Origin of the sequence: Neorhizobium alkalisoli (assembly GCF_007829835.1) — a bacterium.
Classification (GTDB): Bacteria; Pseudomonadota; Alphaproteobacteria; order Rhizobiales; family Rhizobiaceae; genus Neorhizobium.
The window spans coordinates 167,455-225,125 of sequence record NZ_VIWP01000003.1; the positions used below are offsets into that span (position 1 = coordinate 167,455).

Annotated in this window: 51 protein-coding genes, 1 other RNA gene and 1 pseudogene (2 of these 53 only partly in view); 27 read left to right on the forward strand and 26 right to left on the reverse strand. The window is 61.2% G+C overall.

Annotated features, from left to right (window positions below; all coding sequences use genetic code 11):
• The 4 genes from serB to FHW37_RS11680 all read left to right on the forward strand — a co-directional run.
• On the forward strand, positions 1-225 hold the end of the coding sequence (gene serB / locus FHW37_RS11665) for a phosphoserine phosphatase SerB (RefSeq protein ID WP_145636435.1). 666 nt of this gene lie to the left of the window's left edge; the window shows 225 of its 891 coding nt (coding positions 667-891); its start codon lies beyond the left edge, outside the window; its stop codon occupies positions 223-225.
• Between the two features lie 71 nt (positions 226-296).
• On the forward strand, positions 297-587 hold the full coding sequence (locus FHW37_RS11670; protein ID WP_145636436.1) for a BrnT family toxin: 291 nt from the start codon (positions 297-299) through the stop codon (positions 585-587).
• Positions 568-852: a BrnA antitoxin family protein gene (locus tag FHW37_RS11675; RefSeq protein WP_145636438.1), complete on the forward strand. Its 285-nt coding sequence runs from the start codon at positions 568-570 to the stop codon at positions 850-852. The genes FHW37_RS11670 and FHW37_RS11675 overlap by 20 nt, the downstream gene beginning before the upstream one ends.
• Positions 849-1,466, forward strand: a complete 618-nt coding sequence (locus FHW37_RS11680) for a GNAT family N-acetyltransferase (RefSeq protein ID WP_246690742.1) — start codon at positions 849-851, stop codon at positions 1,464-1,466. Before FHW37_RS11675 ends, FHW37_RS11680 begins: the two co-directional genes overlap by 4 nt.
• A 53-nt stretch (positions 1,467-1,519) precedes the next feature.
• On the opposite strand, the gene FHW37_RS11685 is transcribed toward FHW37_RS11680, so the two are convergent.
• The 6 genes from FHW37_RS11685 to FHW37_RS11710 form a co-directional block, all read right to left on the reverse strand.
• Entirely contained in the window at positions 1,520-3,238 is a 1,719-nt protein-coding gene (locus FHW37_RS11685) for a Do family serine endopeptidase (protein WP_145636441.1), read from the reverse strand.
• 219 nt (positions 3,239-3,457) lie between these two features.
• Complete coding sequence (hflC, locus tag FHW37_RS11690; RefSeq protein WP_145636444.1) at positions 3,458-4,387, reverse strand: protease modulator HflC; 930 nt, start codon at positions 4,385-4,387, stop codon at positions 3,458-3,460.
• Positions 4,384-5,499, reverse strand: coding sequence for an FtsH protease activity modulator HflK (hflK, locus tag FHW37_RS11695; protein ID WP_145636446.1), 1,116 nt, complete (start codon positions 5,497-5,499; stop codon positions 4,384-4,386). The genes hflC and hflK overlap by 4 nt, the downstream gene beginning before the upstream one ends.
• 133 nt (positions 5,500-5,632) lie before the next feature.
• Positions 5,633-6,160, reverse strand: a complete 528-nt coding sequence (locus tag FHW37_RS11700; RefSeq protein ID WP_145636448.1) for a dihydrofolate reductase — start codon at positions 6,158-6,160, stop codon at positions 5,633-5,635.
• Entirely contained in the window at positions 6,160-6,954 is a 795-nt protein-coding gene (locus FHW37_RS11705) for a thymidylate synthase (RefSeq protein WP_145636450.1), read from the reverse strand. The genes FHW37_RS11700 and FHW37_RS11705 overlap by 1 nt, the downstream gene beginning before the upstream one ends.
• Positions 6,955-7,067: 113 nt before the next feature.
• Positions 7,068-7,376: a DUF2853 family protein gene (locus tag FHW37_RS11710; RefSeq protein ID WP_145636452.1), complete on the reverse strand. Its 309-nt coding sequence runs from the start codon at positions 7,374-7,376 to the stop codon at positions 7,068-7,070.
• A 95-nt stretch (positions 7,377-7,471) separates the two neighbouring features.
• Between FHW37_RS11710 and ssrA the strand changes: the two genes are divergently transcribed.
• The 4 genes from ssrA (at position 7,472) to FHW37_RS11730 (ending at position 9,035) form a co-directional block, all read left to right on the forward strand.
• Positions 7,472-7,841: a transfer-messenger RNA gene (gene ssrA / locus FHW37_RS11715) on the forward strand.
• 118 nt (positions 7,842-7,959) lie between these two features.
• Positions 7,960-8,457, forward strand: a complete 498-nt coding sequence (locus tag FHW37_RS11720; RefSeq protein ID WP_145637988.1) for an SspB family protein — start codon at positions 7,960-7,962, stop codon at positions 8,455-8,457.
• A gap of 28 nt (positions 8,458-8,485) precedes the next feature.
• Positions 8,486-8,683, forward strand: coding sequence for a DUF4169 family protein (locus FHW37_RS11725; protein WP_145636454.1), 198 nt, complete (start codon positions 8,486-8,488; stop codon positions 8,681-8,683).
• A gap of 106 nt (positions 8,684-8,789) precedes the next feature.
• Positions 8,790-9,035: a ribbon-helix-helix domain-containing protein gene (locus tag FHW37_RS11730; protein ID WP_145636456.1), complete on the forward strand. Its 246-nt coding sequence runs from the start codon at positions 8,790-8,792 to the stop codon at positions 9,033-9,035.
• Between the two features lie 118 nt (positions 9,036-9,153).
• Here FHW37_RS11730 and FHW37_RS11735 read toward each other — a convergent pair whose 3' ends face one another.
• From FHW37_RS11735 to FHW37_RS11755, 4 genes are all read right to left on the reverse strand, one after another.
• Positions 9,154-9,990 (reverse strand): N-acetylmuramoyl-L-alanine amidase, encoded by an 837-nt coding sequence (locus FHW37_RS11735; protein ID WP_186458230.1) that lies wholly within the window; start codon positions 9,988-9,990, stop codon positions 9,154-9,156.
• 113 nt (positions 9,991-10,103) lie between these two features.
• The gene (locus FHW37_RS11740; protein WP_145636460.1) at positions 10,104-13,838 is read right to left on the reverse strand and encodes an AsmA family protein; all 3,735 of its coding nucleotides are present in this window, start codon (positions 13,836-13,838) and stop codon (positions 10,104-10,106) included.
• A 78-nt stretch (positions 13,839-13,916) separates the two neighbouring features.
• Complete coding sequence (locus tag FHW37_RS11745) at positions 13,917-15,332, reverse strand: FAD-binding oxidoreductase (protein WP_145636463.1); 1,416 nt, start codon at positions 15,330-15,332, stop codon at positions 13,917-13,919.
• Between the two features lie 754 nt (positions 15,333-16,086).
• Positions 16,087-16,947 carry a DMT family transporter gene (locus FHW37_RS11755; protein WP_145636465.1) on the reverse strand — a complete coding sequence of 287 codons (861 nt, stop codon included), beginning with the start codon at positions 16,945-16,947 and terminating at the stop codon, positions 16,087-16,089.
• A gap of 220 nt (positions 16,948-17,167) precedes the next feature.
• Here FHW37_RS11755 and FHW37_RS11760 point away from each other — a divergent pair, with 220 nt between their 5' ends.
• The gene (locus FHW37_RS11760) at positions 17,168-18,520 is read left to right on the forward strand and encodes a PLP-dependent aminotransferase family protein (protein WP_432442857.1); all 1,353 of its coding nucleotides are present in this window, start codon (positions 17,168-17,170) and stop codon (positions 18,518-18,520) included.
• Between the two features lie 82 nt (positions 18,521-18,602).
• The gene (locus FHW37_RS11765; protein ID WP_145636469.1) at positions 18,603-19,448 is read left to right on the forward strand and encodes an NAD(P)-dependent oxidoreductase; all 846 of its coding nucleotides are present in this window, start codon (positions 18,603-18,605) and stop codon (positions 19,446-19,448) included.
• Between the two features lie 63 nt (positions 19,449-19,511).
• Here the strand turns inward: FHW37_RS11765 and FHW37_RS11770 are convergent, their stop codons facing one another.
• The 3 genes from FHW37_RS11770 to FHW37_RS11780 all read right to left on the reverse strand — a co-directional run bounded on the left by FHW37_RS11770 (position 19,512) and on the right by FHW37_RS11780 (position 24,489).
• Positions 19,512-22,712, reverse strand: a complete 3,201-nt coding sequence (locus FHW37_RS11770; protein WP_145636472.1) for an efflux RND transporter permease subunit — start codon at positions 22,710-22,712, stop codon at positions 19,512-19,514.
• Positions 22,709-23,908, reverse strand: coding sequence for an efflux RND transporter periplasmic adaptor subunit (locus FHW37_RS11775; RefSeq protein WP_145636474.1), 1,200 nt, complete (start codon positions 23,906-23,908; stop codon positions 22,709-22,711). The genes FHW37_RS11770 and FHW37_RS11775 overlap by 4 nt, the downstream gene beginning before the upstream one ends.
• Positions 23,909-24,120: 212 nt before the next feature.
• Positions 24,121-24,489 (reverse strand): hypothetical protein, encoded by a 369-nt coding sequence (locus FHW37_RS11780; RefSeq protein ID WP_145636476.1) that lies wholly within the window; start codon positions 24,487-24,489, stop codon positions 24,121-24,123.
• Positions 24,490-24,675: 186 nt separating this feature from the next.
• Between FHW37_RS11780 and FHW37_RS11785 the strand changes: the two genes are divergently transcribed.
• Positions 24,676-27,201, forward strand: a complete 2,526-nt coding sequence (locus FHW37_RS11785) for an ATP-dependent helicase (RefSeq protein WP_145636478.1) — start codon at positions 24,676-24,678, stop codon at positions 27,199-27,201.
• Between the two features lie 156 nt (positions 27,202-27,357).
• The gene (locus FHW37_RS11790; protein WP_145636480.1) at positions 27,358-28,842 is read left to right on the forward strand and encodes a pyridoxal phosphate-dependent decarboxylase family protein; all 1,485 of its coding nucleotides are present in this window, start codon (positions 27,358-27,360) and stop codon (positions 28,840-28,842) included.
• Positions 28,843-28,859: 17 nt separating this feature from the next.
• On the opposite strand, the gene FHW37_RS11795 is transcribed toward FHW37_RS11790, so the two are convergent.
• Complete coding sequence (locus FHW37_RS11795) at positions 28,860-29,951, reverse strand: alpha/beta fold hydrolase (RefSeq protein ID WP_186458231.1); 1,092 nt, start codon at positions 29,949-29,951, stop codon at positions 28,860-28,862.
• A 156-nt stretch (positions 29,952-30,107) separates the two neighbouring features.
• Between FHW37_RS11795 and FHW37_RS11800 the strand changes: the two genes are divergently transcribed.
• A complete protein-coding gene (locus FHW37_RS11800) occupies positions 30,108-31,535 on the forward strand; it encodes an SMI1/KNR4 family protein (protein WP_145636485.1) in 1,428 nt (475 codons plus the stop codon).
• Positions 31,536-31,903: 368 nt separating this feature from the next.
• Positions 31,904-33,061: an amidohydrolase gene (locus tag FHW37_RS11815; RefSeq protein WP_145636487.1), complete on the forward strand. Its 1,158-nt coding sequence runs from the start codon at positions 31,904-31,906 to the stop codon at positions 33,059-33,061.
• Between the two features lie 151 nt (positions 33,062-33,212).
• Here FHW37_RS11815 and FHW37_RS11820 read toward each other — a convergent pair whose 3' ends face one another.
• The 3 genes and pseudogenes from FHW37_RS11820 to FHW37_RS11830 form a co-directional block, all read right to left on the reverse strand.
• A complete protein-coding gene (locus tag FHW37_RS11820) occupies positions 33,213-34,664 on the reverse strand; it encodes a tlde1 domain-containing protein (RefSeq protein WP_246690743.1) in 1,452 nt (483 codons plus the stop codon).
• Between the two features lie 573 nt (positions 34,665-35,237).
• Positions 35,238-36,455 (reverse strand): annotated as a pseudogene (locus tag FHW37_RS11825) (YeeE/YedE family protein).
• Positions 36,456-36,732: 277 nt separating this feature from the next.
• Positions 36,733-38,250, reverse strand: a complete 1,518-nt coding sequence (locus FHW37_RS11830; RefSeq protein ID WP_145636489.1) for a YadA-like family protein — start codon at positions 38,248-38,250, stop codon at positions 36,733-36,735.
• A 214-nt stretch (positions 38,251-38,464) separates the two neighbouring features.
• Here FHW37_RS11830 and pncA point away from each other — a divergent pair, with 214 nt between their 5' ends.
• The 3 genes from pncA (at position 38,465) to FHW37_RS11845 (ending at position 40,388) form a co-directional block, all read left to right on the forward strand.
• Positions 38,465-39,091 carry a bifunctional nicotinamidase/pyrazinamidase gene (gene pncA, locus FHW37_RS11835; protein WP_145636491.1) on the forward strand — a complete coding sequence of 209 codons (627 nt, stop codon included), beginning with the start codon at positions 38,465-38,467 and terminating at the stop codon, positions 39,089-39,091.
• A gap of 219 nt (positions 39,092-39,310) precedes the next feature.
• A complete protein-coding gene (locus tag FHW37_RS11840; RefSeq protein WP_145636493.1) occupies positions 39,311-40,042 on the forward strand; it encodes an AzlC family ABC transporter permease in 732 nt (243 codons plus the stop codon).
• A gap of 28 nt (positions 40,043-40,070) precedes the next feature.
• Positions 40,071-40,388 carry an AzlD family protein gene (locus FHW37_RS11845; protein ID WP_145637990.1) on the forward strand — a complete coding sequence of 106 codons (318 nt, stop codon included), beginning with the start codon at positions 40,071-40,073 and terminating at the stop codon, positions 40,386-40,388.
• Here the strand turns inward: FHW37_RS11845 and FHW37_RS11850 are convergent.
• Entirely contained in the window at positions 40,305-42,227 is a 1,923-nt protein-coding gene (locus tag FHW37_RS11850; protein ID WP_145636495.1) for an aminopeptidase P family protein, read from the reverse strand. The genes FHW37_RS11845 and FHW37_RS11850 overlap by 84 nt on opposite strands.
• A 278-nt stretch (positions 42,228-42,505) precedes the next feature.
• Here FHW37_RS11850 and FHW37_RS33540 point away from each other — a divergent pair, with 278 nt between their 5' ends.
• Entirely contained in the window at positions 42,506-42,679 is a 174-nt protein-coding gene (locus FHW37_RS33540) for a hypothetical protein (protein ID WP_186458232.1), read from the forward strand.
• A gap of 150 nt (positions 42,680-42,829) precedes the next feature.
• On the opposite strand, the gene FHW37_RS11855 is transcribed toward FHW37_RS33540, so the two are convergent.
• Both FHW37_RS11855 and FHW37_RS11860 read right to left on the reverse strand, forming a co-directional pair.
• Complete coding sequence (locus tag FHW37_RS11855) at positions 42,830-43,708, reverse strand: 50S ribosomal protein L11 methyltransferase (RefSeq protein WP_145636497.1); 879 nt, start codon at positions 43,706-43,708, stop codon at positions 42,830-42,832.
• Positions 43,709-43,798: 90 nt separating this feature from the next.
• Positions 43,799-44,398 carry an SCO family protein gene (locus FHW37_RS11860; protein ID WP_145636500.1) on the reverse strand — a complete coding sequence of 200 codons (600 nt, stop codon included), beginning with the start codon at positions 44,396-44,398 and terminating at the stop codon, positions 43,799-43,801.
• 379 nt (positions 44,399-44,777) lie between these two features.
• Here FHW37_RS11860 and FHW37_RS11865 point away from each other — a divergent pair, with 379 nt between their 5' ends.
• The 3 genes from FHW37_RS11865 (at position 44,778) to fabI (ending at position 48,184) form a co-directional block, all read left to right on the forward strand.
• Complete coding sequence (locus FHW37_RS11865) at positions 44,778-46,745, forward strand: methyl-accepting chemotaxis protein (protein ID WP_145636502.1); 1,968 nt, start codon at positions 44,778-44,780, stop codon at positions 46,743-46,745.
• A 1-nt stretch (position 46,746) separates the two neighbouring features.
• Entirely contained in the window at positions 46,747-47,214 is a 468-nt protein-coding gene (locus FHW37_RS11870; RefSeq protein ID WP_145636504.1) for a chemotaxis protein CheW, read from the forward strand.
• A 223-nt stretch (positions 47,215-47,437) separates the two neighbouring features.
• Complete coding sequence (fabI, locus tag FHW37_RS11875; protein ID WP_145636506.1) at positions 47,438-48,184, forward strand: enoyl-ACP reductase FabI; 747 nt, start codon at positions 47,438-47,440, stop codon at positions 48,182-48,184.
• Positions 48,185-48,214: 30 nt separating this feature from the next.
• Here fabI and FHW37_RS11880 read toward each other — a convergent pair whose 3' ends face one another.
• Positions 48,215-48,712: a CreA family protein gene (locus tag FHW37_RS11880; protein ID WP_145636508.1), complete on the reverse strand. Its 498-nt coding sequence runs from the start codon at positions 48,710-48,712 to the stop codon at positions 48,215-48,217.
• A 79-nt stretch (positions 48,713-48,791) separates the two neighbouring features.
• A complete protein-coding gene (locus tag FHW37_RS11885) occupies positions 48,792-49,382 on the reverse strand; it encodes a 3'-5' exonuclease (protein WP_145636510.1) in 591 nt (196 codons plus the stop codon).
• 278 nt (positions 49,383-49,660) lie between these two features.
• Between FHW37_RS11885 and FHW37_RS11890 the strand changes: the two genes are divergently transcribed.
• The 3 genes from FHW37_RS11890 (at position 49,661) to FHW37_RS11900 (ending at position 50,976) form a co-directional block, all read left to right on the forward strand.
• The gene (locus tag FHW37_RS11890; protein ID WP_145636512.1) at positions 49,661-50,203 is read left to right on the forward strand and encodes a GNAT family N-acetyltransferase; all 543 of its coding nucleotides are present in this window, start codon (positions 49,661-49,663) and stop codon (positions 50,201-50,203) included.
• Between the two features lie 72 nt (positions 50,204-50,275).
• Complete coding sequence (locus FHW37_RS11895) at positions 50,276-50,533, forward strand: type II toxin-antitoxin system Phd/YefM family antitoxin (protein WP_145636516.1); 258 nt, start codon at positions 50,276-50,278, stop codon at positions 50,531-50,533.
• Positions 50,530-50,976: a type II toxin-antitoxin system VapC family toxin gene (locus tag FHW37_RS11900; protein ID WP_145636518.1), complete on the forward strand. Its 447-nt coding sequence runs from the start codon at positions 50,530-50,532 to the stop codon at positions 50,974-50,976. Before FHW37_RS11895 ends, FHW37_RS11900 begins: the two co-directional genes overlap by 4 nt.
• Positions 50,977-50,978: 2 nt before the next feature.
• On the opposite strand, the gene FHW37_RS11905 is transcribed toward FHW37_RS11900, so the two are convergent.
• Together FHW37_RS11905 and ligA are read right to left on the reverse strand one after the other, a co-directional pair.
• Positions 50,979-51,437, reverse strand: a complete 459-nt coding sequence (locus tag FHW37_RS11905) for a nuclear transport factor 2 family protein (protein WP_145636520.1) — start codon at positions 51,435-51,437, stop codon at positions 50,979-50,981.
• A 111-nt stretch (positions 51,438-51,548) separates the two neighbouring features.
• Positions 51,549-53,708, reverse strand: coding sequence for an NAD-dependent DNA ligase LigA (gene ligA, locus FHW37_RS11910; RefSeq protein ID WP_145636522.1), 2,160 nt, complete (start codon positions 53,706-53,708; stop codon positions 51,549-51,551).
• A 227-nt stretch (positions 53,709-53,935) separates the two neighbouring features.
• Here ligA and FHW37_RS11915 point away from each other — a divergent pair, with 227 nt between their 5' ends.
• The 3 genes from FHW37_RS11915 (at position 53,936) to FHW37_RS11925 (ending at position 55,194) form a co-directional block, all read left to right on the forward strand.
• Entirely contained in the window at positions 53,936-54,142 is a 207-nt protein-coding gene (locus FHW37_RS11915; protein ID WP_246690744.1) for a toxin-antitoxin system TumE family protein, read from the forward strand.
• Positions 54,129-54,467, forward strand: coding sequence for a hypothetical protein (locus FHW37_RS11920; RefSeq protein ID WP_145636526.1), 339 nt, complete (start codon positions 54,129-54,131; stop codon positions 54,465-54,467). Before FHW37_RS11915 ends, FHW37_RS11920 begins: the two co-directional genes overlap by 14 nt.
• A gap of 163 nt (positions 54,468-54,630) precedes the next feature.
• Entirely contained in the window at positions 54,631-55,194 is a 564-nt protein-coding gene (locus FHW37_RS11925) for a cytochrome b (RefSeq protein WP_145636528.1), read from the forward strand.
• Between the two features lie 3 nt (positions 55,195-55,197).
• Here the strand turns inward: FHW37_RS11925 and recN are convergent, their stop codons facing one another.
• On the reverse strand, positions 55,198-56,871 hold the full coding sequence (recN, locus tag FHW37_RS11930) for a DNA repair protein RecN (RefSeq protein WP_145636530.1): 1,674 nt from the start codon (positions 56,869-56,871) through the stop codon (positions 55,198-55,200).
• Between the two features lie 28 nt (positions 56,872-56,899).
• Positions 56,900-57,671: the 3' portion of an outer membrane protein assembly factor BamD gene (locus FHW37_RS11935; RefSeq protein ID WP_186458233.1), read on the reverse strand. Its footprint extends 95 nt past the window's final position; only the last 772 of its 867 coding nucleotides appear in the window; its start codon lies beyond the right edge, outside the window — the gene reads right to left on this strand; its stop codon occupies positions 56,900-56,902.

Below are 57,671 nucleotides of genomic sequence, written 5' to 3' on the forward strand. Positions count from 1 at the left end.
GCCTTGAACGAGATTGCCGCCGAACTCGGCATCACCGCCGCAGACGCAATCGCCGTCGGCGACGGCGCCAATGACCTCGGCATGCTCGGCATTGCGGGATCGGGCATCGCCCTCCACGCCAAACCCGCCGTTGCCGCAGAAGCCCAGATCCGCATAAACCACGGCGACCTGACGGCGCTGCTCTACATTCAGGGGTATCGCAAGACGGATTTTGTCGGCGCCTGAGATCATCTCGTCCGCTGTTGCCACCAGTCTGCATTTGATATTGACAAATATGTATGTACACTGGAACGACCATGACGCGGTTCGAATGGAATGCGGAAAAGGCCAGAACCAACAAAGCCAAACACGGCGTATCCTTCGAACTTGCGCGCCATATCTGGGACGACCCTTTTCATCTGATCGTCCCCGACACCGTTTATGATGGTGAGGAACGCTGGCTCGCGGTCGGCGCAATCGGACCTGTGACGATTCTCGTCGCCGCCCATGTCTATCGTGGCAATGACGATAACGAGATCATCCGCATCATCAGCGCCCGACGGGCAACGCCGCATGAGAGGAAACGATATGAACGGCAGGCAACTTAACGAAGCCGAACGACAGGAACTCGCCGACCTCGAAACCCGGTCCGGCGACGCTGTCGATACAAGCGATATAGCCGAAATTTCGGACAGCCAATGGCAGCTTGCCCGCCGTGGCGATCTCTATCGCCCGATCAAGAAATCGGTGACGATCCGCCTCGACGCCGATGTCATTGCATGGTTCAAGGAAAACGCATCCGGCGGCTATCAGACCGAGATCAACAGCGTTTTGCGCCGCCATGTCTCCGAGCAGGAAAAGAAATCCGCGTGACCACGTCCGAGATTGAGCAGGCGACCATCTATCTCGAGACCCCGCGCCTTCGTCTGCGCAACTGGCTCTCCTCCGACCGTGACCTGTTTCGCGAGATCAATGCCGATTCCAAAGTAATGGAGTTTTTCCCCTTTCGCCGCAGCCATGCCGAGGCGGATGCCTTTCTCGGCAAGCTGAACGAGATGATCAAGGACAGCGGTCTTGGTTTCTATGCGGTCGAACTGAAGGAGGCGAGCGAGCCGATCGGCTTTTGCGGCCTGTCCTTCACCAACATGCCGAGTATCTTCCCCGCCGAGACGGTCGAGATCGGCTGGCGGCTGGCGACCCGCTTCTGGGGGAATGGTTACGCAACGGAAGCGGCCAGCGCCCTGCTCGGCCTCGCCTTCGACGACAAGAAGATGCAGGCCGTCGTATCTTTCGCTGTGGCAGAAAACACCCGCTCGACCGCCGTCATGCGCCGCATCGGCCTTCACCGGATCCCCGACATGGATTTCGACCATCCGCGCGTACCGGATACGCATCCGCACCTGAAACGGCATGTCGTCTACGCAATCACCGCCGACGAATGGGCAAGACAAGCCGCAGACCGCCGGCAGCAGCCAAGGCAGGCATAAGCGCTACACGGCCTGGATCGACGGGCGATCCGGGCCGTATCATCCGTTAGCGACTATTCCAGCGGCAGCGCGACAAAGCGCAGGTTGCCGCTCTTGTCGGCCACCATCACATGCGCATTGCGGCGCCCCTCGCCCTTCAACACATCGATCCGGCTGATGACTTCCGCCGGGCTCTCGACAAAGTCCTGCGCCACCTCGACGAGGACGTCGCCAGGCTTCAGCCCCTTTTCAGCTGCCACGGAGCCGGCTGCCACAGCCGTCACGACCACGCCCTCGACGCTGTCGGCAATGCCAAAACTCTTGTGCTGCGCCTCGTCGAGAACGGCCATCGACATGCCATAGGCAGATGCCGGTTCCTTGCTCGCCTGGCCGTCCTTCTTGGTGCCGCTCTCGCCGCCCTTGTCCGCCTGACCACCGCTATTCGGCTGCCCGCCCTTATCGGTCTGGCCTCCCTTGTCGGTCTGGTCGCCACTGTCCGGTGCCATGTCGCCATCACCGTCATCATCGGAATTGGCGTCGTCGCTGGCATCGGCCGTGTCCTGCAGCTGGCCAAGCGTCACCCGCACCGTCTGCTCCTTGCCGTCGCGCAGCAACCGCACTTCGACATCCTTGCCGACCGGGCTTTCCGCGACGATGCGCGGCAGGTCGCGCATCTGCGCTACGGTCTGGCCATCGAAGGCCAGCACCACGTCGCCGGCCTTGATCTCGCCGTTCTTGATCGGCCCGTCCTTGACCACGCCGGAAATCAGCGCGCCACGCGGCTTGTCGAGCCCGAGGCTTGCGGCGATATCGTCGTTGACCGGCTGGATGCGCACGCCAAGCCAGCCGCGGCGCGTTTCGCCGAATTCGATCAGCTGATGGACGACGTTTTCGGCCAGTTCCGTCGGCACAGCGAAACCGATACCGATCGAACCGCCGGAGGGCGAAATGATCGCGGTATTGATGCCAATCACCTCGCCGCGCATGTTGAACAGCGGGCCGCCGGAATTGCCCTTGTTGATCGCGGCATCCGTCTGGATGAAATTGTCGTAAGGCCCGGCATTGATGTTACGGCCGCGGGCAGAAATGATGCCTAATGTCACCGAGCCGCCGAGACCGAACGGATTGCCGATCGCCATCACCCAGTCGCCGATCCGCATTTTTCGCGAGTCGCCGAAAGGCACGGCCTTCAGGGGAGCCTTCGGCGTCACCTTGAGAACGGAAAGGTCCGTCTTGGTGTCGGTGCCGACCAGCTTCGCCTTCAGCTTGGTGCCATCCGGAAAGATCACCTCGATATCGTCGGCGCCCTCGATCACGTGGTTATTGGTCACCACATAACCGGACGGATCGATGACGAAACCGGAACCGAGCGACGACACTTTCTGGTTCTTGCCCTGATTGCTCTTGTCGTCGAAGAAATCGTCGAACAGGTCTTCGTAGGGAGAACCCTCCTGGATCTTTGGCTGCTGTGGCCCGGCACCTTGGTCCTTGACGCTCTGCGACGTGGAAATGTTGACCACGGCATCCAGCAGACCTTCCGCGAGATCCGAAACGGATGACGGACCGGCCGGGCCGGCAAGTGCTGCCGTTGGCGGCTGCTTGATCTGGGGAGCGGTCGGTGGCGCCGGCAGCATCGTCGCCGGAGGCGCCGCACCCTGGGTTCCCCCCTGGGCCGGGGCCTGAGGCTTCGTCGCCGGTGCCTGCGCAAACGCATTGAGCGGGCTGACAACGATAGCAACTGCAAGCCCGATCGCGGTCGAACGCTTCCAGGACGAATGGATCGAATTGGCCATCTGGCACCTCGCTATTGATCTTCGCGCGTCGCCCGCGGGCTTTATCAGGTCGACCATCTCGTTCGACCCATTCAATCGGGCATTATTTCGACAGAAGCATAAGGCGGATCGAAGACCGGGAAAATTACCTTTTCGTGAGCGCGCCGTCAGGACGCAATTCGTCTGTGGACGGCGTGTCGAAAAAGGGCGGCATCATTGCCGCCCCCTTGGTTGTTCTGGTCAGTTCGCCGGCGCGGTAGGCGCAGCCGGAGCAGGAGCGGCCGGTGGCGTACCGTCGGACGAATTGAAGAACTTGAAGAATTCCGAATTCGGAGACAGCACCATCGTTGTGCCATTGTCGGCAAGCGATGCCACATAGGCGCGCATCGAGCGATAGAACTCAAAGAAGGCCGGATCCCGCTTGAAGGCATCACCGAAGATCTTGTTGCGCTCGGCATCGCCCTGACCGCGGGTGATTTCCGAATCGCGCTGCGCTTCCGAGACGATCTCGACGACCTGACGGTCGGCGACGGCGCGGCGACGCTGGCCTTCTTCGTTACCACGGGCACGGATCAGTTCGGCTTCCGCCAGACGTTCCGCCTTCATGCGCTCAAAGGTCTTCTGCGACACTTCCTGCGTCAGGTCGGTACGACGGATGCGAACGTCCTTGATCGTCAGGCCGAGCGTTTCGGCAGCCGTGTTCAGATCCGCATGCACTTCCTGCATCATCGAGGACCGCTCGTTGGAGAGTGCGGCCTCGAAATTGCGCAGACCGTAAACCCGGCGAAGCGCTGCATCGAGACGGGTGCGCAGACGCGATTCGGCCGATTCACGGTCACCGGAAACGGTTTCGCGGAAACGGCGTGCATCGCTGATCTGGTAGACCACGAAGGCATCGACATCATAGAAGGCGCCGCCACGGACCTGGACACGGATATTGTCGAGGTCGAAGCGTAGCGCGCGGTCTTCGAGATACTGGACGCGGTCGGCATCGAGGAAGGCGAAGGGCAGCTTGAAATAGAGGCCCGGTTCACGCTTGACCGACTGGATCTGGCCGAAGCGGACGACGATCGCCTGTTCGCGCTCGTTGACCACGAAGACCGACGAATAGATCAGCACCAGCACAACGGCGAGGCCGATCAGGAAAGCGGGGAGCTTGTTGGAGATCATTTTTTCGCTCCCTGCTGCGTGTTGCCCTGCATCTTGTTGATTTCGTTCAGAGGCAGATAGGGAACCACGCCCTGCTTGTCGTCCAGGATAACCTTGTTGGAGTTCTTGAGAACCGCTTCCATGGTTTCGAGGAAGATGCGGCGGCGCGTAACTTCAGGCGCATTGGCATATTCGTTGTAGATCGAAACGAAGCGCTGTGCCTCACCGTTTGCCTCGTTAACGACGCGATCCTTGTAGGCGGATGCCTCTTCACGGATCTGCGCTGCCTGACCGCGGGCCTGGCCGAGCTTCTGGTTGGAATACTGGTTCGCCTCTTCGACGAAACGATCCTGGTCCTGTTCGGCGCGCTGCACTTCTTCGAACGCATCGGCCACTTCACGCGGCGGCGCTGCATCCTCGATCGGAACGGCATTGATGGTGATGCCCGAACCATAGGTGTCCATCGTGCCCTGGATGATGTTGCGCACTTCCGTCGACATGCCTTCGCGGTTGTCGCGGAAAATGTCCTGCGCCGGACGGCGGCCGACGACTTCGCGCATGGCGCTTTCAGACACCTGCTGCAGCGTCGAGGCCGGGCTTTCCAGATTGAACAGATAGGCCTTCGGATCGGTGACCGTGAACAGGACCGAGAACTCGACATTGACGATGTTCTGGTCGCCGGTCAGCATCCAGCCGGCATTCGTGCTCGAGCCGCGCGATGCGCCGATATTCTGCTGCTGTTCGGTAACCTTGACGATTTCGACGGATTCCAGCGGCCAGAAATGGAAATGCAGGCCCGGCATGGAAATCTCGTCCTTCGGACGGCCGAAACGCAGTTCGACACCACGCTCATCCGGCTGAACCGTGTAAATGGACTGGAAGGCAAGAAATGCCACCACGACGAGAAGCAGGATCACAACTGCGCCGCCGTTGAAACCGCCGGGCATCACGCCCTTCAGGCGGTCCTGGCTGCGTCTGATGATGTCCTCGAGATCGGGCGGTCCGCCATTGCCACCGCCGCCGCCGCGCGGGCGGTTCGGTCCTTGTCCCCAGGGACCTTGGTTGTTACCGCCGCCACCGCCGCCGCTGCCGCCGCCCCACGGGCCGCCGCCATTCTGATTGCTCCAGGGCATCAAAACCTCTTAGTTAGTGTCACTCCCATGCCTGCGCCCCATTTTCCGGAACGCAGCTTTGCCGTTATAGGTATCGAGCGGCCCGCTTTCAACGCAACCACAATAACTTCCCGGTGTTTGGTAACGAAATATATCAGTTTGACGCGGAACGGCGATGATAGATCGCAAAACGGGTCGGATAAGTGTCCTTCTCCCCCGCTGGAACGGCGATCTCCTCGACCTTCTCGAAGACGGCGGGATCGACCGCCGGGAAGAAGGTGTCACCGTCGGAGATGTCGGTATCGACATGTGTCAAATACAACCGATCGGCGAGATGGATGGCCTGCGCATAAATCTCGCCGCCGCCCAGAATGCCGATTTCTTCCGCTCCAGTTTCCGCAGCGATTGCCTGTGCCCGCGAAAGTGCCGCCTCGAGCGAAGTGGCAATCTCAGCACCATCGACATGAAAATCCGCATTGCGGGTGACGACCACATGCGGCCTGCCGGGAAGCGGCTTGCCGCCGAAGGAAAGAAGCGTCTTTCGCCCGACGACCATCGGCTTTCCAAGCGTCATCGCCTTGAAGCGCTTGAGATCGGTCGACAGCCGCCACGGCATGTCGCCGTCACGGCCGATGACGTTGTTGCGCGAAACGGCGACGAAGATCGCGACAGGAACACGCATCAGACTGCAATCGGCGCCTTGATGCTCGGATCGGCGACATAGTTTTCCAGCGTGAAATCCTCGAACCGGAAGGCAAAAATGTCCTTCAAGTCCGGGTTCATGCGCATCACCGGCAAGGCCTTCGGGCTGCGGCTCATCTGCAGTTCGGCCTGTTCGAAATGGTCAGAATAGATATGCGCATCACCCAGCGTATGCACAAAATCACCGAGCTTCAGCCCGGTCACCTGCGCCACCATCATCGTCAGCAGCGCATAGGAAGCGATGTTGAACGGCACGCCGAGAAAGATGTCGGCGGAACGCTGGTAGAGCTGGCAGGACAGTTTTCCGTCCGAAACATAGAACTGGAACAGGCAGTGGCAGGGCGGCAGCGCCATATCGTCCACCTGTGCCGGGTTCCAGGCCGAAACGATATGCCGGCGCGAATTCGGATTGACCTTGAGGCCCTCGATCAGCTGGGCGATCTGGTCGACATGGCCACCGTCCGGATTCGGCCAGGAGCGCCACTGGTAACCGTAGACCGGGCCGAGATCGCCGTTTTCATCGGCCCATTCGTCCCAGATGGAAACTCCGTTTTCCTTGAGATAGGCGATATTCGTATCGCCCTTGAGGAACCACAGCAGTTCATGGATGATCGAGCGCAGATGCAGCTTCTTCGTCGTGGTGACCGGAAAGCCTTCGGAAAGATCGAAGCGCATCTGATAACCGAAGACGGAGCGCGTGCCCTTGCCTGTCCGGTCGCCGCGGTCGGTACCGGTTTCCATCACATGCCGCAGCAGGTCGAGATATTGCTTCATGGGGTCAGGCCGCCGTTTCCATTCTTCTGTCTCCAGATAATAGCACGAGTCGGCCCGACCAATCGCATTTTCCCTTTTTCCAATATTTTTGGATGGGAATTTTTCGGCGAGGCTCAGAGCGTGTCGAGCTTTCCGAGTTCCTTGGCCACGAGATAGTAGAAAGTGACGCGCGACTTGGAGCGATCGCCGGTCATCGTCTTGGCGGCCGCAGCCACGGCATTTTCGGCCGCTTCGCCGGTGACGCCGAGCTTCTTGCCCGCCCAGTTGTTGACCACGGTCTTCATCTCGTCCTTGTCGCTGGCGGCAACAGTGGCGGAATCGCGGTTGCGAAGCGCGATGCCGAGATATTTTACGATCTTTTCGACCGCTGCTTCATTGGCTGCACTGTCATACTTCTTCACGTCGTCGAGATATTCGCTCATGGCCCTCTCCTTGTGGTGTCAGTTATGGTCTTTGGCGGCTCGTGGTGAATGCTTAACAAGATGATGTTGTAGAAGCGATTTCGAATGCTGCGCAACCCCTTTTCACGGGCGCAAGAAAGACCTATATGAACCTTGCCGGGCTTAGGTCCGGATATGGCGATAAATGGTCGGTGTAATAAACCTATTGGACCCGGGGGCGGTACCCGGCGCCTCCACCAAAAACCGGTCGGTCGATGTCAGACCGGCTTTTGATGGGGGCGAAATAGGATCGACAAGGGTGTAAAGATCGTACTTTTGCTCGGCATGATACCGCCGTTATCGGGTCACAAGTGTAGTTGCAAACGACAACAACGCTAAGGGTTATGCTCTCGCTGCTTAATCGCGGTGCGGGAAATCCGAACTAAGTCCTTACGGTTAGCCCCGTAAGGCGGGGTCCGAAGGCACCTGGCAACAGAAGCCTTCACCTTCGCCTTCCGCTCGAATATTATGGCATCTGACTCGGCGCGGGAGCGGGCTTTTCCGCAGCGCCTGGGAATGGCATAAAGCGTCTCCTGAAGACGATAAAATGGAAAGACAGGATCGCATGGGGCAGGATCATATCCGTTACGATATTCTGGCACAGGACGCGCTGCGCGGCGTCATCCGCAAGGTATTGTCTGAAGTCGCTGCAACGGGCCGGCTGCCGGGCGACCACCACTTCTTCATCACCTTCCTGACCGGTGCGCCGGGTGTCCGCATCTCGCAGCACCTGAAGAGCAAATATCCGGAGCAGATGACCATCGTCGTCCAGCACCAGTTCTGGGACCTGAAGCTGACCGAAACCCAGTTCGAGATCGGCCTGTCCTTCTCCGACACGCCGGAACGCCTCGTCATCCCGTTCAATGCCATCCGCGGCTTCTATGACCCGTCGGTCAATTTCGAACTCGAATTCGAAGTTCCGCTCGTCGAGGAAGAAGAAGCAAGCACCGCGATCCCGGTCGAGGCGGTCGCCAAGCCCGCCACGGACACGCCGGCTGCCGAGGGCGAAGAAAAGAAGCCCGGTTCGGTCGTCTCGCTCGATTCGTTCCGTAAGAAGCAGTAGGCCGCAAGAAACAATAGGTGGATCAGCCATGAGCGCCGAGATCGTCAATCTACGGCAGTTCAAAAAGGGCAAGGCCCGCCAGGAAAAGGCGGACCAGGCAGAGCAGAACCGTGTCACTTTCGGACTTTCGAAATCCGAGAAGCAGCTGGCCAAGTCCATAAATGACAAAGCGCAAAAAACGCTGGATCAGGGCAAGCTCGAAAAGCCTTTTCGGGACAAGGACTAAGGGCGTTAAGCCTTCGTTAGCCTCTCGCATGCCATCGGCTTGACGGAGCGCAGGCGACCCTCTCAATTGCGCTCCATCAATCACCATGAAGGTGACGGGGCAAAGCTTGATTCGCAAACATTCCGCGACCTTACACGGTCATCGCACTAGTTTTTCACTGGAAGACGAATTCTGGTTGGAGCTGAAACGCATCGCCTCGGCGCGCGGTCTCAGCCTGGCCTCACTGATTGCTGAGGTCGATGACGGCCGTACAGAAGACAGCAATTTGTCCTCGGCATTGCGGCTACATGTGCTGCAATGGTTCAAGGCGCTCTGCCCGCCGCAGCCTGACCCGAAACAACGCGGATCCTGAGCGGATGGAAGGGTTTCTGCGCCCAGAGTCGCGACAGCTTCATCCGAGCGGGATTTGCATGACCAGCGCCATTTCGTCGTCTGTAGCCAGCCGACGCGGCGTCCTGCAACGAACCGTTTCAGACCAGCCAGTTTCCATGCACCCAGCCGGTCTTGTCTTGCTGGCCTGACGCATTGAGAGTGGTGACCTGAAACCAGGCGCCGTCTCGCCCCATGGGCACGACCTTGGTGCCGTCGGCCAGGTCGGCGATGATGGAAAAGTCGAGACCGGGGCCGGTGCGCAATTTCAGGCCCGTCGCCGACTGAACCGTCATTGTCGTACCGGTCGAATCGTCTCTGCCGAACACCTTCCCCTTGAACGCTTCCATATTGAAAGCGGGACCCGGATCCTGCTTTCTGCCCGGCGCAATATCGTCATGGCCGAGAACGTTACTGCTCGGAATGCCATAGTGAGCAACGATCGCCATCGCCGCAGCCGTGGCGGCGGTGATCTGCGACTCATCGAACATTTCCCATGCATGCACGGTCGTCGGCTCGAAATTCTTGTGACGGGCCGTGATGACGCGCGAATCGGGGATCATCGCGCCGACACTGCTGCGCCAGGCGCCCGGCCCTCCCTTGAGCAATCCCCAGTTGACGATCTCGATGCCGACCGAATGGCCGTTCAGCCCGTCAATGCCCTTCCAGCTGGATTTTCCGGCATGCCAACCGACAGTGTCGAATGGGATCATCTGGGTAATCGCGCCATTATGGTCGATGACGAGATGAGCCGCCGCTTTCGCGTCCGGGTTCTTGAACCAGCTGATGGCTCCGTCCGCCGTGCCGCCCGCAGTATAGTGGATGATCAGATAGTCCGGCTTTCCGTTCGGCAGCTTGCCGCCGATATTCGGCGAGGCGGTAAACGGAACCTGCTGGTTGTTATCATTGACCAATCGATGCGCCGAGCTGACTTTCACCTTGCAATCCCCCATTGCTCGCGAAAACACAACCGAGGATATACAATACTTTTGCGAGCGCCAGACGATAATGCGCGCAAAAATATAATGTGATCAGGATTCCCGTTCGACGATTACTGCCCGACGCCCGGCAGGCTCGGATTGGCCGAAGGCCCGGCATCCTGGGATGGCGGTTGCCGGAACAGGTCATCCGTCGGCGATACGGTGAAGGGCGGCGGCGCGGCTTGCTGGCCGCCACCCGCCGGACGCGGCTGTTCCGTCGATCTGCCGGCCCGCTGGGCGGCAGCGCGCTGCGCATCGATCCGCACGCGTTCGGCCTCTTCGGCCGCATGGCGCGCCTTTTCTTCCGCAGCCGCCCTGTCCATTGCCGTCTGCCGCTCGACAGCGCGGAAATTGTAGAGCGCCACCTCGCGCCGCAGCCGCTGCTTTTCCAGCACGCTCGCCTGCAAAGTCTCGACCCGCCGGCGCTGCTGTTCGAATGCCCGCTGCGACAGGAAATTGGAGATGGCCGACACGTCGATCTCCTGGCGCGGTGCCGCGATCGGGCCGCTGAAATTCAGCCGAACCGTGGGATCACCACCGCTCACCGCTTCATCGCCGGGATCGAAAGTCAGGCCGAGCACGGCACTCATCCGGTTGTCGATCGGGTTGAATTCACCCTCGCCGGAGATCTTTGTCGTGCCGGCATTCACGGAGACATTCTGGACCCGCGCCTCGCCGCCGCTGATCGTCACGGGAATGGTGACGGCGCCGAGATCCACCCGGCCCTCTGGCACGAGGCTGGTCACGATCGGCCGCACTCTGTCGGCGGTAATCTCGCCCTGCAGCTTGTCCGCACCGGCCATGATCGCCGGCAGCGCCGCGGCATTGAGCCCGCCGACGGAAAGACCGGCGATGCGCATCTCTCCCGAGCCGCTCAGACCATGCAGCATGTCCTGCAGGTTCTTGCCGGTCGCCTCCACCGTCGCATCGAACCCGACGCGCCCGGTCGCCACAGCTTCGCCCTTCGGCTTCCAGACAATGGACGAAAGATCGGCATCCTTTGCGGCGAGCTTCAGCTGTACGATGCCGGTGCCCTCGCCGTTCGACATCATCAGCCGGCCGGACAGCGTACCGCCACGCCAGTTGCCGCTGCCGTCATCGATGGTCAGCACGCCGCCCTTCTGTGTCAGCTTGCCCTTGAAATCCGAAACCAGTCCGAGAGCGTCGGCATTAAAAGTTCCGATACCGAGCGCCAGACTGACATCTGCAGCCGCAAACATCGGCTTCTCGAACGGCTTTTTCGAAAAGCCGCCGCTCGCCGCATCGACCAGCGGGCCATAAACCGCACCGCCGAGCCAAGCGAGGTCAAGACTGTCGGCATCGATCCTGCCGGTCACCGGCGCTCCAGCGGCTTGCCTGTCCATCGACAATTCGCCACTGACGCGATTGCCGGCCAGATCCGCCTTGAGGCCGGTCACCCTCAATGCCTGCGCATCAAGCGTCAGATCGGCGTCGAGGTTGGTTGCAAGCCCGCTGCCGAAATCCGGCAGGCCGATACCCGAGATCAGCAGATAGGGTTCGATATCCGCACTCTTCAGAGACAGATGCGCCCGGCCATTTCCAAAATCATCGCTCTGGATGCCGATATTGCCCGCCAGTTTCAACGCTGTCTTCGGTGTCTCGAAACTCAGTTCCGTCGCGGCCGGACCATCATTCGGCTGACGAACGGAAAGTGACAGTCGGCCGGCACCGTCGCCATCGAAGGGAAGCGGGGAGAGACCCGCCTGGCCGAACAGCACGGTCGGGTCGTTATTGGCGAGCGAGGCCGTCAGCGTCATATCATTGCCGCCGGTCAGGTCAAAAATGCCCGGCAGAGTGAGATCGGCGTTGACCGCGCTGCCATTTGCCGTTCCCTTGAGCTTGATCTCGGCCCCACCCAGACCGCCGCCGCCGACGGAAATATCGGCGGCAAGATCGGTATTGGCATACCAGCCACCATTTGCGGCCAGCCGATCGAACAGCGGATGACGCGGCAGCCGGTCACGCAGCATGGTGAGAAAACGCGACGGATCGGCGGATTTGAAGGAAACGGTGCCGGAACCGCCATAGGAAAGAAGCGACCCCTCCACCCTGCCCTTGGCAGCAATCTTTGCACCCTCGATATTGCCGACATTCAGCCGCTCCAGCGACAGCACGCCCTGTGCCACCGTAAACGCGGTATCGACACCCGTCGCGGCTACGCCGAAGGCGGTGAACCGGTCCGCCTTCAGGGTGGCGGCAATGCGGTGGTCCAAAATGTCCTGCCCGGCATCGTCGCCGGTCACCAGCGAGGCCAGCGCCCGCATCGCATCGATATCGATCTCGTTGCCGGCAAGCGCCATCGACAGGTTCGGCATCTGGCCGGATTGCGATTGCCGCTCCAGCCGGCCTTTCAGCGTTGCAGCACCGATCGCCAGTTCGAGGTTTTCAAACCGTTGCAGCTCCGGCGTCAGATTGACCTTGGCCGAAAAGCCGGCCGAGCGCAGCTGGCGGATGGCCGGATCGACGCGGCCGGACAACCAGTCCGCAAGACCCGAGGGCTGGCTGGAGGCGACCAGCATGTCGCCGACGAAAGACGTGCGGTCACGCAGGTTGAGCACGCCCTTGCCTTCCAGCTGGGTACGGCCCGGAAGCGTGGCGACGACATTGTCGACCGTCCAGCCGCGGCCGGCCGGGCGCACGTCGAGACGGATGTCGCGGATCGTCGTGTCGTTGATGACGATCGCCGGCAGTTTCAGGCTGGCCCGTCCCGGCACCTGCGGGATCGGGATCGATGCGGCCATGCGGATAAAGGCATTGATGCGGCGTTGGGCGGAGGCTGCCGGATCACGGCCCGTCTTGCCCTGTGCACCACCACCTTCGCTCAGCCGGTTGACGTCGATCTGCTGGCCATCGGCGGTGAGCAGGAATTCGGGCTTGAGGCCCGTATCGAGCGTCGCTTCGCCGGTCACGGTATAGGGATTGTCGGTCGGGCCGACATCGACCCGGTATTGCGGAATGCGCGCCCGGTCGCTGGTCAGCTGGAATTCGCCAGAAACGCGCGGTCCCGGCGGTGGCGCCTTGACCGGTTCGCTTTCGTCCTCTTCCTGCAGGAAGGTCAGATTGAACTTGCCGTTATAGGCCGGTTTGTTCTCGGCGGTCGTCAGCACGCCGTCGAGATTGAGCTCGACCGGCTGCGCATCCGGCAGGAGCCGCAGCCTGAGCGGCATTTCCCGCGTCGTGCCATTGGCCTCGCCGCTGGTCAGGCTGAATTTCGCCTCGTAACCATCGAAGATCGCATTGCCCTCGCCGCGCCAAGGCCCCTGCAGCGAACCGGCCGAAAAATTGGCGGAAACGCTGGTCGCGAAACGCTTCTGGCCCGACTGCTCGTCAATGATCTCGAAAGAACCGTCCTTGATATGCACGTCTTCCAGCACGACGCGGCGGGCATCGAGCGACGCCTTGCTGCCGCGCAGCCATTCCAGCGTGCCATCCTTCAGGATGCGGATTTTCACCTTCGGCTGGTCGATGCGCATGTCGAAGATACGCGCTTCGCCCGACAGGAAGGGCGCAAGCTCCATGTCCATGGAGAACTGCGCCACCTGCACCAGCGGCTGGCCGTCGACATCCTGGCCGACACGCACGTCATGCAGGGTCACCGACGGGAATGGCAGGATGCGCGCATCGACCGAGCCATGCACGGAAACCTTCTTGCCGAGCATGCGGCTCGCCTGATCCTCGAAGGCGACGCGAAAGCTCGACCAGTCGACGAAGAACGGCACAAGCAACGCCGCAAACAATGCCACGACGATGAGGCCGCCCAATCCCAGCATGATCCGACCGAGCACCGCTCAATATCTCCCTTTATCTCTCTCGAAAGAGTAGTGTGACGGCACAACCCGGCAAGTCAATCATTCGCGAAGCGCTTATTTCGCAATGCGAAAAATCTTGCCCGGATTGAAGATATTGTCCGGGTCGAACCCCGTCTTGATCGTGCGCATCAGATCGACAGCGCCGCCCAGTTCCTCGTCGAGATAGGACATCTTGCCCTGGCCGACGCCGTGCTCGCCGGTGCAGGTTCCGTCCATGGCCAGCGCCCGGCGGCTGAGCCGTGCCGTAAACGCCTCGACATTGGCGACGGACGCCGGATCCTTGTCGTCGAACAACACGAGGACGTGGAAATTGCCGTCGCCCGCATGGCCGACGATCGGTGCCAGCAGGCCGGAGCTCTGGATATCCGCCTGGGTTTCGGCCACGCATTCGGCCAGCCGCGAGATCGGCACGCAGACATCGGTCGACAGGCCGTTCAGCGACGGGTCAAGCGCCCTGCCCGCCCAATAGGCATTGTGGCGGGCATTCCAGAGCTTCGTCCGCTCCTCGGCATTGGCCGTCCACTGGAATTCGTCGCCGCCGTTTTCCGCCGCGATCTCGGCAAATTGTTCCGACTGGATGCGCACCGTATCCTCGGTGCCGTGGAATTCGAGGAAGAGCGTCGGCTTTTCCGGATAGGCGAGGTTCGAATAGGCGTTGCAGGCGCGGATCTGCACATCGTCGAGCAGCTCGATCCGGGCGACCGGAATGCCCATCTGGATCGTCATGATCACGGCATTGCAGGCATCCTCGATGCTCGGGAAAGCACAGACGCCGCCGCCGATCTTTTCCGGAATGCCCTGCAGTTTCAGCGTGATCGAGGTGATGACACCGAGCGTGCCTTCGGCACCGACAAAAAGCCGCGTCAGATCGTAACCGGCCGAGGACTTTTTCGCCCGTCGCGCCGTGCGGATCTCTTCGCCCTTGGCGTTGACGACGGTCAGCGCCAGGACATTGTCCTTCATCGTACCGTAGCGCACCGCATTGGTGCCCGAAGCGCGGGTCGAGGCCATGCCGCCAATCGAGGCGTTCGCACCGGGATCGATCGGGAAGAACAGGCCGGTATCGCGCAGCTCCTTATTCAGCTCCTCGCGGGTAATACCCGGCTCGACGGTGACGTCGAGATCCTCCGGGCTCACGCGCAAAACCTTGTTCATGCGGGAAAAATCGACCGAAATGCCGCCCGACGGCGCATTCACCTGACCTTCCAGCGACGAGCCGACGCCGAAGGGAATGAGCGGCACGCGATGTTCCGCGCAGGTTTTCACCACCGACTGGACGTCCTCGCTGGTCTCGACAAACACGACGCCATCCGGCAGCTGCGCCGGCAGATAGGTGGTCGTATGGGCATGCTGTTCGCGAAACGACTGACCGGTCTGGAAACGCTCGCCAAACCCCTGTTTCAGGATTCCGAGAACGGCTGCGATCCCCGCCTCGTTCCGCTCACCTGCGACGACATCCCGAACTGCCATGACCAAAAATCTCCTGCACGCGATGGGGTCTGGTTAGGCGACGGTTGGCCGTTTGTCCAGAAAGAACAAGAGGGTGCAGATCACGCAGATGCGAGCGGGCAAAATGAGCCCTTGGCGATCTCGGTTTTCAAAATTTCGGCCGGGACACGTCGGGTGCCTCGAATTGAAATTTTATATGTGACACGCGCCGTGTCCCGTTCGGTGGTTTTTCCGCGCAACTCCGGTCCGTCTGCGGCGATCCAAGCCCCGGTTGGGATGTCAGCCCCGACCGGAACCAGCTATCGCATGTGTGCGACACACGCACGTCCCTCCTTGTTCAGGCGAGAGGCAGACCATTTTCTGCGCAGCCTCCGATCTCACGCCTGCATCACAGCGCTCGACCGGATCACCGGTCCCGCCTCGCCGGCGATGCGTGCCGGTGTAGCCGAAGCAGGACGAGGAGGATTTTAGGGGTGGTGGGAATGAGGTGGAGGTGAAATCGTGCAAGGTGTTGGTTTTGCTTTATCTGGTGTTCTGAACTTCCCCATATTTGCGCACCTTTGTGTGTGCGTCGGCCCCTCACCCTAGCCCTCTCCCCGCTTGCGGGGAGAGGGGACCTGCCCCAAGCGAGGTGGTGGATAGGAAATGGGTACGGTCGATGAGGAGCGAGCGGGAGCGGCATACCCTTCTCCACGCTAGCGGGGAGAAGGTGGCGGCAGCCGGATGAGGGGCTGCGCCAAACACCCCCATCCCACACCCGTTGGGCTTCCCTCACCTACCGCGCAAACCTCTTCGCCCCGACAACACACAGGATAACCGCAAGCGCCACCACCACCATCAAGCCGCTGACCTTCTCATGCAGAACGAGAGCCGCCAGGGCCAGGCCGAAAAACGGCTGCAGGAGCTGCAGCTGGCCGACGGAAGCGGCCCCGCCCTGAGCCAGGCCGCGATACCAGAAGATGAAGCCGATCAGCATGCTGAACAGTGTCACGTAACCGAGGCCGAGCCAGGCCGGCATTTCGATGCCGGAAAATTCCGGCAGGTTGAACAGCGCGATCAGGATCGTCACCGGCAGCGAAATGACCAGCGCCCAGGAAATCACCTGCCAGCCACCGAGCTTTCGCGACAGCTGCGCGCCTTCCGCATAACCGAGCCCGCAGACGACGATCGCCGCCAGCATCAGTCCGTCACCGAGCGGTGACGCCATCAGACCCTGCGACAGGGCAAAGCCGCCGACCAGCGCGCTGCCGAGCAAGGCAAAGACCCAGAAGGCCGGCTTTGGCCGTTCGCCACCGCGCAGGACGGCAAAGATCGCCGTCGCCAGCGGCAGGAGGCCGATGAAGACGATCGAATGCGCCGAGGTGACATGCTGCAGCGCCAGCGCCGTCAGCAGCGGAAAGCCGACGACGACACCAAGCGCGATGACGATGAGCGAAACGATATCCCTCCCCGCCGGCCGTTTTTCCCTGAAGGCGAGCAGAAGCAGAAGCGCCAGCAGGCCGGCGATCGCAGCGCGGGCAACGGTCAGAAAGACCGGATCGAACTGCATCACCGCCACGCGTGTCGCCGGCAGCGAGCCGCTGAAGATCAGCACGCCCAGAAACCCGTTGATCCATCCGCTCGTCGTCCGGTCCATGTCGGAAACCTCTCTTATCCCATGCAAATCATGTCATTTGTCACTCCGGTTATCGCTCCCCGCCCCTCGCCCGCACAGAAACAGTCTGATACAATTTTTGGAAACTGTTATGGTGCATGGAGCAGTACGCATCACGATGGACAATTCCGCACAGGCAAAAAGGCCGGAGGTCGAGACGGGAGACGAAACCGGCGCCGGCCAGAGCAGGACCGCATTGGTGATGACGACGATCCGCCAGCGCATTGCCGGACGCAGCCTGACGCCGGGCGCAAAGCTGCCTTCGGTCCGCAGCCTCGCCGCATCGCTAAAAGTGTCGGTCTCGACCGTGGTGGATGCCTATGACCGGCTGGTCGCCGAAGGTGCGATCACCTCCCGCCCGGGCTCCGGCTTTTATGTGGCGAACCAGACCGCGCCGCTCGCCCTTTCCGAGATCGGCCCGAAACTCGACCGTGCCGTCGATCCCTTCTGGGTTTCGCGGCAATCGCTGGAAGCGGCGGAAAACGACCTCAAACCCGGCTGCGGCTGGCTACCGCCCTCATGGCTGCCGGAAGACGCAATCCGCCGTTCGTTACGCACGCTGTCGCGCGGCGATGCCACGGCATTGTCCGACTACGGCCCACCGCTCGGCCTCTCGCCCCTGCGCCGGCTGATCTCGCGGCGGATGGCCGAGCATGGTATCGAGGCCCCGCCGAACCAGATCATGCTGACGGAATCCGGCACGCAGGCGATCGATCTCCTCTGCCGTTTCCTGCTCGAAACCGGCGATACGGTGCTGATCGACGATCCCTGTTATTTCAACTTTCAGGCGCTGCTGCGGGCCCACCGCGCAAAAATCGTCAGCGTGCCCTATACGCCGAACGGGCCCGATCTCGACCTGTTCGCAAAGACGCTCGCCGAACACCGGCCGCGCCTCTACATCACCAATTCCGGCATCCATAACCCAACCGGCGCAACGCTCTCGCCGGTCACGGCCCATCGTGTGCTGAAACTGGCCGAACAGTTTTCGCTCACCATCATAGAAGACGACATCTTTGCCGATTTCGAGCATGTGGCTGCCCCGCGGCTTGCCGCCTTCGACGGGCTCGACCGGGTCATCCATATCGGCAGCTTTTCCAAAACCCTTTCGGCCTCGGCGCGCTGCGGTTTTATCGCCGCCAAACCGGACTGGATCGAGGGTCTGACGGATTTGAAGATCGCCACGACCTTCGGCGGCGGCAGGCTGGCGGCGGAACTTGTTCATGACGTGCTGAGCGATGGCGGCTATCGCAAGCATCTGGATGTGCTGCGCGCACGCCTGTCCCGTGCGACCGTCGAGGTTTCTGGAAAGTTGCAGAAACTCGGCATCACCCCATGGATCGAACCGCAGGCCGGCATGTTTTTGTGGTGCCGATTGCCGGACGGGCTGGACGCCGGCGAGATTGCCCGCGCAGCACTTGCGAAAAACATCGTGCTTGCGCCCGGCAATGTCTTCAGCGCTTCGCAATCCTTTGGCGGCTTCATGCGTTTCAACGTGTCGCAGTCGCTGGACGACCGCCTTTTCGACATGCTGCGGGAAGCACTTGCGCGCCGTTAGGCAAAATAATCGCACAAACCGCTTGATCCGCGCTGCCTGCCCCCTACCAATAAGAAAATGGCATTGTTGCAAGGAGACCGGCATGGCGACGATCACGGTTATCGGTGCAGGCGCAATGGGAAGTGCGGTCGGACGCCGGCTTGCCGAAGGTGGCGCGACTGTCCTGACCTTTCTCGAAGGTCGTTCCACTGCCACGCTCGACAGGGCAAAGGCGGCCGGCATGCGACCGACGACATTGACCGAGGCGATCGGCGCCGATCTCGTGCTGTCGATCGTCCCACCCGCCGAAGCCCTCGGGGTCGCCAAAACCGTCGCGGCGGAATCGCTGCGGCTGGCGAAACCGGTCGTCTTCATCGACTGCAACGCGATTGCGCCGGCAACGATGAAACAGGTGGCGGAAACATGTGCCGGCACGCCGGTCGAAGTGATCGATGGCTCGATCATCGGCGGCCCGCCCCGTCCGGGCTATGATCCGAAATTCTATGTCAGCGCCGACAGCGAGAACCACACCCGGCGCCTCTCCGACCACGGGCTCGTGGTCCGCCGTATCGATGGCGGTATCGGCGCCGCTTCGGCGCTGAAAATGTCCTATGCCGGAATTACCAAGGGCATGACCGGCCTCGGCACGGCCATGATGCTCGGCGCGATCCGCAACGGTGCCGACGAAAGCCTCAAGCGGGAGATTGCCGAAAGCGTGCCGGATATCGACAAGCGGCTCAGCGCCTCCATTCCCGACATGTACCAGAAGGCCTATCGCTGGGTGGCGGAGATGCGCGAGATCGCGGAATTTCTGGGGCCTGACGATGCGGCTTCGCAGATCTTTCACGGCATGGCCGGCGTGTTCGAAAAGATGGCCGCCGACCGCGATGGCGATGCCGTGCTGGCGAGCCAGCTCGACAAGCTGCTTGCCGTAAAGGAAGGCAAATAGCAGCCTTCCGTAACGTCAGGCTCTCACCTCACGCGACCACCCCTGCATGGAAGCCGCCGAAAATCATTCGGCGGCGAGAAGCGGCTGTTCTTTCTGTTCCGGCTTGCGGCCGGCATTGGCCAGTTCGTCATGCAGGCGCTGTTCCTCATGCGCCTGCGGCTTGGCGAAGCGGGCGATGAGAAGATAAGCGACCGGCGTGATATAGAGCGTCACCAGCGTCGCAAAACCGAGACCGCCGACGATCACCCAGCCGAGGGCGATACGTGCCTCAGCGCCGGCGCCCTTGGCGAGAACCAGCGGCACGCCGCCGATGACGGTCGCGATCATCGTCATCATCACGGGGCGCAGGCGCAGCGAGCAGGCCCGCTCGATCGCCTCGCGGCAATTGGCGCCTTCATTGCGCAGATGGTTGGCGAATTCGACAATGAGAATGCCGTTCTTCGCCATGACACCGACCAGCAGGACAAGGCCGATCTGGCTGTAGACGTTGAGGCTCGACCCGGTAATCACCAGCGCGAAGGCGGCGCAGGCAAGGCCAAGCGGCACGGTCGACATGATGATGACCGAAGAAAGCACGCTTTCGAACTGGGCCGCCAGAACCAGGAAGATGATCGCGATGGCAAAACCGAAGGTGAGCGCCATGCCGTTCGAATTTTCCTCGAGCGTTGCTGCTTCGGCGAGCGGGATGAGGCGTGATCCGGCCGGCATCAGCGGTTCGGCCAGCGCCGTGGCCACACCCACGGCCTGCCCGAGCGAAACACCTTCGCGCAGGTTGGCGGAGAAGGAGACGGCGGCAAGCTGCTGTTCGCGGTCGAGGCGCGGCGAGACGGCGTGTTCTTCCAGCGTCGCGACCGTCGACATCGGCACCATGCGGCCGTCCTTGGCCTTCAGAAAAATGCCTTCGAGATCGGTCGGATCATCGATCGGCCGCGTCGTCGAGGTCAGTTTGACGGGGATCGCCTCGCCATCGACAAAAACGTCGACGATCGAACGGCCCTCGAGCAGCGATTGCAGCGAGGTGCCGAAATTGGTGATGTCGATGCCGAGATCCGACGCCCGCTCGCGGTTGACGGTGACGGCGATCTGCGCCTGGCTCGGCTCGTTGTTGAGGCGCGGCGTGTCGAAATAACCGCTTTCGCGCAAGGCATCGACGAGTTTGATCGCGGCTTCGGTGAGCTTTTCGTGGCTGGTACCAACCAGCGCCATCTGCAGACCATTGCCGGCACCGCGGATGCGAAGGCTGTTCTGCTGCGTGGCAAAGGCCCGGAGCGCCGGCACGGCGGCCGTTGCCGCATTGATATCCTTGACGATCTCGGCCTGGCTGCGCTCACGCTCTCCCCAGGGGGCAAGGGTCAGCACCATGAAGCCGCTATTGGCCGAACCGCCCTGGCCCGAGATCGAATAGACGTTCTTGATCTCGCCGGAATCGACCAGCGGCTGCAGCTTTTCTTCGATCTGGCGCAGCTGGTCACGCATATATTGCAGGCTGATGCCTTCCGGCGCCGTGGCGCGCAGCATCACCATGGCGCGGTCTTCGGTCGGCGTGAGCTCGCTCTGCACCGTCCTGAAAGCCATGTACCCGGCAGCGCCAAACAGCAGTGCCACCACGACGACGATCGCCGGCGCATTGAGGCAGGCCGCCAGCGTCACCTTGTAGAAACCGGCAAACAGCGTGCCGAACCGGCCGAGCAGACCGCCATGATTTTCCTTGATCGGCTTGGTCAGCATGCGCGAGGCCAGCATCGGGCAAAGCGTCAGCGCGGTGATCGACGAGAGCGCCACCGAGAAGGCCAGCACGAAGCCGAATTCGCGGAACAGGCCACCCATCTGGCCGGGCAGGAAGGAAAGCGGGATGAAGACGGCGGCAAGCGTCGCCGTGGTCGCCAGAACCGCGAAAAACACCTCCTGGGTGCCGATCACGGCCGCAGCCCGCGGCCCCATGCCTTCGGCGCGGCGGCGCACGATGTTTTCCAACACGACGATCGCGTCGTCCACGACGAGGCCGGTCGCCAGCACGATCGCAAGCAGCGTCAGGATGTTGATCGAGAAACCGACCATGTAGATGGCGACCAGCGTGCCGATCAGGGCGACCGGCATGGTCAGCGCCGGAATGAGGGTCGCTTTCCAGTCGCGCAGGAAGAGGAAAATGACGACGACGACGATGATGCCGGACAGTCCGAGCGCGATTTCGACCTCGTGCAATGCGCCTTCGATAAAGACCGCATCATCGCTGGTGATCGCGATCCGCGTGCCTTCCGGCAGGCTTTTGGACAGGGCTGCAACCGCCTCGCGCACGCCTTCGGAAATGCTGAGCGTATTCGACTGCGCCTGGCGCAGCACGCCGAGACCGACGGCCGGCACGGCGTTGGAGCGCAAGGCCGTGGTGCCGTCATCCGGTCCGAGCATGACGGTCGCGACGTCGCGCAGGCGAATATTGTCGCCGATCAGGACGTTTTCAAAGTCTTCCGGCTTGGTCAGGTTGGCCGTGGCGCGCACGACAATGTCCTGCGTCGTCGATTCGAGCGATCCGGCCGGCACGTCCATCGCCGCAGTTGCCAGCGATTTCGACAGGTCGGCGATCGTCAACCCGCGGCTCGCCAGCGCCGTCTGGTCGACATCGACGCGAAACACCTTTTCCTGATCGCCATAAAGTTCGACATCGGCAACACCGTCGACGGCGGCCAGCCTGTCGGAAATCTCGTTATCGACCAGGAGCGTCAGGTCTTCCATCGACAAAGTCGTGGAGGTGACGGCAAGCCGCATGATCGGCTGGCTGTCGGAATCCGCCTTGATGATGCGCGGTTCGTCGGCATCCTCCGGCATCTGGTTGGTGACACGGCCGAGCGCATCACGGACGTCGTTGGCGGCAACGGCGAGATCGGCGCTGTCGTTGAATTCCAGCGTCACGCGGCTCTGGCCATATTGCGATTCCGACGAGATGGATTTGAGCCCGCTGACGCGCGCGACGGCACCTTCGATGACGTCGGTCACCTCCTGGTCCATGGTCTGGGCCGAAGCGCCGTCATAGGTGGTGCGGATGCTGATGACCGGCTGGTCGACATCCGGCAGTTCGCGCACTTCGATACCGACCAGCGCCGCAAGACCGGCAACGACGAGAAGCGTGTTCAGAACCGCGGCCAGAACCGGGCGGCGCACGAAAAGCGCGGTAAAACCCTGTTTCGACGGAGCCTGCCCATGGGACGACCCGTTTGCAGCGGCATTCTGCGGATGCTGTGTATGGTTGGGGCGATCGCTGGATGTCATCGGCTGGCGACCTCCGGCGGCTTTTCACCGGTGATCCTGACGGCACCGCCCTCACGGACACGCTGCAGGCCTTCGATCGCGACACGATCGCCCTGTTTCAGCTCGGCGGAAACGAGGATGGCGTCGGGATTGCGCTGCACGACCCGCACGCGGGTTTTCACCGATTTCATGTCGACGATCTGCCAGACGAACGAACCCTGGCTGTCCCATTGCACGGCAAGCGGATCGACCGATGGATAGGTTTCGCCCGGGAAACGCATCGTCACGCCAAAGGACATGCCGGCACGCAACTGGTCTTCACCATTCGGAATGCGGGCGCGGATGCGGATGGTGCGGCTGGCCGGATCGACGCGGTTGTCGACCGCATCGACAACGCCCTGAAACACCTGGCCCGGCCGCGAGATGGACGAGGCCGAAACCGGCATGCCGGGTTTCACCTGCACGGCAAAACGTTCCGGCGCCCAGAAATCAACGAGCAGTTCGGAGCGGTTGTCGATCGTTACGACATTGCTCGATGTCGTGACATTGTCGCCGATATTGACCGCAACAATGCCGACAATGCCGTCGATCGGCGCCACGACCGCGCGGCGCTTGAGCGCCAGTTCGGCATTGGTAACGGCAAGCTGCGCCGTTTCGGCGGCGATCTGCGCATCGAGCACGTCAAGCCGCGAAAAGCTCTGGAGGTTCTTGTAGGCCGCGGATTTTTCGCGCGCGCTGCGCAGCACGACGGCCGCCTGATCGCGCAGGATCGTCTGCTCCTCATCATCCAGCCGGGCGAGAACCTGGCCCTTTTTCACCCGGTTGCCGGAAGAAACGAGGATCTCGTTCACCGTCCCGGTTGCCTGCGGCATGACGATGACCGACTGGATCGCCTCGCCATCGCCGATCGCCGACAGATTATCATTGATGACGCTCATGCCGACCGGGCGGACGGCAACCAGCACCGCCCTCGCCTCGCCAGCCCGACCGGCGCCCGAACCGGAAGTCTGGCCCTGCATGGCGCGGGCAGCAGCGCCGCTGCCGGCGGCAGGTGCCTCGGCAGGCTCGGCCGCTTGCGGATTGACCGCAACGACGACGGCTTCCGGCATTCCCATCGAAACCAGCGTGCGCGCGGCATCGGCGGACAGGTAGACCCATAGACAGAGGCCTGCCGCAAGCAATGCTGCACAAAGCACAAGCTGGTTCCAAATCCGCATGCCGTTCCCTCGATATTGCAAATGCAGGTTTTGCCGGGAATTATTCCCGTTTCGCCCTCAACAAGCAATGGTGGCGCGGCAAACCGGGCAGAAATCTAACCTCACGATATCTCACGCTTATGTCAGAATTGGTGCAACTTTTGGGGATAACCGGGTCAGGTCGAGGCTGAGCGTCGCTCTTCTACCCCAATGCGGCCATATGACATCTGCGCTTAATGAGCAGGCGCCTGAACCATTTTGCAGTTCGACGGCATCACGAACAGACATGAAAGATAGGCCAGCACAGCAATCCTGCCCGCCACTGGATGAAACTGCATCAGACCATAACTGATGGCCATGGCAAACAGCACCGCACCGATCGCCAATGACCGGTGAGCGATGCCTATATCGGCCAGCCTTCTGGCTTTTAGCCAGAGCAGCACGGCAAACATGAAGCTCTCGGCGAACCATTCGGCATAAGGCGTCACTCCAGCGAGGACGAACAGCAGGAGTATAGAAGCGACGATGGACACAACGAAACCGACGAGAAAGGGAACTCTCGGCAGTGGCGCAGCGCTTCCATAGATGAGTTTGAAATCCATTTTGAAAATCGGCCGAATGAAAGATCTATGAGACGATAATACAAAGCCGAAATCGAGTTTCAACCGCTGCCGATAGATAGCCGCGGAAGATCGGATCATAGCCCACCCACAGCTTTCCACCTCGAATTCCGGAATGAAAAGAGAACATCGTCTGGTCTTTCGGGTCCGAATCACTACATTGGCCGCATGAGTAACAGTTTCGACGATATTCCGTTCTTCGACGAAGAGCCGGAACCCGCGCCCCGCAAGCAGCCGGGCAATGCCGCCCCGCCAGCACCGGTCGCTGGCAGCGGTGGCGCTCCCAATACTGGCCTGGGCATTGCCGCCCGCGCCATGGCTGCGCGTGACCAGAACCGTCCGCAGATGGATTATCTGTCCGGCCTCAATCCGGAACAGCGCGAGGCGGTCGAGACGCTCGACGGCCCCGTTCTCGTGCTGGCCGGCGCCGGCACCGGCAAGACGCGGGTTTTGACCACCCGCATCGCCCATATCCTTGCGACCAACCGTGCTTATCCGAGCCAGATCCTTGCCGTAACCTTCACCAACAAGGCGGCGCGCGAGATGAAGGAGCGTATCGGCGTTCTCGTCGGCGGCGCTGTCGAAGGCATGCCCTGGCTCGGCACATTCCACTCGATCGGGGTGAAACTGCTGCGCCGCCACGCGGAAATCGTTGGCCTGCGCTCGGACTTCACCATTCTGGATACGGACGACGTGGTGCGGCTGATCAAGCAGCTGATCCAGGCCGAAGGTCTGGACGACAAGCGCTGGCCGGCCAAACAGTTCGCGGGCATGATCGACGGCTGGAAGAACAAGGCTCTGTTGCCGGCCGATATTCCGGAAGGTGATGCGCGCGCCTTTGCCAACGGCAAGGGCCGCGAGCTTTACGCCGCCTATCAGGCGCGCCTCAGAACCCTCAATGCCTGCGATTTCGGCGATCTGCTCCTGCATCCAATCGCCATCTTCCGCAAGACGCCGGATCTGTTGAAGGAATATCACCAGCGGTTCCGCTACATCCTCGTCGACGAGTATCAGGATACCAACACGGCGCAGTATATGTGGCTGCGGCTGCTCGCACAGCGTCCCAAGGACGTGCCCCAGAATGTCTGCTGCGTCGGTGATGACGACCAGTCGATCTACGGCTGGCGCGGCGCCGAAGTGGACAATATTCTGCGCTTCGAAAAGGATTTTCCGGGCGCCAAGGTGATCAAGCTGGAGCGCAATTATCGCTCCACCGAACATATCTTGGGCGCTGCCGGCCATCTGATCGCCCATAATGAGGGGCGGCTCGGAAAAACCCTGTTCACCGACCGCGTCGATCCCGATGACGAGAAGGTGCAGGTCCACGCCGCCTGGGATTCGGAAGAGGAAGCCCGTGCCGTCGGCGAAGAGATCGAGCGGCTGCAGCGCGGCGATGCTGACGGCAAGAAACATGCACTGAATGACATGGCGATCCTCGTGCGCGCCTCGTTCCAGATGCGCGAATTCGAAGACCGGTTCGTCACGCTCGGCCTCAACTATCGCGTCATCGGCGGCCCCCGCTTCTATGAGCGGCTCGAGATCCGTGATGCCATGGCCTATTTCCGCCTCGTCTGCCAGCCGGCCGACGATCTGGCCTTCGAGCGCATCGTCAACACACCGAAGCGCGGCCTCGGCGACACGACGATCCGTTACCTGCATGACAGTGCCCGCGCCCGCGACGTGCCGATGCTGCAGGCGGCGGCCGAAATGGTCGAGACCGACGAGCTGAAACCGAAGGCGCGCAAGGCGCTGTTCGATGTCGTCCAGAGTTTTAGGAACTGGCAGACACGGCTGGAAAGCGTGCCGCATACGGAACTGGCCGAGCAGATTCTCGAGGAATCCGGCTATACCGACATGTGGAAGAACGACAAGTCGGCGGAAGCGCCGGGCCGGCTCGACAACCTGAAGGAACTGATCCGCTCGATGGAAGCCTTCGAATCCATGCGCGGCTTCCTCGAACATGTCTCGCTCGTCATGGATGCCGAGCAGAACGAAAATCTCGATGCCGTGTCGATCATGACGCTGCATTCGGCCAAGGGCTTGGAATTCGACACCGTCTTCCTGCCCGGCTGGGAAGAAGGCCTGTTTCCGCACCAGCGCGCGCTCGACGAGGGCGGCCGTTCCGGTCTGGAGGAAGAACGCCGCCTCGCCTATGTCGGCATCACCCGTGCAAAACGCCGCTGCCATATCTGGTTCGTTTCCAACCGCCGCATTCACGGCCTATGGCAATCGACCATGCCCTCGCGTTTCCTCGACGAACTGCCGGCCGGCCATGTCGATGTCGCGGCAGCTCCGGACAGCAGTTACGGCGGGTATGGTGGCCGCGGTGGCTACGGCCAGTCGCGCTTCGACAAGGCCGAACCTTTCGCCAACAACTATTCCACACCCGGCTGGAAACGCGCCCAGGCCAACAAGAGCGACGCCACCCGCGACAACTGGGGCTCCCGCTCCGGCCATGCGGTGGAACGCATCGGTTACGGCGAAAGCGGCCCGCGCGGCCGCACGATCGACGGCGAGCTCGTCGCCAAATCCACCACCGACACGCCGTCCAAATTCAAGGTCGGCGACCGGGTGTTCCACATCAAGTTCGGCAACGGCAATGTCTCCGGCATCGAAGGCAACAAGCTGACGATCGAGTTTGATCGCGCTGGGCAGAAACGGGTGCTGGACGGGTTTGTGGAGAAGGCGAGTTAACTGCCACAGGGCACCCCAGCCTTGGTCAGTCCCAAGCAAGCCATCGCTGCGACAGCATGTTCGATAAGCGGGCGGCTCTGAAAAGAGCTGCCCGGTCGAACAACCGGGCGGGGCAATCATTGTCCATTCGCCGATCCAGTCGGGTGTCGCATGGGAATGGGCAATACGCATAAGTCTTCGTCATGGGATGCCGAAGACAGCCTAACCGCACAGCCAGTCGCGCAAAGCCTCGACCCCACCGACTGGACAGACTTTCGGGAGCAAGCCCACGCCATGCTCGACGACGTCATCTCCCACATCGCCTCTGTGCGCGAAAACCTCGTCTGGCAACCGCAGCCGCAGGAAAACCGGGACGCGTTCAGAAAATCCCTGCCCCGTGCGCCGCGCGAACTCGATGTCGTGCTCGGCGATGTCCGGGAGAAGATCATGCCTTATGCCACCGGCAACCTGCATCCGCTTTTCATGGGCTGGGTGCATGGCGCCGGTACGCCGGTCGGCATGGTGGCGGAAATGGTTGCGGCCGGATTGAACATGAATTGCGGTGGCCGTGATCATGTCGGCATCGATGTCGAAAAACAGATCGTCGGCTGGATGCGCGAGGCGCTGTCCTATCCGGAAACGGCAAACGGCCTGTTCGTCACCGGCTCGTCCATGGCGAATTTTTTGGCCGTGACGATCGCCAAGACCGAAAAGCTCGGTGTCGGAAGCCGCAGCGAAGGTCTCGGGGCTGCGGGCCAAAAGCTCGTCGCCTATACGTCGGCGGAGGCGCATGGCTGCATTGCGCAGGCGATGCAGCTGTCCGGCATTGGATCGGCCAATCTGCGCCAGGTCGCAGTCGATGCGTCCGGGCGGATGATGATGTCACATCTGCAGATGATGATCGCGGCGGATCGAGCTGCGGGCCTTCTGCCCTTCCTGGTCGTCGGCACGGCCGGCACGGTCAATACCGGCGCCGTCGATCCGCTCGATGCGATCGCCGATATCGCCGCGCGCGAAAACCTGTGGTTCCATGTCGATGGCGCGATCGGTGCGCTGGCCGTCCTGTCGGACGAGTTGCGTCCCAAATTTGCCGGGATCGAAAAGTCCCAGTCGGTGGCGCTGGATTTCCACAAATGGGGTCAGGTTCCCTATGATGCCGGTTTCCTGCTGGTTCGGGATGGGGCGGCACAGAAACGCACAATTGCCCAGCCGGCCGCCTATCTGCAGCGCGCCGATCGCGGCCTTGCGGCGGGCGAAACCTGGCCCTGCGACCTCGGACCGGATCTCTCTCGCGGTTTTCGCGCCTTGAAGACGTGGATGACGATCGAGACGCTCGGCACCGAAAAGATCGGCCAATCGATCGCAGGAAGTTGCGCCAATGCGCGTCACCTCGCCGCCCGCCTTGCCGCGCACCAGTTTTTCGAGATCAAGGCGCCGGTAGCGCTCAACATCGTCTGTTTCGGCATTCGCGGCAAGGGTTCGGATTTCGTTCGCGAGCTCGTTCTCGATCTGCAGGAGGAGGGGCTGGCTGCCCCTTCGTGGACGACGATCGACGGTCAGCTCGTGGTGCGTTGTGCGCTGGTCAACCACCGCACGACCGAGGCGGATCTCGATGCCTTCGTCGACATGCTCATCCGTTACGTCGAAAACAAAGCCGGCTAATAATTTCTCACCGCCCGTTACTTCAGCCCCAGCGTTGCCAGAAACGCATCGACGTCCTTGGTATACTGATTGTCGGCCCCGAGCGTCGCGTTGATCGGCATATGCCGCAAGGCGACCGGCAGAATTTTGGCCCTCCCTCCAGCTTCTTTCGCAAACGTCTCCGCCTGGGGACATGAATTGCTGCGCAGGCTGGAGCAGACGAGCAGGATGCGGCCTGCCGGCGATTTCTCCGGCGTTTTGGCAATCTGCACGCTGGGTGAGGCTTTTGCCCAATAGGCAGGATCGGCCCCGAATGCCTTGTCGTAGAATTTCGCGTGGCGGGCCTTCATGATCTCGGAAATGTCATAGGCAGCGCTGTCGAGTGCGATCGTGGCCATCCAGGGCTTTGCGCCCGCCTTGGCGGCGATCGAAGGATCGGCCGAAAGCAGCGCCACCAGATGCGCGCCGGCCGAATGGCCGATCAGCACCAGTTTTGACGCATCACCACCCCATGACGCAGCATTTTTCTGCACATTCGCGAGCGCCGCAGCGAGATCGTCCGCCTGCGCCAACGGATCCGCATCGGGCACGAGGCGGGTTTCGACCGAGACGAAGATATAGCCCCTGGGCAGGTAATGGGCGACCTTGTTTTCAACGACGCCGCGCGCTTCCTTCGTGCCAAAAGCCCAGGCTCCGCCATGCAGCATGACAATGACCGGCGCATTCTGCGCCTTTGCCGGCCGGTAGACATCAAGCCTCTGCTGCGGCGCCTTGCCATAGGCGAGATCACGCATGACGGTCATGCCCTGGGGAAGCGCCGGCGGCCCCTTGTCTTCCGCACGTTTACCGCCCGCCTGACCGTCATTGCCGGCGGGCGACGTCTGCATTCCGACCACCGCCTGCTGGCAGCCAGGAGAAAGCGCGCTCTCATTGTCCCGCAGGCACTGGATGATGCGTCCGCCGCCCGGCGCGACATCGGCGCAGAGCTTGCGCATATCGGCCCGGCAGGCCCGCGCCCCGGCAAAAATCCCCTGCCCCGCCTGCTGCGCTGCGGCCTGGCCCGCAAAGGATATGAGGAGAGCAAGACCGGCAACCGGCAGGATGGAAATACGGCTTTGAAAAAATGGCATTGGTCGCTCCAATAGATGAATGAAATCAGCCTGTGGCTTCAAAATCATGCCTCCCAGTAAAATCCGCCATCAGGTCAGAATCGAGGCAGGAACGCTCTGGCAATCCCTGCCGATTGTTCCATATCGCCCCTTGGCAAAGGGCCAGGTGGCAATGGCATGGGGTTCAGGCGTTTGCGGGCGTTTTTCGGCAGTATCAAGATCTTCGTCATCTTCCTTCTCTGCGTCGCCATTCCAGGTGCTGCTTTCGTCTTCGGCATCATCGGCTGGTGGGTCTATAACGGCCAGCAGGGAACCCGCGACAGCGAGGTCGTGCGTTTTGCCCGCATGCTCGGGCTGAACGACCGCGATGTCGTCGACATGGCAAAGCTTCTGGAAACGAACCGCGACGCTGCGATCAACGATTCGCGTTTCGAGCAAACGGCAAGCCGCGTGTTCGATGTCGAAGAGATGCACAATGCCTTCCTCATCCTGCATTATGCCTATGACATCCAGCTCGATCATCCGCGCCTCGAACGGCGGCTGGACATATTCGACTGGAAGGATGGCTGGACCAATGTCACCGACACGTTCGACGACATGCTGGATGGCGTCGGCCTTGCGACGCCGACGGAGACCGAGCGTGACGCCTTTCTGGCAGACACCGAAAAACTCGGCGAGAAATATACCGCGATCCCGATCCTGATTGCCCGTTACGACGGGTATTTTCGACGCGGCGGTTATCAGCTGACGCATATCAACACCGGTTCGGATTCCTACGCCTTCACGGTGCTGCCGATGAAGACGGCGCGATGCTGGGATGGCGCCGGTTTCATCACCCTGCCGGATTCGAAGGAGACCGACCTGTTTGTCGAACCGGCGATCATGCAGGCGGTCGAATTCATCAACGACCATATGCCGGAGCTGAAGCCGCTGGTCGCCAAGGGCCAGATGATCCGCCCATTTCCAAAATCCGCCTGCCTGCCATTCAGGCTGGTGCTGAAGGACATGTTCTTTCCACCGGCACCGATTGCGCCAAAGACCGAGCCCGACAGCACGGCGACCGGCGCGATCGCGATTGTCGAAGATGACCCGCAGGACGACATTGCCGACCTTATCGCGCGCGCCGATCGCTGGCTGAAACAAAACCGGCCGATTTTTTATGCCGCGCTGCAGCCCGGCGTCTCGGATGCAGACCTCGATGCCTACGAGGCGCGCCACGGGTTAAAATTGCCGGCGGCTCTCAGAGCCCTGTGGAAATGGAAAAACGGAATTCCCGAATATCCAGATCTGCCGGACGGTGAATCAGATGCACTTGTCGACAATCACGCCTTCATCTCGCTGCAGAGCAGCAGCCAGACCAAGGAAACTCTCGACGGCATGATCGGGACGGATTTCGAAAGCCCCGACTGGTGGAAACGCGAGTGGGTCCCCTTCACCCACAATGGCGGCGGCGACAATTACATCGTGGACACTGCCGATCCTCACGGCCGCGTCATCGAATTCTGGCACGCGGATGCCGATCGTCCGGTCGCAGCACCGTCTTTCCTCGCATGGTTCAAAGATCTCGTCGACAGGATGGAACGCGGCGAACTGGAAGTCGACTGACACGAAACGGACCGATACCAAAAGAGAGTTGCCGCCTCCCGCCAGCCTCGCCAGAGCCTTTCCTTGTTAGATTGAAGCATTCTGCCGGAGCAGGTTTTCGTTGGGGCAGAGGCGATTGGCGAAGGGCATACCGCTGGGTACGTCCGAGCCGATCGCCTCTGATCCCGGCGGAAAGATGCCCGGCCCCTTCGGGGTTGGCTGAACCGGGCCGGCTGATCGCCTGGCCGGCTTGGCCGTATGCCGCAGCTACGACGCGCGCCGGCCAGGCGACCATCCGACTCCGCTTGAGCCAACAGAATGCTTCAATCTAACAAGGAAAGGCTCTAGGCATAATCGATGAGGGAAATCGGACATAAGGGAGCGGCTCCATGTATCTCACCAATCAGGATATCGTCGAACTCACGGCCTGGCGGCGCAAGCTGCATACCATGCCGGAGGTCTCGGGCGAGGAAGTGGAGACCGCGCGCGAAGTCGTGCGCTTCCTCAAGGACACGGCTCCCGACGCCATCATCGAGGGCCTTGGCGGCACGGGGGTCGCGGCAATCTACGACAGCGGCATAACCGGCCCGACCGTCCTCATTCGCGCCGAACTCGATGCCCTGCCGATCGAAGAGATCGGCGAGCCCGATCATCGATCGAAAATCGCCGGCAAGGGCCATATGTGCGGCCATGACGGGCATATGGCGACGCTTGCCGCCGTCGGCCGGCGGCTCGGGCGTGAACGGCCGAAGCGCGGCCGCGTCATCCTGCTTTTCCAGCCGGCCGAAGAGACCGGCGCCGGTGCCGCCGCCGTCATTGCAGACGAAAAGTTCAAGGCGCTCACGCCCGATTACAGCCTGTCGCTGCACAATATGCCGGGCATAAGGCTTGGCCATGCCTGGCTGAAGGATGGACAGTCCAATTGCGCCTCGCGCGGCATCAGGATCGTGCTCACCGGGCGCACCGCGCATGCCTCGACACCCGAGACCGGCATTTCGCCCGTCAACGCCGTGTCGAAGCTGATGCCGGCGCTGACTGCGCTCGGAACCGGTCCCCAAAGCGGCAGTATCGAGACCGGTGACCTTGTCCGCGTCACCGTCACCCATGCCACGATCGGCGAACCGGCCTTCGGCATCGCGCCGGCCCATGGAGAAGTCTGGGCAACCCTGCGCACCTCCACCGACGACCAGATGGCCGCCCTCGTCGAGGCCGCCGAAAATCTTGCACGCGAGGCGGCAGCGGAGAGCGGCCTGACGGTAGAGATCGATTATCACGACGTCTTCGGCCATTGCATCAATGATCCAGAAGCAGCCGCGATTTTGCGGGCGGCAATGGACGCGGAAGGCGTCACCCACGAGGCCGGCCAGGCGTTTCGCGGCTCGGAAGATTTCGGCCGTTTCGGCGCGGTGTCGAAATCCGCCATGCTCTTCCTCGGCTCGGGTGAGACGCTGACGGCCCTGCACAGCCCGAACTACGATTTCCCCGACGACCTCATCCCGATCGGCGCAAAGATCTTTCTGCGCGCCACACAGGACATTCTGGGCTGACAACACCCCTTTTCCGCATTCCGGGCTCGTCCCGGACATGACGAAAGAGCAAATAGCAAATAAGGCCGGGCGCTGAACGCCCGGCCTTTTTGCATGAGATTTTTTAGTCGATCTTGGAACGCACCACTGGTCGACGCGTTTTACCGGTGGATCAAGCGTCGTTATTGCCGAACAGCTTGGCCATGAAGCCACCATTGGTGCCGCGACCCGGACGCTTGCCGTCATACTTGGGCACGATGACCATATGGGTGACTTCGCCGCGCTTGAAGGCGCCGAGGAACTTGTCGTATTCGGCAAAGGCAACGCAGCCGTGGCTATCACCGCGGACGCGGAGAAGGAAGCTGTGCGCCAGGAGGCCGGTGCGGCCCTGCGGAGCCTTGCCGTCGGTCGGCGTCAGGCGGATCGCCGCCACGCCGTGGAACAGGCTTTCACGCATGGAGAGCTTGTAGGTGCCGGGCGGCGTCGGGCCACGCATCTTCACATGGGTGAAGGACGGGTTATCGCGCATGCCGCCGATGCCGGAATGGGCTTCGAGCTTGGTGCCGTTCGGCATGTAAACCACGCCACCGGTGATATCGTAGACGGCGACCTTTGCACCGATTCCCGGCCAGTTCGGCGCAGGTGCGACGCGCTGAGGCTCTTCCCGCATCGGATTGTCAGGCTTTGCAAAGGCGAGCACGGTCGGCTTTTCGTCGTCCGGACCATCCTTGGTGGTCTTCTGCGGCGCAACGGCTGCGATCGCGGCAAGCGCATTCGGCTTGGCAGGCTTCGCATCCGCACTGGCAAGTGCCGGCATTGACGGGCGCAGGATGACCGGAAGCGGGCCGGATTTCGGCAGCGACTGCTGCGCGATCGCCGGAGCCTGCGGCATTTCCGGTGCCGGTGTCGGGATCGGAGCCTCTTCGACGAGTTCCATCGAATCGCCGTCGTCCTGATCGGTCGAATTGTCCTCGAGCGAGGCCATCTCGACCGGCTGCATGTCCTTCAGGTCGGCAACGGCGACAGCCGGCTGAACGCCCTGGATGAGGTCAGGCATGGCATCGTTTTCGCCTCGCGGCGCAACGACGACAAGGCTTGCCATGGCCGGGCCGAGCACGGCCTTGATGGCAGCCGCATCCGGCCTGATCTTCTCGAGCGAAGCGAACTGCTGTTCGGACTGCTCATGACGCGAAGCCTTGGCCATCGCAACATGCAGCATCTGCCGCACGCTTTCGGCATCCGGCTTGCGCGCCGAGAGCGCGGCCAGATCGGCGCCGGCAAGACGCCCGGCCTTGGGCTCGGCCGAGGCACTGCCAGGGAGCCGCGAAAATTTCGAAACATCGATATCGCGCTCGGCGACCGCAGCCACCTGACGGGCGCTGGAAGGTTGCGCGTGAACAAAGCTCTGTGTGACCAGCGCGGTTTCGAACTTCACACCCGAGGCCGACTTCACCGAGGTCGCGACCGTCACCAGCGAGGCGCCGAACAAGGCTGCACCGGCCAGGCCGAAGCCGATGGTCATATTGAACAGAAGCGAGCGGGATTTCTTGCGGCGAACTGGCGCCTTGCGGGATTTTTTGCCGGAAACCGAATTTGCGGCTGAAACTGCTGAAGAACGCGCCATCACTTGTTACCCAAACCGTTACTCACACGGGTAAGGCCAGCCTTCGCCGACTTACCGGAAAGATCACGTCGAAACACAGACGCAGACAAAACCTGCTCACTGCCGTCTTTCGACTGGTCATGAGAATGAACGATTATGGTAACCAATGTCTTTACGTCGCCCCGAGTGTGGTTTCGGTGGTGCACATAAAAGCGCATGCCGCCAGAACTTTAACCGAAATACGGCACCCGAATGTCCCTCCGGTGCAGCAAATGAGGCAAGTCGTCCCGCCGACTGTTGCTGTTTAGCGACTAACGTCCTTTCTTTCAAGGCGAAAACGTTAATTTTCCTAGTTAAGCACAGACTGATGCAAGCCTGCACAAAAATGGCCTTGCCAAGCCCGAATGTTGCGATTCGTTTCGAACCGGCCAAGATATTCACGGAAAACGCCTTTTCCGAAAACCGGAAACGAATCGAATCGCTTGCCAGTCTCCGCGGAAAACACCGTGTCACGACGTCTGGCAGGTGCTGGAATCAAAAACGCCGCCGGAGTTAAGCCGGCGGCGAAACATGTCGGGATAAAGACGGAACGGCTCAGCCGTCGATCTTGCGGACGAAGCTGCGCTCGAGGAAGAACCACGGCCGCAGGCGTACGCCGACGATGTTGCCGGCAAAGGCCGCGACGGCCCAGAGATAGCCATGCAGGCTGCCCGAGGCGATGCCGGAGAAATAGGCGCCGATATTGCAGCCATAAGCGATGCGCGCGCCATAACCGAGCAGCAGGCCCCCGGCTACGGCGGCAAGCACCGAGCGCAGTGGAATGTCAAAACTCGGGGCAAACCGGCCGGCCAGTGCCGAAGCCAGCATTGCGCCGGCAATGATGCCGAAATCCATGACCGACGTAATGTCGGCAAAGACGCTTTCGGCCAGAGCCTTGGCATTGCCCGGCTGCTGCCAATAGGCCCAGGCGGTCGGATCGATGCCGATCAGCTGCGCGCCCTTGGCGCCCCAGAGCGCGAAGGCGGAGGTAACGCCCCAGGGGCGGCCTGCGATCGCCAGCGTCGCGAAATTGAGAAGCGCAAGCGCAACGGCGCCGAAAACCAGCGGCCAGGGCCCGCGCAGATAGCGCGAAAAACCTTCGCGCGGCGAGGCCGGTTCCTTTTCGAGCACGCCGTTGCGGCGCTTCTCGACCACAACGGTGAGTGCGGCGATGGCGGCAAAGATTGCGAGCGACACGGCAATGCCGCCAATCGCGCCAAAACTTTGGACGAAGGAGATCGGCGGCAGCGACGGAAGGCTGGTCCACCAGGTGAAATTGATCGTCGCGAGAACCGAACCGACAACGAAGAAGAACAGCGTCACCAGCATGCGGGCATTACCGCCGCCGGCGGTAAACAGCGTGCCGGATGCGCAGCCGCCGCCGAGCTACATGCCGATGCCGAACATGAAGGCACCGATCAGAACGCCGGTACCGGCCGGCGAGACCGAGCCGCGCACCTCATGGCCGAACAGCGACCCGCCGGCGAGAACCGGGAAAAACAGGACGACGGCCAGTGCCAGCAGGATCATCTGCACCCGCAGGCCACGCCCCCTGCCCTCGGCAATGAAGACACGCCAGGCCGAGGTGAAACCGAAGGCCGCATGATAAAGCGACATGCCGAGCGCGCCGCCGATCAGGAACAGCGCACCCTGGGCCGGACCATAGGTCATGCCAAGAGCAACGATGCCGATGACGAGAACGATAAGGGCAAGCAGCCCCGGCGTGCCGAGGGGCGGAGCGCTCGACCGGTCGAGCGAGGAGGAAAGCGACATGGGGAACTCCAATCTATGGAGGACCATATAGGTTTAACGCGCCAAGCGGGCGAGCAACCCCATGCCGGATATGCGGAGCAAAGCGGAATTCCGTTTTACTATATAGAAATATCGCAGAATCTTTTGCCGAGAATATGGGAAGCCGTCGTCCCGCACGAATCGACAGCCTAAAAAGATTCCACCCCGCGGGGGGAGCGCGGGGTGGAACTGGCTGGATCGACCGGAGGGGGGATAGTCGACCAGCTAACTGTCAGGCCTTCTTCAAGCCCGGAAACTTTTAGAACTCGCCGCTGACGCCGACCCGGACACCGGCCGAGCCGCCCGGCGCATAACCGACTGCCGCGTCGAGGATCACCGGATAGTTGGTGTCGAACATGTGCGACATTGCAAAGCTGGTGGCGACCTGCCCCTGATAGGCGGCGACATTGGTGCCCCATGTGGTCTTGCCCGGTGCGGAAGGGCGCGGTGCCGAGGTCATCGCCATGGCCGCGGCGATACCCTGTCGCGATTCCTTGCGCAGCTTGGAGATGTCACCGCTCAGCTCGGAAATATCGCCTCTGAGGCCGGCAATATCTGAACTCATGCCGGCAAGATCGATATTCGAGGCGGCGATATTGCCCGCCGCATCCGTTGTCAGCACCCGTGTCGCACCGCTCTGGGCAGCGCGGCTGGCGGCGGAGGCAACACCTGCCATCGTATAGGTATTGTCGGCGGTGCCGATCATCACCTGCCCTGCCCGCGTCGTGGTGGCGCCGCGGCCGATCGCGGTGCTGTTGGCATGGGCGGCACTCGCGCCGTAACCGACCGCCGTCGCATCCGCGCCGACCGCAACCGCATCGGGAAGCCCAGTGACATTGTTGGCGGCAACCGCGCCATTGGTACCGGCACCTCCGATGAAGGAATTCAGCGCGTTCACCGCGGAGCCGACATCCGTATAGGTATTGCCGCGCAGCGTGTAGCTGGGGCCGACAAAGACATTGGTGGTCGCGTCATAGGATGCGCCGCCGCCAAGGCTGACCGCCACATTGGTGATGTTCTGTTTCATCCCGCTATCGACGGCACGCAGCTGGCGGACATTGACCGCATCCGTATCGGCCGTACCACCGGCGACATTGGTGATCTGCCGTTCGCTGCCGGCACTGCCGACCGACAGAGCACCGGAGGTCGAGGCCACGGTCTGACCGGAAAAGGCTTCGGCCGCGCCATTCATTCCCGACCGGTCGGCGACCGAACCGGCACCGATCGCCACACCGCCGGTGACGCCGACATTGGCATCACGACCGATTGCCACACCATCCGTTGCCGTTACCGTACCGCGCAGGCCGAGAGCGATCGAATTAGCAGCGCTGGCGGATGTCGCAGCACCATTGCCGATTGCCACCGAGTTGAACTCGCCAGCGGCCGCCGTACCATTGCCGGCACCGCCAAGCCCGGTCAGCTGGCCGCCGCCCATGGAAATGCCGGCATTTGCGTCGATCGCAACCGAATCTGTGGAAAGGGCGCAATCCGAAGGTGCGCTGACCAGCGTATTGGTGTTCTGGTCGAGAACCGAGACGCCGAGCTGCTTGCCGTTCAGCGCATCGACGAGGTTGAGATCAACGGCGTTGCCGAGGCTGAGGACAGAACCAAGCAATCCGCTGAGACCGCTGGTGACTGGGTCAAGCGCCGGAAGCTTGACGCTGAGACCGGAGCAGACATCGACGAGAGCCGGATCCGCATGGGCTTTGCCGGCACCGAGCATCGGATAAAAGGCCAGCGGCAGAGCGATCAGACTGGTCGTTATACGCGGCTTCATCGGGTTTTCCTCTCCGGTGTTTACGCATATAAATATTTGCTAATATTCTTAACAAGAGATTTCTAATTCTCTTTTTGATTGCATTTTTTACTAGGTAAATTCCCTCATCGGCGAGACATGCCGACAACACTGCCGGACAGGTCACGGACAAGCCGCTTGATCGACGCGGCGGCTCTTGGCATGGTCTCTGCTGCAAATATTGGAGGATAAACCCATGAAAGCCCTGCTGCTCGTCGACATCCAGAACGGTTTTTGCCCCGGCGGCAATCTGCCGGTGGCGCATGGCGATGAGGTCGTGGCGATTGCCAACCGGCTGATCGAGGATGGCGGTTATGATGTCATCACCGCCTCGCAGGACTGGCATCCGGCGAATCACGGCAGCTTTGCTTCGCAGCATGCGGGCAAGAAACCGTTCGACATGGGCGAACTTTCGGGCCAGCCGCAGGTCATGTGGCCGGACCACTGCGTCCAGGGCACGGCCGATGCGGAATTCCATCCCGATCTCAATGTCGAGGCCATCGACTATGTTCAGCAGAAGGGCGAAAACCCCGCCGTCGACAGTTATTCCGCCTTTCGCGACAACGACCAGGCGGCGCTGACCGGACTTGCCGGTTATCTGCGCGCACAGCAGGTGAGCGAACTCGACGTCTGCGGCCTTGCGACGGACTATTGCGTAAAGTTTTCGGCGCTCGATGCAGTCGAAATGCTGCCGGGTGTGAAAGTGCGGTTCATCTCGGACGCCAGCCGCGGGATAGATCCAGAAGGCGTCAAGGCGGCGATCGAAGAGATGAAGACGAAAGGCGTCGGCATCATCACCAGTGCCGAGATCCTCGCGGACTGATCTTTTGGACGGCGAGGCGCCCTCGCCCATCTCTCGGCCACCCGAAAAATCCCCGACAATTCAGAAAAATCAATGCGTCTATAAACGCAATTCGATTGTCAGCCGCCGCGCCTGCGCCTAAACGCAGCCGAAGGTCAGGCGGCCGGCCCGTTGTTTTGGCCGGTCTGGAGAAAAAGCTCCTGCAAGCCACGACCTGCAACGGAAAAGACCGGCCAGACCATGACGCGCAGCGAGCAGTTCACCAACGGCATGAAAAAGGGCTTTGTCGTCGCCCTCTCCTCGGCCCCCTTCGGCATTCTTTTTGGCGCCATCGCCGTCGATAACGGTTTCAGCCTGGCAGAGGCGGCGCTGATGAGCGCGCTGGTCTATGGCGGCGCAAGCCAGCTGGTCGGGATAGAACTCTTCGGCCATCACGTCGCCGCCTGGGTGATCGTGCTCTCCGTCCTTGCGGTCAATTTTCGCCACGTGCTTTATTCGGCAGCGCTGGCACCGATCATCGGCCGCTTTCCGCTGATACAGCGCCTCCTTGCCTTCTTCCTGCTGGTTGATCCGCAATTCGCCGAGACGGAAAAACGCGAGGAAGCCGGCAAGCCGGTCACTGTCCTCTGGTATATGAGCATGGGCGGCGTCGTCTGGGTCGGCTGGGTCGTCAACACCATGATCGGCGCCTTTTTCGGCAGCCTGATCGGTGATCCGAAGGCGATCGGCATCGACGTGCTTCTGCCGGTCTATTTCCTCGGTCTCACCATGGGCTTCCGCACAAGACATAATTTCTTCCCCGTCATGCTGGCGGGCGCGGTCGGCTCGGTCGCCTCCTATCATATCGTCGGTTCGCCCTGGCATATCAGCGTCGGCGCCGCCTTCGGCATAGCGATTGCCGCCATCCTGCCGCCACCGGCACAGGCGGGCGAACAGAAGGATATTGCGGGCCTCGAAAAGGAGCCCGGCTAAGATGGACAATATGAGCACGGAAACCGGCATGTTCAGCGTCGACAATCACACGCTACTGCTGATCGTCATGGCCGGCATCGCCACCTATTTTACGCGGATCGGCGGCTATCTGCTGATCAGCGGCTTCAAGCGCATCCCGCCGCGCGTCGAATCGGCGCTGAATGCGGTTCCGGCCGCCGTCCTGACAACGCTCGTCGCGCCGCCCTTCTTCAACGGCGGATGGGACATCAAGATCGCCATGATCACAGCCCTCATCGTCGGGCTACGCTTTCCGGGCCTGACCATTCTCGCCGCCGGCTGGGCGGCGGTCATGGCCGCCCGCCACGGTTTTGGTATAGGCCTCTAAAGCTCCGGCGCCAATCGGCGCCGTTGCCGCTTCCAGCCACTCCCTGACCTCTGGCCTGTCGATCAGCGGCAGCAGCTTTTCGCGCGTCTGGTCGTGATAGTCGTTCAGCCAGCCAAGTTCTTCGACCGTCATCAGCTCGGCGACCACGAGCCGGCGGTCGATCGGGCACCAGGTCAGCGTCTCGAAACCGAGCATCGGCTGATCACCACCCGCGATCTCCTCGGCCGGTTTCACAAAAATCAGGTTCTCGATGCGGATGCCGAACGAGCCGGGCCGGTAATAGCCGGGTTCGTTGGAGAGAATCATGCCCGGCAGGAATTCCTGCGTCGACATGCGCGAAATCCGCTGCGGTCCCTCATGCACCGACAGATAGGAGCCGACGCCATGACCCGTACCATGCGCAAAATCGGCGCCGGCCTTCCATAGCGCGATGCGCGCCAATGGATCGAGGTCGCAGCCGCGTGTGCCGCGCGGAAAGCGCGCCATGCTGATCGCGATCATGCCCTTCAGCACCAGCGTGAAGAACCGCTTGCGATCTTCCGGCACCGCGCCGACGGCAACCGTGCGGGTAATATCGGTCGTGCCGTTGATATATTGCGCACCCGAATCGATCAGGAACAGGTCGCCGGGAAGGAGTTTGCGGTCGCTCTGTCGTGTCACCCGGTAGTGAATGACGGCACCATGTTCGCCGGCGCCTGAAATGGTATCGAAGGAAACATCCTTGAGCGGGTTCTGCATCGCCTGCCCGACCCGGGCACGCGCCGCCTCCAGCGCCTCGACCGCATCGATCTCGCTGATCGAGGACGGCGCCTGACGATCGAGCCAGCAGAGGAATTCGACCATCGCAGCGCCATCCTGCAGATGCGCCTGGGCCGAGCCGGCAAGCTCGGCCCTGTTCTTGCAGGCGCGCGGCATTTTTGCCGGATCGGTACCTTCCAGCACCTCGCCGCCCGCATCACGGATCGCCGTCGTCAGGATGAGCGGCGTCAGATCCGGATCGACCAGGATTTTTGCACCATCATTGGAGATCTCTGCCAGCCGGACCAGAAATTCAGCCGGGCTGCGGCGGATCGCGAGACCGTCGAGATAGGCCGACTGCTCGCCGCCAAGTTTTTTGTCGTCGATGAAGATCTCGGCCTTGCCCTTGGCAGGAATGATCGCCCGCGCCAGCGGATGTGGGGTATGCGGTACGTCATTGCCGCGGATATTGAAAATCCAGGCGACGGAGGACGGGTCGGTGATCAGAACGGCGCTGATGCCCTTCGGCTCAAGATCTTCCGCAATCCCGGCAAGCTTTGCGGCAGCCGGCAGGCCGGCATGGGCCTCCTGCTGGATCGACACCGGCTCCAGCGGCTCGGCCGGCCGGTCCGCCCAGATCGCGTCGAGCGGATTGGTGGAGAGTGCCACGAGCGAACCGCCAACCTCCGCCAGCGCCTTTTCCAGGCGCTTCACTTCCGCGCCCGCATGCAGCCAGGGATCGATGCCCAGCCGAAAGCCTTTTGGCGCATGGCGCGAGATCCACAGATGCGGCGGCTCGCCAACCAGATCGCCACCGGAAAACACAGTACCGTCAACCTGTTCGGCAAGCTGGGTCGTGTACCGGCCGTCGACGAAGACGACAGCCTCACGCTGCGTGATGAGCGCCATGCCGGCAGAGCCGGTAAAGCCCGTCAGCCAGGACAGGCGCTCGGCCGATTCGGGCACATATTCGCCCTGATATTCATCCGCGCGCGGCACCAAGAATCCGTCGATCCCCAGATCGGAGAACTGCGCGCGCAGGGCCGTTACCCTTTCGCGACCGAATTGCGGGGCGGACTTGGTCTCGAACGACTGGAACATGATGATATCCGGCTTGGCCCTGACGAGGTGCGGGCGGTTATGATGTGTGGAACACCATGCTAGACCATTTTCGACCCGTCCCGCCAGTCTCGAGCCTCGTCTCCGTGGAGAAGCCCAGATCTTGTGCAGATGCGAAGATCTCCTTGTCCCACACGAAGCAACCTATGCGTGATGTGCATAACACCCTTGAGGCAAGCCCCCTGCCTGAAACTAAAGCAAGCGCTTACGTTAGGGACATGGACAGGCGCCGAACAAGGCCTGTCGCCCGGAGAGACAAAATGGCAAACTCGTTTTTTCGCAACGCTCTGACCCGCGTCATGGAAGCCCGCGAACGGCAGGTTTCCCGCTATGTCAACGGCGCGCTTCTCAGCCTCGACGACAAGACGCTCGAAGGCCTCGGCACCACCCGCGCAGAACTGCGCCGCAAGGGTGCCACCCCCTACATTTTCTGAGGCTGTTATTCAGCAATCACTTCGTCGGCCAAATAAAAGCCGGCGAACGCATCAGGAAATCGGAATACGTAAAAACGGCAGCCTTCGCTGCCGTTTTTTGTGTCTGAATTTTTGAGAGCCATGCACAAAATACAATTGTGCGGCGCAATATCAGCCGCGTGTCAGGTGGATCGTCACCCAGCCATTGCGCCAGATGGTTTTGACATGACGGCAGCGGGCGCCGTTATAGGCGGCCAGCACTTTCCAGCGCTGGGCTGCAAGGATGCCCGACAGGATGATCGAACCGCCCGGCGACAGATGGCTCGCAAGCTGCGGCGCCATTTTCATCAGCGGCTTGGCCAGAATATTGGCGATGATCAGATCGAAAGGCCCGTCCTGATCGAAGGCGGGCGAATGAAAGCCCGGTGCCGTTTCGAGCCGCAATCCGTTGGAAATGCCGTTGCGACGCACGTTTTCGCGCGCCACGCGAACGGCCACCGGATCGATATCGGTCGCGAGAACCGGGATATTGCGCATCTTGCGCACGGCGATCGCCAGAACACCGCTGCCGGTGCCGAGATCGAGCGCATTTTTCGGCGTTGTCGCCTGCAATACGGTCTCGATCATTTCGAGGCAGCCCGCCGTCGTGCCGTGATGGCCGGTGCCAAAGGCCTGGCCGGCATCGATCTCGATGGCGATATCGTTGACCTGCACCTTGTCGCGGTCATGCGAGCCGTGCACGAGAAAACGCCCTGCCCTGACGGGCTTCAGGCCCTCGAGCGACATGGCAATCCAGTCGACATCGGGAATGACTTCGCGCTCGATCACCGCTTCGGGAAAATCGTCCTCGATCGCATGGGCGATGCGGGCCCGGATCTCCTCTTCCTCGTCGATCATCAGATAGACGGAGGCTTCCCAGTGATCCTTTTTCTCGTCCACTTCCGTCGTGGCGATCGCATAGTCTTCCTCGCCGAACTCGAAAGACAGAAGCTCTAGGATTTCAGGGGCGGTCTTTTCCGTCGCCCTGACATATAGCCGGATCTCGCTCAAGGGCGTCGCCTCTTCCTAACAGTCGTGCTTTTGTATCATTTGCGGTGAGCATTGCCACAGAAGCACGGTCCGCCTCAAGCGCAGAAGGCACTAGCCCTTGATGAGATTGTCGAGTTTCTTCACCGCCGTCGCCGGATCCTCGCCATAAGCGATCGTTCCGGCAAACCGTCCGCCATCCTTCAGAAGGAAGACGGAAGCGGTATGATCCATCGTGTAATCGCCGTTCGGATCCTTCTCGTTGACCGGCACCTTCTTGGCATAGACCTTAAAACCCTTGACCATTTCCAGAACCTTGTCCGGCGCCCCGGAAATGCCCTTCACCCGGTCGGTGACATTGGAAACATACTGGCCGAGCAGTTCCGGCGTGTCGCGTTCCGGATCGACGCTGATGAAATAGGCGTTCAGTTTCGTCCCGTCGGGATCGACCTCATGCAGCCAGCCATTCAGCTCGAACAGCGTCGTGGGGCAGACTTCCGGGCAATGGGTGAAGCCGAAGAACAGTGCCGTAGGCTTGTCCTGAAAGGCCTTTTCGGTGATCGGCTGGCCGGTCTGGGATACGAGCTGGAAAGGCACGCCGAACGGCGCCTCGCTGATCTCCTGCTTCGACCGCGTCACTTCGAGCGTCAGCCAGATCAGAATACCGGAGAGGATCACAACGGCAGTCCACAGGACCGTACGAAACATTGTCATGCCAAAACTTTCAGAATTGCCGGGACCACATGAGGGAACCAAGGCAGGACCGGATGTCCAGAGCGATAACGCCGCAGGTGTTGAAGCGCAATTCAATAAGTCGTTTCAGGCACCGCTGAGGAGTTTTGCCGCAGCCATCCGGCAAGGCTCGCGAGGACAATAAGGGGCAGCAGATTTTATGCTTAGCGGAAGTTTAACGCCTCGCTGGCAGGCTTGAACCTGCGAACACGATCAGTCGCGATTCGGCTCCGCTGCGCATTGTCTGCGCGGTGAAAGGCGCCACCAGCGATGATCCCGGCGACATGACGCCACCGGAGACCATTCGCGCCTGCCCTCCTTTACCGATCGCCGGCGCCGCCGGCAGCGAGACCCAACCCGCATGACGACGGCAACCTCCATTCGCAAGACACTTTCGGTCAGCCAGCGCCTCTGGACCCTTGGCGGCGTCGCCCTTGCCGGTATCGGCACGATGTTGGCGATCAGCTGGTATGAAGGCACGCAGATCGATACGGCGCTGAAGCATACGACCGAGGTCCAGCATCAGATCGACATTGCCAACGAGCTGCGCATTGCCAACCTGCAGCTCGTCCTTGCCGCGATGGACACGATCATCGACGCCGACGACAAGCAGATCCAGCCCGAGCGCCTCAAGGCGATCAACGACGCCGTTTCCCAATTGAAGGGCAGCGGTTCGACGCTGGCTTCGCTCGCGACCGAGATCGGCAAGCCTGACTTGGTCAGCTCCTACGGAACCGATGTCGATGTGATCGCCAAGGCGATCCAGTCCGACCTCAAGACCCTGGTCGAAAGTGGCGCGCCCGAAGCCGAATATGCCAGACTGGACGACGCCATCGATGGCGCCGGCGGCCGGCTGACCACGATGCTCACCACTCTTTCCGCCGGTGGCCAGGCCATGGTCGACCGGCGTATGACCCATACGATGGCACTTGCCAGCCAGTCGCTCTACATCCAGTTCGGCTTTGGCCTGCTTGCCCTCGTCAGCGTCTTCATCCTCCAGTCCATTCATGGCGGCGCGATCCGGCGCGGCATCAACAGTATCGCTGCCAGCATGACGCGGATCATGAATGGCGACTACGCAACCGCGGTACCCGGCACGGAACGTGGTGACGAGATCGGAGAAATGGCCCGCTCGACGGATGTCTTCCGTCAGGCCGCCGTCGAGCGCGAAGGTCTGCAGCTGCGCCTGGACGACGAACGCCAGCAGAGCGAAGCCCGCCGGCAGAAACGCGAGATCGACCAGAAGGGCGATGCGGACGCTCTGCATTTTGCCGTCGATTCGCTCGCCAAGGGTCTCAACCAGCTTTCGGAAGGCGATCTTTCCGCCTCGCTCGAAAAGCCTTTCCGTCAGGATCTCGAACGGCTGCGGATCGACTTCAACCGGGTCACCGACAAGCTGCGCGTGACGATGGCCGAGGTCGCGACCAATGCCAGCTCGATCGGCGCCAACGCCAACCAGATGCGCTCGGCTGCAGACGACCTTGCCAAGCGCACCGAAAAACAGGCCGCCTCGCTGGAACAGACATCCGCGGCACTCGACCAGATCACCGCCACAGTTCGCAACGCCACCGACCGCGCCCAGGAGGCAAGCGAGATGGTGACGCATGCAAAGAGCTCGGCCGAACAGTCGGAAACTGTCGTGCGCAATGCGACGGCTGCGATGGGGCGAATCGAGGATGCGACGGCCGAGATCGGCAAGATCATCAATGTCGTCGATGAAATCGCCTTCCAGACCAATCTTCTAGCGCTGAATGCCGGTGTCGAGGCCGCCCGAGCCGGGGAAGCCGGCAAAGGCTTTGCGGTCGTCGCCCAGGAAGTCCGCGAACTCGCAGGCCGGGCAGCAGGCGCCGCCAAGGACATCAAGGCGCTGGTCGGCCGCTCCAACCTTGAAGTGCGCAACGGCGTCGATCTCGTCAAGGCAACCGGCGAGGCGCTGGACCGGATCGGCGATGACGTCCTGAAAATAAACGATCATGTTCACTCGATCTTCACTTCTGCGCGCGAACAATCGACCGGACTGACAGAAATCAATACCGCGATCGCCCAGATGGACCAAGCCACGCAACAGAATGCCGCCATGGTGGAGCAGAGTACTGCCGCCAGCCATTCGCTTGCCGGTGATGCCGAGAACCTGAACAGGCTGATCAGCCAATTCCAGATAAGGGGCAATGCCGGGCCACGTCTCGTCGAGACGGCAGGACCGAGCCCTTCGACCAGACCCTCGCCTGCCCACACGCTGATGACCAGAGTGGCCGGCGCCTTCAACAACAACACCCCGTCTGCAGCGGTAAGGGCTGCAGATGCGGCCCAAAAATGGGAAGAGTTCTGACATGAGCAATGCCATCAAGCAGTCCGGCGCCTATCTCGAAATCGTCTCCTTCCATCTCGGTGACCAGGAGTTCTGTATCGACATCATGGCGATCCGCGAAATTCGCGGCTGGGCGCCGGTGACGCCGATGCCGCATACGCCGCCCTACGTGCTCGGTCTCATCAACCTGCGCGGCGCGGTTATCCCGGTCATCGACATGGCCTGCCGCCTCGGCATGAAGATGACCGAGCCGTCGGAACGTTCCGCCATCATCGTCACGGACATCGCCGGCAAGCTGGTCGGCCTTCTGGTCGAACAGGTTTCCGACATGATGACGATCAAGAGCGAAGACCTGCAGCCGGCACCGGAAATCATCCCGGAAGCCCAGCGCGATTTCTGCCGCGGCATCGTTGCCCTGGAAAAGACCATGGTCTGCTTCCTCAACCTCGACACCGTCATCGCCGACGAATTGTCGCGCGAAGCCGCCTGATACAAGGCAGAACACTCAACATCGAAGCCTCCGCTGGCCCTGCCACGCGGAGGTTTTGCCATGGCAGCCCGCCCCTTGAACCGACCTGTGCGGTTCACACGGGCAACGAAGCAGCCACTTTCAAAATATACCAAAAGCCGTAACCATAGTTCGAAGCTTGGCTCGACAGGCCGCCGTCAATATATTTTAGTTATCTCTAATTCAAATCGGATTGGGAGACGACATGAAGGCGCTTATTGTCGGAGTTGCAAACGAACACTCGCTGGCCTGGGGCTGCGCCAAGGCTTTGAGGGCACGCGGCGTCGATCTTGCGATCACCTACCAGAACGCCAAGGCCGAACCTCATGTCCGGCCGCTTGCCGAGGAAATCGGCGCAGAAATCATCATGCCGCTCGATGTCGGCCGGCCGGAAGAGATGTCGGCCCTTTTCGGCGCGATCAAGCAGCGCTGGGGTCGGCTGGACTTCATGCTGCACGCCATCGCTTTTGCCCCTAAAGCCGATCTGCACGGCCGCGTCGTCGACTGTTCGCCGGAAGGTTTTTCGATGGCGATGGACATTTCCTGCCATTCGCTGATCCGCATGGTGCGCCATGCCGAACCGCTGATGGAAGACAGCGGCTCCGTCGTCACCCTCTCCTATCTCGGCGCCGAACGGGCGGTATCCAGTTACGGCATGATGGGCCCGGTCAAGGCGGCGCTGGAAAGCAGTGTCCGTTACCTAGCCTCCGAACTCGGCGAAAAGGGTATCCGCGTCAACGCGTTGTCTGCAGGCCCGGTCCGCACCCGCGCCGCCTCCGGCCTCGTCGATCTCGACGGCCTGATCGAGGACACGCTGGCCGGCGCGCCGATCAAGCAGCTGGTCACGATCGATCAGGTCGGCGCCATGGCCGCCTTCCTGATGTCCCCGGAAGCCCGCTATGTCACCGGGCAGACGATCTATGTCGATGGCGGTTACAGCATCGCGGCATAAGAAACCAAAGCAGCTAAAGGCAGTCGAAGCTCACGGCTTCGGCTTGCCGTTCTTCCACACCGGATTCTGGTTGTAGAGCGGCACTGTCGAGATCGCCATCTTGGCCGAACCATCGGTCAGTTCGCGCGTATGGACGAGATAGATCAACGTGTCGTTCGCCTTGTCGTAGATTCGATTGACGACCATCTTCTTCCAGATCAGCGACATGCCGGCGCGAAACACCTCGTCGCCATCCTTGGACAGATCGATATCGCCGATCTCGATCGGCCCGGTCTGATTGCAGGAAATCGAATTGTTCGACGGATCCTCGAACCAGTTGCCGTTCTTCAGGCGGTCGATGACACCGCGATCGAAATAGGTGACATGACAGGTGACGCCCTTCACCTTCGGATCTGCCAGCGCCTCAACCACGATGTCATTGCCGGTCCAGTCGACACCGACCTGACCGACGACTTCGGCGGAGGCAGGCGTCTGAAAAAGGCCTAGCGCAAGCGCGGCTGCAGGCATGATGGAAGCAAGTCGGCGCATCAAAAATCTCCGGTCAACGATCCGTGATCAGAGATAGGATTTTTCGCCTATGTTGCAATACGCCTTCGGGTTTGACGGTTCAGCGTGTCCGCAGCGTACAGGGCGCATATCCGCCGGCATAAAGCCGACCGACCGTCATGCCGATCCTGCCCGGAATGTCGCGCACATGCTTGGCGCCCACCGACCGCGCAATCGCAAGCGTCGCCTCGGCACAGATTGCCGCATCCTCGGCCGCGTTGTGATGGCGAAAGGACAGGCCGAGATGGCCGGCCAGAACATTGAGCTTGTGGCTGCCAAGCTGCGGCCAGGCATGTTTCGCCATTTTGACGCTGCAGAGATAGGAAAGCTCGGGATAGGACTGCCGGTACTGGTCGAGCGTCGCCCGCCAGACGCTGAAATCGAAGGCGGCATTATGGGCGATCATCGTCGCGCCGACAAAATCATCGGCGAACTCGTCCATCACCTCGGGAAATTCACCCGCATTCTCGACGTCATCAGGCGTAATCCCGTGGACGGCGATGTTGAAGGAGGAAAACCGCATGTCCTTCGGCCGGATCAACCGCTCCTCGACCCGGACGACCCGGCCATCCTCGATCCAGGCAAGCCCGACCGAGCAGGCGCTGCCGCGTTGCTCGTTGGCGGTTTCGAAATCGATGGCGATGGTTTTCAAATGCAGCCGTCCCGGATGATTGTGCCGGGACTTCTAGCGCCGGCTGGGCGATTCGGCAAAGAATGTGAGATATGGCACCTTGACCCATCGCGGCTTTTCCGGCCTCATACCCACTATGACCAACACCGTCGCCCTTACCCATCTTACCATGACCATCCGCCCTGCAGGGCGTGTGGCGGGTTTGGCGCGTTAGCCGGTCATCCGTCCACCACCCTGCCGAACGTTGGCAGGGTCGGGAGATACCGCTCTGCTTCGGCATCAAGACCAAGGAGAGCGACATGAAAATTCCGGACGACGATATCAGCGAAAAACCACCCCGAGCGGCCAAGCTTCAGGGCTTCGTCATCCGCGCGGCAACCCCGGACGATGCGGAGGCGATTTCTCTGCTCGCCAACCTGCCCGGTTACCGCTTCGGGACCTTGCGCATGCCCTTCCAGACCGTCGCAGAAACCCGCAAATGGCTGGAAAACCCTGCGCCGGGGGCAAACAGGCTGGTCGCGGATCTCGACGGGCTTGTGATCGGTGATATCTTTCTCGGACCGAATTCGGGCCGACGCCGGCATGCGGCGACGCTTGGCATGGGCGTCCACGACGACTTTGACGGCCGCGGCGTCGGCTCGGCGCTGATGAAAGCCGTACTCGATATTGCCGACAACTGGCTGAACCTGAAACGCGTCGAGCTGACGGTCTATACCGACAATCAAAGCGCCATCCGCCTCTATGAGAAAAACGGCTTCGTCACCGAGGGCCATTTCAAGGATTTCGCTTTTCGCGACGGCCGCTTCGTCGATGCCTATTCGATGGCGCGACTAAAGGGGTAAGGGCTTCGGCTTGTCTAAAAAAATCAACCGGCGTAAAGTGGTCACAGGTGACCCTTTTACGCCGGAGCTACAATGTCGACAGTCAGCCTGAAGGATGCGAAAGCAGCTTTTTCCAGCATCGTCGATCAGGCGAGCGCCGGAGAATTCGTCACGATCACCCGTCATGGCAAACCGGCCGCAGTTCTGGTCAGCGTCGATGCCGCTGAGATTGCCAGGAAGGTATCGCTGACGCGACAGCACAGTCTTGCCGACCATCTTCTCGCATTCCCTGCCGGTGACGGGATCGATTTCGAGCGAAACAGGACGCCATCACGGGATATCGATCTGTGAGCGGATTTCTGCTCGATACGAACGTCATCTCGATAGCCTCGCCATCCGGACCAGGCGCGCCAAAAACGTTTGCGGCATGGTTGCGGCAACAGGAAGAAGCCGGCACGCTTTATCTTTCGGTCGTTACCGTTCACGAGATCGAAAAGGGCACCCGGCTGCTTGAACACAAAAAGGCGACGGCACGTGCAGCCGATATCCGCAGCTGGCTCGATCGGTTGATCACGATATTCGAGGAGCGGATATTGCCCTTCGATATAGACGCGGCAATCGTTGCCGGAGAGTTGGAAGCCCTCGCATTGTCGAAAGGCCATCAACCGGGAATGGCCGACGCGATGATCGCGGCGACCGCCAAAATCCACGACCTGACGATCGTGACCCGCAATACCAAGCATTTCGCCCCATTCGGCATCGACATCTCGACGCCGGAACAAATCGCGGGCTGAGCTCAGAACATCGTATTCGTGTTCGCAGATTTTTCCGGGATCGGCTGCACGGCATCCCAATGTTCCTCGATCTTCCCGTCCTTGAGGCGAAAGATATCGACGATGGCATTGCCGCGTGTGCCGGGTTCGCGCAGCGCAAAGACATGCAGGATGACGTAATCGCCGTCCGTAAAGACCTGTCTGATCTCGCTATGCGACTGCGGGTATTTTTCCTTCAGGAAGGCGAGAAAGTTCTTGAGGCCCTCAGGCCCGTCCGCCGCGTTGGGATTGTGCTGCGTATAAGTGCCGAGATAAACGGAGGCGGCAGCAAAATCCTTCTGGTTCAGCGCCTTTTCATAAAAATCGAGAACGATTTCCTTGTTGCGCTTTTCGGTGGCAGACGGCTCCGCCTGCTGGGCAAAACTCGGCGCGGCGATAAACGTCGCCAGAGCAAGCGTGGCGATGGAAAGCGCAGATCTCATAAAAAATGTCCTGTTCATGTCGTGGCAATGCCGGCGGCCGTTTGAGGCCGCCCTGCGCATAGACACAAATCCCGCCGTCACGGGGAAATGAAAATCGCTTTACCGAAAAGATCAGCCGGCAATGAAGGCGAGCCACTCGTCCTCGTCCATCACCTCGACGCCAAGCTCCCGCGCCTTGTCCAGCTTCGAGCCGGCACCCGGCCCTGCGACCACATAATCGGTCTTCTTGGAGACGGAACCGGCGACCTTGGCGCCAAGGCTTTCGGCCCGTGCCTTGGCCTCGTCGCGGGTGAATTTTTCGAGGCTGCCGGTGAAGACGACCGTCTTGCCGGCGACCGGGCTGTTCGAGGCCGCAACCTGTTCGGCCGCCTGCGGCGTCACTTCCGCAAGCAGCTTGTCGATCACCTCGACATTACGCGGCTCCTTGAAGAACTCGACGATGGCACGGGCGACGATCTCGCCGATCCCCTCGATATTATTGAGGTCCGCCCAGGCGTCACCGGTCAGTGATGCAGCTTCCTTCATCGCCTGTTCGAAGGCCGGATAGGTACCGTAATGGCGGGCGAGCAGCTTTGCCGTCGTCTCGCCGACATGGCGGATGCCGAGCGCATAGATGAAGCGGTTGAGCGCAATGGAGCGCCGCTCATCGATCGCCTCGAACAGTTTTTTGACGCTGACCTTGCCGAACCCTTCGATATTTTCGAGCTTGGTCAGCGGCGATGCTTCCTGTCGCTTCTTCAGTGTAAAAATGTCCGGCGCGGTGCGGACCTGCAAGGCCGGATCTTCCGTCTCGAAAAAGAAGTCTACCTGCTTCGACCCCAGCCCTTCGATATCGAAGGCATTGCGCGAGACGAAATGTTTCAGATGCTCGGTCGCCTGCGCGCTGCAGGTAAAGCCGCCGGTGCAGCGGGTGACCGAATCGAGCTTGCCGGTCTTCTCGTTCTTTTCACGCACCGCGTGGCTGCCACACACCGGGCAGACCTTTGGAAACTCGTAACGCACGGCATCCGCCGGCCGCTTCTCCATCACGACATCCAGCACCTGCGGAATGACGTCGCCGGCCCGCTGCACGATGACGGTGTCGCCGATACGGATGTCATGTCCTTCCTCGCGAATGCGCTCGCCGGAATTGCCGATGCCTTCGATATAATCGGCATTATGCAGCGTCGCATTGGTGACGACGACACCGCCGACAGTGACAGGCGTCAGCCGCGCGACCGGCGTCAGCGCGCCGGTACGGCCGACCTGGATGTCGATCTTTTCGACATGGGTGAACGCCTGCTCGGCCGGGAATTTATGGGCGGTTGCCCAGCGTGGCGAACGCGAGCGAAAACCGAGCCGCGCCTGAAGGTCCAGCCGGTCGACCTTGTAGACGACACCGTCGATCTCGTAATCGAGATCCGGCCGCTCCAGGCCGATTTGCCTGTAGTGGCCGATAATGTCCTCGACGGCAAAAAGCCGCCTCATCAGCGGATTGACCGGAAAACCCCATTTTTCGAACGTCTGCACCATGCCCAGCTGCGTATCGGCCGGCATGTCCGACATCTCACCCCAGGCATAGGCGAAAAAGCGCAGGTTGCGGCTTGCCGTCACCTTCGCATCGAGCTGGCGCAGCGATCCTGCCGCCGTATTGCGCGGATTGACATAGGTCTGCTTGCCCTCGGCCTCCATACGGGCATTGAGCGCCAGAAACTCGCTCTTGGTCATGTAGACCTCGCCGCGCACCTCGACCACGTCAGGCACGCCGGCCGGAAGCTGGTTGGGGATCTCCTTGATCGTCCGGATATTTTCCGTGACGTTTTCGCCGGTCGTGCCGTCGCCGCGGGTCGCGGCATTCACCAGCCTTCCCTGCTCGTAACGGATCGACATGGAAAGACCGTCGATCTTCGGCTCGGCGGTAAAGGCGATCGAATTGTCCGGCAGCTGGCCGAGGAAACGATAGACGGAGCCGACGAAATCCGCGACGTCCTCGTCGGAAAACGCGTTGTCGAGCGACAGCATCGGCCGTGCATGGGTGATCGGCGCGAAGGTCGCAAGTGGCGCGGCACCGACCTTGACCGACGGTGAGTCAGCCCGCACCAGCTGCGGAAACTGCTTTTCGATCGCATCGTTGCGGCGCTTCAGCGCGTCGTAATCGGCATCCGAAATATTGGGCGCATCGTGACCGTGATAGGCCTCGTCATTGCGGGCGATTTCGGCGGCGAGAAACGCAAGCTCGGCCGCCGCCTGTTCTTCGGTCAAAGTGTCTACGGGCGTTTTGTCGGCGGCCATGCAATGTTACTCCTTCGATCAGGAAATCGTTTTTAGAGCAAAATTTCATAAGCGAAAGACCGCGCCTCGCGGTTCCACTGCCTGATTTCCGTCATGATAATTGAAGCCATTCCTCGATGATGATATGGAGGTCATCAGTGGTTCGCGCAATCTGTCTGCTGAAAAGAAGGCTGGATCGCTCACCACGGTCATTCGTGGATCTCTCCGTTTTCGAAATACCGGAGCCATTGAGGGGCAGCAGGCATCTCTACAAATACCGTTTGGCGCTGGTCGTGAACGAAGTCTGCGTCATGCGGTATGACAATGAGGCCGGCAAAGGCGACCACCGGCATTTGGGATCGGTCGAAACGCCCTATGCCTTCACGGACGTTTCGACATTGCTGCGCGACTTCTTCACCGAAGTCGAAAGGTTGGAAAAGAATGGCGACGCTTAGGATAAACATCGCAACGGCAAGTGACATCATCGCCGATTTCGAAGCCTCCAGAAATCCCGGCAAGCCGACCTACAGTTTTGCGACATGGCAGGATCTCCATGCCGCCCTCACTCCTAACCGGGTTGCGATTCTTGCTGCCATGAAGAACAGGGGGGGCATGACGATGCGTGAAGTGTCCCGACTGGTGAAACGGGATTTTCGCCCCGTCCATGCGGATCTCGCCGGATTGCTTAAGATCGGCCTTCTCGATCGGCATGAAGCAGGTGTCATCTTTCCTTACACGGATGTGCATATAGATATATCGGACATATCCAAGGCCGCCTGACCTCGCGACAAACAGCATGGTCGAAATACGCCATAGATGCAGCCCGTCTCACGAATAAGTTCCGCCTTCTCCCTAAAACTGTGCCCGCCTTGACTGGACGAAACCATGCCGCCGCCGTTAAACCGGCGCAGAACAGTCAAGTTAAGGGTCAGATAGGGAACGGATGCAGAATCGCTGGCGGGATACGGGTTTGCGTTATGGGCTGGTGACACGTGGCCTGCACTGGCTGATGGCGCTGCTGCTCATCTGGCAGTTTTCCGGCATCGTGCTTTATAAGCTGTTCGGCCAGACAGCCGTCTCGGACCTGATCAACCTCACCCATGGCGAACTCGGCCTCGCTGTTCTTGTCCTTGCTGCAGTCAGGGCGGTCTGGGGCCTCTATAACCTGAAGGATCGCCCGCCGCATGAAAGCGGGCTGCTCGGCCTTGCGGCTCGCACCGGCCACCTGATGCTCTACCTGTTGATGCTGGCGATACCCGGCCTGGCGCTTCTGCGTGCGATCGGCTCGGAATGGGGCCTTACGCTGTTCGGCTGGCAGGTACTGCCGCGCACCGATACGAATGTCGAATGGATGGTGGCGCCGGGCAATCTTCTGCACGGGCTGTTCGCCTGGGCGCTGCTCGCGATGATCGCAGGCCATATCGCCATGGTCTTCATCCATCGTCATGTCTGGAAGGATGACGTCCTGCGCCGCATGACAGGCCGAGCATCGGCGCCGGCCGAGTAAGGCTCAGCCGTTACCGGACAGCAGCCGCTTCGCCGCGGCCCTCGCCTCGTCCGTCACCGAGGCACCAGCGAGCATGCGGGCGATCTCTTCGGTCCGGTGTTCCGGCTCCATCGTCGCCACGCGAGTGGCGATCTTGTCGGACCCTTCGCCGGCCGGCCCCTTGGAGATGAGAAGATGCGTTGCTGCACGGGCCGCCACCTGCGGCGCGTGGGTAACGGAGAGAACCTGCACCGTTGCCGACAGGCGTTTCAGCCGCTGACCGATGGCATCCGCCACCGCACCACCGACACCGGTATCGATTTCGTCGAAGACGAGCGTCGGCGCGGAACCGCGATCGGCGAGCGCAACCTTCAGCGCCAGCAGGAAACGCGAAAGCTCGCCCCCTGAGGCAACCTTCATGATCGGGCCGGGACGCGTGCCCGGATTGGTCTGGACGTGGAATTCGACGGTATCGATGCCCTCCGCCGTCGCTGCATCCGCATCGGCTGTCACTTCCACCATGAAGCGGGCACGTTCCAGTTTTAGCGCCGGCAATTCGGCCATGACGGCATCGGCCAGCGTGCCGGCACCCGCCGAGCGCTTGGCAGAAAGTGCCTGAGCCGCAGCGTCAAATTCCGCCTTGGCGGCGACGGCGATCTTTTCCAGTTCCCCGAGACGTTCTTCGCCGGCATCGAGATCGGCGAGATCAGCAACCATCTTTTCGGCCAGCGCCGGCAGGTCGACGACCGCGACCGAATATTTGCGACCGGCGGCACGCAGCGCAAACAGCCGTTCCTCGACGCGCTCAAGCTCGCGCGGATCGAATTCGGTACGGCGCAGTGCCGCCTCGACTTCCATCTGCGCGCTGGACAGGTGATTGAGGGCCTGGTCGAGCAGTTCGACGGTCTCTTCCAGAAGGCCTGGTGCCTCATGGCTCTTGCGTTCCAGCCTGCGCACCATCGAGGCAATCAGCGGCACGGGCGATGCATTGCCGTTCAGGAATTCGGACGCTTCCGAAATGTCGCCGGCGATTCGCTCCGACTTCTGCATTTTCGAGCGCTGTTCTGCGAGCTCGTCTTCCTCGCCGTCACGTGGCGCAAGCGCTTCCAGCTCTTCGACCGAAGCGCGGATATAGTCTGCCTCGCGGGCGGCGGCCTCCACCTTGGCCTTGTGCGCCTTGTAGGCGCGATCGGCATCACGCCATGAGCGGTAGAGGCCGGAAACGGTCGAAACCTCGTCAGTGAGGCCGGCAAAGGCATCCAGCAGCGTCCGGTGGGCATCGGTATCGATCAGCGCACGATCGTCATGCTGTCCGTGGATCTCGACCAGAACCTGGCCGATCTGGCGCATCAGCTGTACGCTGACCGGCTGGTCGTTGATCGAGGCGCGGGTGCGCCCGTCGGCGGACTGGATACGGCGAAAAATCAGGTCGCCGTCATCGTCGAGGCCATTGTCGCGCAGAAGTTTTCGGGCGGCATGGTTGCCCGGCACGTCGAACACGGCCGTCACCTGCCCCTTGTCCTCGCCATGGCGCACGAGACCGCCATCGCCGCGGCCGCCAAGGGCCAGCGACAGACTGTCGAGAAGGATGGACTTACCCGCGCCGGTCTCGCCCGTCAGAACCGAAAGCCCGGCCTCGAAGGCGAGATCCAGCCGCTCGATCAGGACGATATCGCGGATCGACAACTGGATCAGCATGGGGCCTCTTTAACGTCTCTGGCGTCCGTCAGGCGCCGACGATCTTCGATGCGGCGCGCGAAATCCAGGAACCCTTGTTTTCACGCGGCTCGACGCCACTGCCCTTCAGGAGCTTGTAGCTGTCGGCATACCACTGGCTGTCGGGATAGTTGCGGCCGAGAACGGCAGCTGCCGTCTGGGCTTCTTCCACGATACCCATGGCGAAATAGGCTTCCGTCAGACGCGCCAGACTTTCTTCGACCTGGTTGGTATTGGAATAGGTCTCGACCACGGTGCGGAAGCGCTGGATCGCGGCCAGATATTCCTTGCGCTCGAGATAGTAGCGGCCGATCTGCATTTCCTTGCCGGCCAGCTGGTCGCGGGCAAAGCGGATCTTCGTCTGCGCATCCTCGACATATTCCGAATTCGGATAGTCGTTGACAACCTTGCTCATCGCCGAGATCGTGTTGGTGGCCGCCTTCTGGTCCTGCGTCACGTCAGCGATCTGCTTGGAATAGGCCAGACCGACCAGATACTGGACGTAGGCCGAATCCTGCGAGCTCGGATACTGGTTCAGATAACGGTTGCCGGCGGCGACTGCATCATCGTTGCGGCCGAGGCGGTATTTCGTGAACGTGCTCATCACCAGCGCCTTGCGGCCCCATTCCGTGAACGGGTTCTGGCGGTCGATGGCGTCGAACTTGCGGGCCGCCTCAAGCAGGTTGCCGGCCTTCATGTTCGCCAGACCCTGATTGTAGAGCATTTCCGGCGATTCGCTTTCGAAGCCGAGCTTCGTAATATCGACGTCCTTATCGGACTGG

Bases quoted from the DNA above. Each gene is read 5' to 3' on its own strand.
- FHW37_RS11845 (WP_145637990.1), top strand. From the start codon at position 40,071: ATGTTCAGCGTCGACAATCACACGCTACTGCTGATCGTCATGGCCGGC.
- recN (WP_145636530.1), bottom strand. From the start codon at position 56,871: ATGCTGATCCAGTTGTCGATCCGCGATATCGTCCTGATCGAGCGGCTG.
- hflK (WP_145636446.1), bottom strand. From the start codon at position 5,499: ATGCCCTGGAGCAATCAGAATGGCGGCGGCCCGTGGGGCGGCGGCAGC.
- FHW37_RS11770 (WP_145636472.1), bottom strand. From the start codon at position 22,712: ATGACATCCAGCGATCGCCCCAACCATACACAGCATCCGCAGAATGCC.
- FHW37_RS11675 (WP_145636438.1), top strand. From the start codon at position 568: ATGAACGGCAGGCAACTTAACGAAGCCGAACGACAGGAACTCGCCGAC.
- FHW37_RS11785 (WP_145636478.1), top strand. From the start codon at position 24,676: ATGAGTAACAGTTTCGACGATATTCCGTTCTTCGACGAAGAGCCGGAA.
- fabI (WP_145636506.1), top strand. From the start codon at position 47,438: ATGAAGGCGCTTATTGTCGGAGTTGCAAACGAACACTCGCTGGCCTGG.
- FHW37_RS11685 (WP_145636441.1), bottom strand. From the start codon at position 3,238: ATGGCCAATTCGATCCATTCGTCCTGGAAGCGTTCGACCGCGATCGGG.
- FHW37_RS11800 (WP_145636485.1), top strand. From the start codon at position 30,108: ATGGGGTTCAGGCGTTTGCGGGCGTTTTTCGGCAGTATCAAGATCTTC.
- ligA (WP_145636522.1), bottom strand. From the start codon at position 53,708: ATGGCCGCCGACAAAACGCCCGTAGACACTTTGACCGAAGAACAGGCG.
- FHW37_RS11720 (WP_145637988.1), top strand. From the start codon at position 7,960: ATGGGGCAGGATCATATCCGTTACGATATTCTGGCACAGGACGCGCTG.
- FHW37_RS11850 (WP_145636495.1), bottom strand. From the start codon at position 42,227: ATGTTCCAGTCGTTCGAGACCAAGTCCGCCCCGCAATTCGGTCGCGAA.
- FHW37_RS11795 (WP_186458231.1), bottom strand. From the start codon at position 29,951: ATGCCATTTTTTCAAAGCCGTATTTCCATCCTGCCGGTTGCCGGTCTT.
- FHW37_RS11700 (WP_145636448.1), bottom strand. From the start codon at position 6,160: ATGCGTGTTCCTGTCGCGATCTTCGTCGCCGTTTCGCGCAACAACGTC.
- FHW37_RS11705 (WP_145636450.1), bottom strand. From the start codon at position 6,954: ATGAAGCAATATCTCGACCTGCTGCGGCATGTGATGGAAACCGGTACC.
- FHW37_RS11865 (WP_145636502.1), top strand. From the start codon at position 44,778: ATGACGACGGCAACCTCCATTCGCAAGACACTTTCGGTCAGCCAGCGC.
- FHW37_RS11710 (WP_145636452.1), bottom strand. From the start codon at position 7,376: ATGAGCGAATATCTCGACGACGTGAAGAAGTATGACAGTGCAGCCAAT.
- hflC (WP_145636444.1), bottom strand. From the start codon at position 4,387: ATGATCTCCAACAAGCTCCCCGCTTTCCTGATCGGCCTCGCCGTTGTG.
- FHW37_RS11820 (WP_246690743.1), bottom strand. From the start codon at position 34,664: ATGGCGCGTTCTTCAGCAGTTTCAGCCGCAAATTCGGTTTCCGGCAAA.
- FHW37_RS11925 (WP_145636528.1), top strand. From the start codon at position 54,631: ATGCAGAATCGCTGGCGGGATACGGGTTTGCGTTATGGGCTGGTGACA.
- FHW37_RS11760 (WP_432442857.1), top strand. From the start codon at position 17,168: ATGACGACGATCCGCCAGCGCATTGCCGGACGCAGCCTGACGCCGGGC.
- FHW37_RS11880 (WP_145636508.1), bottom strand. From the start codon at position 48,712: ATGCGCCGACTTGCTTCCATCATGCCTGCAGCCGCGCTTGCGCTAGGC.
- FHW37_RS11920 (WP_145636526.1), top strand. From the start codon at position 54,129: ATGGCGACGCTTAGGATAAACATCGCAACGGCAAGTGACATCATCGCC.
- FHW37_RS11790 (WP_145636480.1), top strand. From the start codon at position 27,358: ATGGGCAATACGCATAAGTCTTCGTCATGGGATGCCGAAGACAGCCTA.
- FHW37_RS11895 (WP_145636516.1), top strand. From the start codon at position 50,276: ATGTCGACAGTCAGCCTGAAGGATGCGAAAGCAGCTTTTTCCAGCATC.
- FHW37_RS11860 (WP_145636500.1), bottom strand. From the start codon at position 44,398: ATGACAATGTTTCGTACGGTCCTGTGGACTGCCGTTGTGATCCTCTCC.
- FHW37_RS11815 (WP_145636487.1), top strand. From the start codon at position 31,904: ATGTATCTCACCAATCAGGATATCGTCGAACTCACGGCCTGGCGGCGC.
- FHW37_RS11725 (WP_145636454.1), top strand. From the start codon at position 8,486: ATGAGCGCCGAGATCGTCAATCTACGGCAGTTCAAAAAGGGCAAGGCC.
- FHW37_RS11840 (WP_145636493.1), top strand. From the start codon at position 39,311: ATGACGCGCAGCGAGCAGTTCACCAACGGCATGAAAAAGGGCTTTGTC.
- FHW37_RS11905 (WP_145636520.1), bottom strand. From the start codon at position 51,437: ATGAGATCTGCGCTTTCCATCGCCACGCTTGCTCTGGCGACGTTTATC.
- FHW37_RS11745 (WP_145636463.1), bottom strand. From the start codon at position 15,332: ATGGCAGTTCGGGATGTCGTCGCAGGTGAGCGGAACGAGGCGGGGATC.
- FHW37_RS11830 (WP_145636489.1), bottom strand. From the start codon at position 38,250: ATGAAGCCGCGTATAACGACCAGTCTGATCGCTCTGCCGCTGGCCTTT.
- FHW37_RS11780 (WP_145636476.1), bottom strand. From the start codon at position 24,489: ATGGATTTCAAACTCATCTATGGAAGCGCTGCGCCACTGCCGAGAGTT.
- FHW37_RS33540 (WP_186458232.1), top strand. From the start codon at position 42,506: ATGGCAAACTCGTTTTTTCGCAACGCTCTGACCCGCGTCATGGAAGCC.
- FHW37_RS11890 (WP_145636512.1), top strand. From the start codon at position 49,661: ATGAAAATTCCGGACGACGATATCAGCGAAAAACCACCCCGAGCGGCC.
- FHW37_RS11870 (WP_145636504.1), top strand. From the start codon at position 46,747: ATGAGCAATGCCATCAAGCAGTCCGGCGCCTATCTCGAAATCGTCTCC.
- FHW37_RS11755 (WP_145636465.1), bottom strand. From the start codon at position 16,947: ATGGACCGGACGACGAGCGGATGGATCAACGGGTTTCTGGGCGTGCTG.
- FHW37_RS11765 (WP_145636469.1), top strand. From the start codon at position 18,603: ATGGCGACGATCACGGTTATCGGTGCAGGCGCAATGGGAAGTGCGGTC.
- FHW37_RS11775 (WP_145636474.1), bottom strand. From the start codon at position 23,908: ATGCGGATTTGGAACCAGCTTGTGCTTTGTGCAGCATTGCTTGCGGCA.
- FHW37_RS11670 (WP_145636436.1), top strand. From the start codon at position 297: ATGACGCGGTTCGAATGGAATGCGGAAAAGGCCAGAACCAACAAAGCC.
- pncA (WP_145636491.1), top strand. From the start codon at position 38,465: ATGAAAGCCCTGCTGCTCGTCGACATCCAGAACGGTTTTTGCCCCGGC.